The organism is Enterocloster alcoholdehydrogenati, from assembly GCF_013282095.1.
Lineage (GTDB): Bacteria > Bacillota > Clostridia > Lachnospirales > Lachnospiraceae > Enterocloster > Enterocloster alcoholdehydrogenati.
Genome location: NZ_BLTJ01000010.1, coordinates 115,344 through 157,416, shown reverse-complemented (window position 1 = coordinate 157,416; position 42,073 = coordinate 115,344). Strand labels below are relative to the sequence as shown.

General features: G+C 50.3%; 38 protein-coding genes (1 of these 38 running past the window's edge). 33 read left to right on the top strand and 5 right to left on the bottom strand.

The features are described 5' to 3' along the window. Positions 1-372: 372 nt before the first annotated feature. From yfcC to HW447_RS12645, 12 genes are all read left to right on the top strand, one after another. Entirely contained in the window at positions 373-1,890 is a 1,518-nt protein-coding gene (gene yfcC / locus HW447_RS12700; RefSeq protein WP_176255635.1) for a putative basic amino acid antiporter YfcC, read from the top strand. Positions 1,891-1,915: 25 nt separating this feature from the next. Beyond that, complete coding sequence (locus HW447_RS12695) at positions 1,916-2,239, top strand: cyclic-di-AMP receptor (RefSeq protein ID WP_176255634.1); 324 nt, start codon at positions 1,916-1,918, stop codon at positions 2,237-2,239. A 121-nt stretch (positions 2,240-2,360) separates the two neighbouring features. Then, positions 2,361-3,035 (top strand): Crp/Fnr family transcriptional regulator, encoded by a 675-nt coding sequence (locus HW447_RS12690; protein WP_176255633.1) that lies wholly within the window; start codon positions 2,361-2,363, stop codon positions 3,033-3,035. Positions 3,036-3,124: 89 nt separating this feature from the next. Then, on the top strand, positions 3,125-4,180 hold the full coding sequence (locus tag HW447_RS12685; protein ID WP_176255632.1) for an inorganic phosphate transporter: 1,056 nt from the start codon (positions 3,125-3,127) through the stop codon (positions 4,178-4,180). A gap of 38 nt (positions 4,181-4,218) precedes the next feature. Beyond that, the gene (locus HW447_RS12680) at positions 4,219-4,842 is read left to right on the top strand and encodes a DUF47 domain-containing protein (RefSeq protein WP_176255631.1); all 624 of its coding nucleotides are present in this window, start codon (positions 4,219-4,221) and stop codon (positions 4,840-4,842) included. 406 nt (positions 4,843-5,248) lie between these two features. Further along, a complete protein-coding gene (locus tag HW447_RS12675) occupies positions 5,249-5,692 on the top strand; it encodes a PTS sugar transporter subunit IIA (protein WP_176255630.1) in 444 nt (147 codons plus the stop codon). Positions 5,693-5,768: 76 nt separating this feature from the next. Next, positions 5,769-6,905: a glycoside hydrolase family 88 protein gene (locus HW447_RS12670; RefSeq protein ID WP_334296807.1), complete on the top strand. Its 1,137-nt coding sequence runs from the start codon at positions 5,769-5,771 to the stop codon at positions 6,903-6,905. 26 nt (positions 6,906-6,931) lie between these two features. Continuing rightward, on the top strand, positions 6,932-7,423 hold the full coding sequence (locus HW447_RS12665) for a PTS sugar transporter subunit IIB (RefSeq protein ID WP_176255628.1): 492 nt from the start codon (positions 6,932-6,934) through the stop codon (positions 7,421-7,423). Positions 7,424-7,447: 24 nt separating this feature from the next. After that, a complete protein-coding gene (locus HW447_RS12660) occupies positions 7,448-8,236 on the top strand; it encodes a PTS mannose/fructose/sorbose/N-acetylgalactosamine transporter subunit IIC (RefSeq protein ID WP_176255627.1) in 789 nt (262 codons plus the stop codon). Further along, on the top strand, positions 8,226-9,035 hold the full coding sequence (locus tag HW447_RS12655; RefSeq protein WP_176255626.1) for a PTS system mannose/fructose/sorbose family transporter subunit IID: 810 nt from the start codon (positions 8,226-8,228) through the stop codon (positions 9,033-9,035). Before HW447_RS12660 ends, HW447_RS12655 begins: the two co-directional genes overlap by 11 nt. 83 nt (positions 9,036-9,118) lie before the next feature. After that, positions 9,119-11,194, top strand: coding sequence for a heparinase II/III family protein (locus HW447_RS12650; RefSeq protein WP_176255625.1), 2,076 nt, complete (start codon positions 9,119-9,121; stop codon positions 11,192-11,194). Positions 11,195-11,297: 103 nt separating this feature from the next. After that, entirely contained in the window at positions 11,298-12,302 is a 1,005-nt protein-coding gene (locus tag HW447_RS12645) for a LacI family DNA-binding transcriptional regulator (RefSeq protein WP_176255624.1), read from the top strand. A gap of 165 nt (positions 12,303-12,467) precedes the next feature. Here HW447_RS12645 and HW447_RS12640 read toward each other — a convergent pair whose 3' ends face one another. After that, positions 12,468-13,703 (bottom strand): argininosuccinate synthase, encoded by a 1,236-nt coding sequence (locus tag HW447_RS12640; protein ID WP_176255623.1) that lies wholly within the window; start codon positions 13,701-13,703, stop codon positions 12,468-12,470. A gap of 360 nt (positions 13,704-14,063) precedes the next feature. On the opposite strand from HW447_RS12640, the gene argC reads away from it, so the two are divergent. From argC to HW447_RS12605, 7 genes are all read left to right on the top strand, one after another. Next, a complete protein-coding gene (gene argC / locus HW447_RS12635; RefSeq protein ID WP_176255622.1) occupies positions 14,064-15,104 on the top strand; it encodes an N-acetyl-gamma-glutamyl-phosphate reductase in 1,041 nt (346 codons plus the stop codon). 31 nt (positions 15,105-15,135) lie between these two features. After that, the gene (locus tag HW447_RS12630) at positions 15,136-15,600 is read left to right on the top strand and encodes a GNAT family N-acetyltransferase (protein ID WP_176255621.1); all 465 of its coding nucleotides are present in this window, start codon (positions 15,136-15,138) and stop codon (positions 15,598-15,600) included. A gap of 16 nt (positions 15,601-15,616) precedes the next feature. After that, the gene (gene argJ, locus HW447_RS12625; RefSeq protein ID WP_176255620.1) at positions 15,617-16,843 is read left to right on the top strand and encodes a bifunctional glutamate N-acetyltransferase/amino-acid acetyltransferase ArgJ; all 1,227 of its coding nucleotides are present in this window, start codon (positions 15,617-15,619) and stop codon (positions 16,841-16,843) included. 55 nt (positions 16,844-16,898) lie between these two features. After that, positions 16,899-17,789, top strand: coding sequence for an acetylglutamate kinase (gene argB, locus HW447_RS12620; RefSeq protein ID WP_176255619.1), 891 nt, complete (start codon positions 16,899-16,901; stop codon positions 17,787-17,789). Beyond that, positions 17,782-19,020 (top strand): aspartate aminotransferase family protein, encoded by a 1,239-nt coding sequence (locus HW447_RS12615; RefSeq protein WP_176255618.1) that lies wholly within the window; start codon positions 17,782-17,784, stop codon positions 19,018-19,020. Before argB ends, HW447_RS12615 begins: the two co-directional genes overlap by 8 nt. Before the next feature lie 430 nt (positions 19,021-19,450). Next, a complete protein-coding gene (locus HW447_RS12610; RefSeq protein WP_176255617.1) occupies positions 19,451-20,038 on the top strand; it encodes a DUF1266 domain-containing protein in 588 nt (195 codons plus the stop codon). Between the two features lie 330 nt (positions 20,039-20,368). Then, a complete protein-coding gene (locus HW447_RS12605) occupies positions 20,369-20,572 on the top strand; it encodes a hypothetical protein (protein WP_176255616.1) in 204 nt (67 codons plus the stop codon). Between the two features lie 148 nt (positions 20,573-20,720). Here the strand turns inward: HW447_RS12605 and HW447_RS12600 are convergent, their stop codons facing one another. After that, entirely contained in the window at positions 20,721-21,173 is a 453-nt protein-coding gene (locus HW447_RS12600; RefSeq protein ID WP_176255615.1) for a helix-turn-helix domain-containing protein, read from the bottom strand. Between the two features lie 268 nt (positions 21,174-21,441). On the opposite strand from HW447_RS12600, the gene HW447_RS12595 reads away from it, so the two are divergent. The 6 genes from HW447_RS12595 to nrdD all read left to right on the top strand — a co-directional run bounded on the left by HW447_RS12595 (position 21,442) and on the right by nrdD (position 28,449). Continuing rightward, positions 21,442-22,320 (top strand): metallophosphoesterase, encoded by an 879-nt coding sequence (locus HW447_RS12595; RefSeq protein WP_176255614.1) that lies wholly within the window; start codon positions 21,442-21,444, stop codon positions 22,318-22,320. 2 nt (positions 22,321-22,322) lie between these two features. Continuing rightward, a complete protein-coding gene (locus HW447_RS12590; protein WP_176255613.1) occupies positions 22,323-23,123 on the top strand; it encodes a segregation and condensation protein A in 801 nt (266 codons plus the stop codon). A gap of 3 nt (positions 23,124-23,126) precedes the next feature. Next, complete coding sequence (gene scpB, locus HW447_RS12585) at positions 23,127-23,753, top strand: SMC-Scp complex subunit ScpB (protein ID WP_176255612.1); 627 nt, start codon at positions 23,127-23,129, stop codon at positions 23,751-23,753. Between the two features lie 149 nt (positions 23,754-23,902). Further along, the gene (locus HW447_RS12580) at positions 23,903-25,318 is read left to right on the top strand and encodes an alanine/glycine:cation symporter family protein (RefSeq protein ID WP_176255611.1); all 1,416 of its coding nucleotides are present in this window, start codon (positions 23,903-23,905) and stop codon (positions 25,316-25,318) included. A 102-nt stretch (positions 25,319-25,420) separates the two neighbouring features. Next, a complete protein-coding gene (locus HW447_RS12575) occupies positions 25,421-26,041 on the top strand; it encodes a manganese efflux pump (RefSeq protein ID WP_176255610.1) in 621 nt (206 codons plus the stop codon). Positions 26,042-26,316: 275 nt separating this feature from the next. Next, positions 26,317-28,449: an anaerobic ribonucleoside-triphosphate reductase gene (gene nrdD / locus HW447_RS12570; protein WP_176255609.1), complete on the top strand. Its 2,133-nt coding sequence runs from the start codon at positions 26,317-26,319 to the stop codon at positions 28,447-28,449. Positions 28,450-28,674: 225 nt separating this feature from the next. Here nrdD and HW447_RS12565 read toward each other — a convergent pair whose 3' ends face one another. Together HW447_RS12565 and HW447_RS12560 are read right to left on the bottom strand one after the other, a co-directional pair. Then, complete coding sequence (locus HW447_RS12565) at positions 28,675-29,007, bottom strand: helix-turn-helix domain-containing protein (RefSeq protein WP_176255608.1); 333 nt, start codon at positions 29,005-29,007, stop codon at positions 28,675-28,677. A gap of 204 nt (positions 29,008-29,211) precedes the next feature. Next, on the bottom strand, positions 29,212-29,511 hold the full coding sequence (locus HW447_RS12560) for a helix-turn-helix transcriptional regulator (protein WP_176255607.1): 300 nt from the start codon (positions 29,509-29,511) through the stop codon (positions 29,212-29,214). A gap of 311 nt (positions 29,512-29,822) precedes the next feature. Between HW447_RS12560 and mscL the strand changes: the two genes are divergently transcribed. The 6 genes from mscL to HW447_RS12530 all read left to right on the top strand — a co-directional run bounded on the left by mscL (position 29,823) and on the right by HW447_RS12530 (position 36,096). Beyond that, on the top strand, positions 29,823-30,320 hold the full coding sequence (gene mscL, locus HW447_RS12555; protein WP_176255606.1) for a large conductance mechanosensitive channel protein MscL: 498 nt from the start codon (positions 29,823-29,825) through the stop codon (positions 30,318-30,320). After that, positions 30,307-30,795 carry an anaerobic ribonucleoside-triphosphate reductase activating protein gene (gene nrdG / locus HW447_RS12550; protein ID WP_176255605.1) on the top strand — a complete coding sequence of 163 codons (489 nt, stop codon included), beginning with the start codon at positions 30,307-30,309 and terminating at the stop codon, positions 30,793-30,795. The genes mscL and nrdG overlap by 14 nt, the downstream gene beginning before the upstream one ends. 58 nt (positions 30,796-30,853) lie before the next feature. Next, on the top strand, positions 30,854-31,372 hold the full coding sequence (locus HW447_RS12545; RefSeq protein ID WP_176255641.1) for a dCTP deaminase/dUTPase family protein: 519 nt from the start codon (positions 30,854-30,856) through the stop codon (positions 31,370-31,372). Positions 31,373-31,491: 119 nt separating this feature from the next. Further along, the gene (locus HW447_RS12540) at positions 31,492-32,373 is read left to right on the top strand and encodes a tetratricopeptide repeat protein (RefSeq protein ID WP_176255604.1); all 882 of its coding nucleotides are present in this window, start codon (positions 31,492-31,494) and stop codon (positions 32,371-32,373) included. 8 nt (positions 32,374-32,381) lie between these two features. Next, a complete protein-coding gene (gene hflX / locus HW447_RS12535; protein ID WP_176255603.1) occupies positions 32,382-33,647 on the top strand; it encodes a GTPase HflX in 1,266 nt (421 codons plus the stop codon). 58 nt (positions 33,648-33,705) lie between these two features. Further along, entirely contained in the window at positions 33,706-36,096 is a 2,391-nt protein-coding gene (locus HW447_RS12530; RefSeq protein ID WP_176255602.1) for a ribonucleoside triphosphate reductase, read from the top strand. 68 nt (positions 36,097-36,164) lie between these two features. On the opposite strand, the gene HW447_RS12525 is transcribed toward HW447_RS12530, so the two are convergent. Beyond that, positions 36,165-36,605: an FMN-binding protein gene (locus HW447_RS12525; RefSeq protein ID WP_176255601.1), complete on the bottom strand. Its 441-nt coding sequence runs from the start codon at positions 36,603-36,605 to the stop codon at positions 36,165-36,167. A 55-nt stretch (positions 36,606-36,660) separates the two neighbouring features. Between HW447_RS12525 and addB the strand changes: the two genes are divergently transcribed. Both addB and addA read left to right on the top strand, forming a co-directional pair. Beyond that, on the top strand, positions 36,661-40,179 hold the full coding sequence (gene addB, locus HW447_RS12520) for a helicase-exonuclease AddAB subunit AddB (protein WP_176255600.1): 3,519 nt from the start codon (positions 36,661-36,663) through the stop codon (positions 40,177-40,179). Continuing rightward, positions 40,139-42,073 carry the 5' portion of a helicase-exonuclease AddAB subunit AddA gene (addA, locus tag HW447_RS12515; RefSeq protein WP_176255599.1) on the top strand. The gene runs 1,908 nt beyond the window's last position, so 1,935 of the gene's 3,843 nt are visible here — the first part of the coding sequence; the start codon lies at positions 40,139-40,141; the stop codon falls past the right edge of the window. Before addB ends, addA begins: the two co-directional genes overlap by 41 nt.

Sequence of the window (42,073 nt, the reverse complement as noted above, 5' to 3'; positions counted from 1 at the left end):
GGAAGTGCAGCAATGTACGGAGCTGACTGATACTAATCGGTCGAGGGCTTAACCAGACGGTATAGGAGCAGGAGAGAGTTGTTGTGGCTTGGCAGTTCAATATGTGGTTTTGAAGGTATGTGTGAAACAAGGATCACCTGGAAAGGTGGTCTTTTTTTATTCCGCCGCTTCAGAGAAAAAACGGCTGACTTTATATGGTGGGATCCAAACTTTCTTCTTGAAGAAACAGCTGTACTCATGTATAATTGATACGTTGCCCGAAACTGTCTGCCTGTGAAAAATACAGGAGAAATGCGGGCAAAATACGAATAGAAATCTGAGTACAGGCGAGAGCGTGTCAGAATGTACCCAGAGCGCACATGGAGGAAATGCATGGAGAAAAAGAAACGATCTTTTCAAATGCCCCATACCTATATCATTATTTTTGGGGTGATCCTGGTGGCTGCGATTTTAACGCTGTTTATTCCGCTGGGACAGTATGACACAAAGGAGATCACTTATACAGTCAATGGCGAGGAAAAAACCCGTACCGTGGTAGATCCCGACAGTTTCCGGTATGTACTGGATGAAAATGGAAATAAAGTGACACAGGCAGCCCCTATCTTCGGAACCGAGAGTGTAGGCGGTCGGGGAGGTATCTTAAATTATGTATTTGAGGGCCTTACCGTAGGAGATCAGACCTCTGGAGCAGTAGGAATCATTGCCTTTATCCTCGTAGTAGGCGGCGCGTTCGGTATTGTTCTGCGGACGGGAGCCATTGAAAGTGGAATTATGAGGGTTATTGATCTGACCAATGGTAAGGAAATACTGCTTATTCCTATTCTGATTACACTGTTTTCTCTTGGTGGCGCTGTGTTTGGAATGGGGGAAGAGGCGATTCCGTTTGTTATGATCCTTGTTCCCATGTTTATTGCCATGGGATACGACGCAGTAGTCGGCATTATGTGCAGCTATGTGGCAACCCAGATTGGTTTTGGAAGTTCCTGGCAGAATCCCTTTGGCCTGGCAGTTGCTCAGGGAATCGCAGGCGTTCCCGTAATGTCCGGCGCCTGGTTCCGAATCCCTCTGTGGATCTTTTTTACAGGTCTTACGATTGCATTTACCATGCGTTATGCTGCAAAAGTAAAGAAGAATCCGAAATCGTCGGTTGCCTATGATTCAGACCAGGAGTATCGGGATGAATTTGCCAAACGGGGCAGAGAAGAGCTTCCGTTTACCCTGGGGCATAAGCTGGTTATCCTGGATGTATTTTTGTGTATTGTCTGGACTATTTGGGGCGTGGTGGAAAAGGGTTACTACATTCCGGAAATTGCCTCCCAGTTCTTTGTAATGGGTCTGGCAGCCGGTATTATCGGTGTACTGTTCCAGTTAAATGATATGAAATTAAACGATATCCCACGCTCCTTTGACCGAGGAGCAGCCGATCTTTTAGGGGCGGCTCTCTGTGTGGGGATGGCTCAGGGGATTATCATTATACTGGGAGGTACTGATCCTGCAAGCGGGACGGTGCTAAATACCATTCTTCACACCATCAGCGACGGTATGAAGAACTTCCCGCCGATGCTGTCTGCATGGTTTATGTATCTGTTCCAGTCAGTATTTAATTTCTTTGTGGTTTCTGGCTCCGGCCAGGCGGCTCTTACAATGCCTATCATGGCGCCGTTGGCTGATCTGGTAGGGGTGGAGCGCCAGGTAGCCGTCCTTGCGTTCCAGCTGGGAGACGCCTTTACCAACTTTATTGTACCTACCTCAGGATGCCTTTTAGGTGCTTTGGCAGCTGCCAAGTTAGAATGGGGGCAGTGGGCTAAGTTCCAGATCCGTTTTCAGGCGCTGCTCATTGTCTGCGGCTCTGCGGCTGTGATCCTGGGCGTGCTGGTAGGACTGTCATAAATGTTAAAAGGGGAAGGGAGAGGTTATGGTGGAACTGCTGATTATCGTTGTTCAGGAACAGGATTTTCCAAGGCTGTCCAGCGCATTCACTCACAACCATGTGCTGGCTACCAAATTTTGCACAGAAGGCTTGTATCTGAATAAGAAGAATATTACCCTGATGGTGTGTATTCCAAAGGAACGGGAGGAAGAGATCCTGAATTATATTCGCTCCAGCTGCACGGAACGGGAGGAAGAACGCCAGGTCAGTGAGTTCAATGGCATGACTATGGTGGATGTGACAAAGAGCGTTAAGGTTGGGGGCGCAACGGTCTTTTTCATGGACGTAGACCGGATGAATAAGTATTAAATAAGGATAAAAGATGCTCTCTTTCGGGGCCATGGCAGTTGAATCAAAGAAAGGTCATGGATGGGAAGAGAGCATTTTTACAATATATAAGTTGTAAAAACAACATAAAGAGGATAAGATCATGGATGATGAGCTTTGCTATGTGAAAAAATCTCCGCTGTTTTATGGGATTGGACAGGAGGAGCTGTATACGCTTTTAAAATGCTGCGGAGAAGAACGGGAGACGTTTGAGACTGGGGAGAGGATCTTTCGGATGGGAGAAGCGGTGGATCGTGTGATGATTCTGTTAAAGGGAGGTGCCGTGGTAGAAAAAGAAGATTTCTGGGGAAGGGGAGAGATGCTGTATGAACTGGAAGAGGGGGATATATTTGGTGAGGTCTACGCCTGTGCCCGGACTCCGGTGCTCCCGGTCAGCGTGACGGCTTCCGGGGCGTGTGAGGCAATGTTTTTAGACTATCAGCGAATTCTGACCTTTTGCTCGATGGCCTGCGCCTTCCATACCCGGCTGCTCCACAATCTGCTCCGCCTGGTGTCGGATCAGAATATAAGGCTGACAGAACAGATCGAGCATATTTCCAGAAGGAATACCAGACAAAAGCTATTGTCCTTTTTGTCGTCTGAGGCCATCCGCCGCGGACGGGCAAGCTTTGACATTTCACTGAGCCGGCAGGAACTGGCAGATTATCTGAGCGTGGATCGCAGCGCCATGTCCAGTGAACTGGGGAAGCTCAAGAAAGAGGGAATCCTGGATTTTCAGAAAAATCATTTTACATTGATACAGGATTTTAACAGATAAAAACTTTACAGAGTCCATAGGCCGTGATAAGATGGAGTTGGATTTTGTCAAATAATAGAATAATTTGTGTAAAGGATGGGAAAATTCGTATGGATCTGTCATTTTCGTTTTTCTGGCACCAGGTCCTTGCCAGTCCGGCTCTTCTGATCACGGTCATACTGACACTGTGCGTGATCTTCGTAAATGGATGGACGGATGCGCCAAACGCCATTGCTACCTGTGTTTCTACCCGGTCAATGGATGTAGACCTGGCCATTATCATGGCGGCGGTGTGTAATTTTGCCGGCGTTCTGGTGATGACGCTGATTAACTCCACAGTAGCTATGACCATTACCAATATGGTAAATTTCGGGGGAGATAATTCCCTGGCGTTGATCGCTCTCTGTGCAGCTCTTTTTGCTATTGTAGTGTGGGCGGTGCTGGCCTGGTACTTCGGTATCCCCACAAGTGAGAGCCATGCCCTGATCGCAGGACTTTCCGGCGCAGCGATCGCCATGCAGGGCGGTATCCAGGGAATCAACGGCGACGAATGGATCAAGGTAATTTATGGCCTGGGACTGTCCACGGTTCTGGGTTTTGTAATGGGTTTTGCTACCTGTAAGCTGGTATCGATCCTCTGCAGGGGGATGGACCGGCGCAGGACGGACGGGTTCTTCCGCATAGCCCAGATCGGAGGAGCGGCAGCGATGGCTTTTATGCACGGAGCGCAGGACGGTCAGAAATTCCTGGGGGTACTGCTTCTTGGGATTTGTCTGGCAGGAGGAAGCGACAGTGCGGCAGGAGTGGATCTGCCTATATGGATGATGCTCCTGTGTTCGGTGGTTATGGGCGTAGGAACCTCGGTAGGAGGCAAAAAGATTATCAAATCCGTAGGAATGGATATGGTAAAGCTGGAGAAGTATCAGGGCTTTTCCGCTGACCTGGCAGGAGCATTTTGCCTGCTGCTTTCTTCCGTATTCGGCATTCCGGTGAGCACGACCCATACAAAGACCACAGCGATCATGGGTGTGGGAGCAGTAAAGCGGCTGTCTGCCATTAACTTTCAGGTGGTGAAGGAAATGCTGCTTACCTGGGTACTTACATTTCCGGGCTGCGGTGCCATTGGGTTTTTAATGGCAAAGCTGTTTATGGTGGTATTTCAGTAGATAAGGGCCGAAATGGCCGGTAAAAAAAGGAGAAAGCCATGTCGAAGAAGAGCGATAACTTTTATTTTAAAAACTTTGTTGCCTGTGCGGAGTATGGGGAGGAGGCTTCCCAGATGCTCCACAAGAACTTAAGCGAGTTTGATGTAACCAGCCTGTCAGAACGCCTGGATCAGATCCATGGCATTGAACACGCTGCAGATCAGAAGAAGCATGAGATGCTGGCAGCGCTGGTAAAGGAGTTTATTACGCCCATTGAACGGGAGGATATTATTCTGATCAGCGAGGCGATTGATGATGTGACGGACAAGATCGAGGATGTTATGATCCGGCTTTATATCAATAACATCAAGTCTATCCGTCCGGACGCTCTGGAGTTTACCAAGCTGATCACCCGCTGCTGCAAGACGTTAAATAAGCTGGTGGACGAGTTTAAGAATTTCAAAAAATCAAAGAAGCTTTATGGCCTTATGGTGGAGATTCACACATTGGAAGGTGAAGGCGACCGTCTGTTCATCGAAGCAATGCGTCGGCTTCACACGGAGGTTTCTGATCCTCTTGAGGTTATTGCATGGAGAGAAATCTACATTTATCTGGAACAATGCTGTGATGCCTGTGAACGTACTGCGAATGCGGTAGAACAGGTAATGATGAAGAATACCTGATATATTAAAAATGGTTTGAATCCGGAAACAGGAGAATACCCCGGCAGCTGCTGCAGGATGCAGTGCTGCCGGGGTATTTTTATGCAGTGATTTTACAGGTAAACTAAAAAATATAGTAAACCGACAAAAAGAAAATGGTGGAAAACAAGAAGTATAAAAAGGTGATTGTAAATATCATACAAAAATCAATGGTTATTATTGTATAAAATATAAGAAAAAATGGTTAAAAAGAAAAAAGTGTTGACATATAACATCAAAAATACTATACTCAAGCCATAGGTAAACCAATTTACTAAAGGCAACAAATACAGATATATTGTATAGTATGTGGTAAACAGGGAAAATTTGAGGTAAACAAATGTGGATTGATTCCGGGAGAATGGATCGGGAAAGGATGAGAAAGAGGATGACAGGGATTATTGTGACGGGCCATGGACATTTTCCCACAGGGCTTTTAAGCGCCGTAAGTCTGGTGGCAGGAAAACCAGAGAAGGTGGAGGCGGTTGATTTCACCGAAGGTATGAGTTCCGATGAACTGAAAGGGAAACTTAAGGAGGCGGCAGCACGTCTGGGTGAGAAGGAGATCCTGATTCTGGCAGACCTGATGGGGGGAACGCCGTTTAATATGGCGGCGGCCCTTAAGCTGGAAGAGACAGAGCAGACTTTTGCAGTGGCATCCGGTGTGAATATGCCTGCTTTGGTGGAAGGTGTATTTTCAAGAGCTATGTATGGCTCTTTGGACGGGCTGGCGGCAGCTGTAATAAAGGCGGGACATGATGGCCTTTTAAGCCTGAAAGAGCTGAAAACGGAAGCAGATGAGGAAGCGCCTTTGTTCGAGGATGGGCTGTAGGCGTCAAAAGAGGAGGATTCAGGTGACAAAGAGGATACAGATCGAACCGGTAAAGAACCGGGAGCATTTTCTTAATATGCCTTTTTTGACAAAGAAGGAGGCGGAGGCGGCTATGGACCGGGTGGTAAGGCAGACGGAGCTGAATATGGACTATTTCGGCACACGTTTTCCCTGGCCTGCAGCCAAGAAAGGTACATACGAGATCATTGATAATATAGAGTGGACCGATGGCTTCTGGACTGGTCTTTTATGGATGTGCTATGAGTACACAAAAGAGGAGAAGTTCAGAGCAAGGGCAGAGGAAAACATGGCTTCTTTTTTAAACCGTGTGGAAAAACGTATTGAACTGGATCACCACGATCTGGGCTTTCTCTATATGCCGTCCTGCGTGGCCGGTTATAAGCTGACCGGTTCTGAGACGGGAAAGCGGGCCGGACTGCTGGCAGCCGACAAGCTGATGGAACGATTTCAGGAAAAGGGCGGATTTATCCAGGCCTGGGGACCGCTGGGAGCAAAGGATAATTATCGGCTGATCATTGACTGCCTGTTAAATATCCCGCTGCTTTACTGGGCTGCCGAGATCACGGGAGATATAAAATACCGGAATGCGGCAAAGCGCCATTATGAGACAGCCTGTTCCTATGTGATCCGGGAGGATGCTTCGGCGTACCATACCTTTTACTTTGACCCGGAGACGGGAGCGCCCTTAAAGGGTGTGACCCGGCAGGGCTACAGCGATGATTCCGCCTGGGCCAGAGGACAGGCCTGGGGTATCAGCGGAATACCATTAAACTACCGCTATACAAAGGACGAAGACGCATTTCATCTCTTTAAGGGCATGACAAATTATTTCTTAAACCGTTTGCCGGAGGACGATATTTGCTACTGGGATTTGATTTTCGGCGACGGATCCGGCCAGTCCAGAGATTCCTCCGCTGCCGCGGTAGCTGTGTGCGGAATCCATGAGATGATGAAGTATCTGCCGGAGACCGATGAGGAAAAGGAAACCTACCGCAGAGCTATGCATGGAATTCTGCGTTCTCTGATCCATGGCTATGTAAATCCGGATCGGCATCCGGGAGCACCCATTCTGCTTCACGGCGTATATTCCTGGCATTCCGGTAAAGGCGTGGATGAGGGAAATATATGGGGCGATTATTTTTATATGGAAGCATTGCTGCGGTTTTATAAGGACTGGCAGTTATATTGGTAATATTTTACATAATGGAGGATAAAACAATGGCAGAACCAAATATCGTAGCTTTTCGCATTGATGAGCGTCTGATCCACGGACAGGGGCAGCTCTGGATTAAGGCTTTGGGAGTAAATACAGTGATCGTGGCAGATGATGGGGCAAGCGAGGATCCCATGCAGCAGATGCTTATGAAGGCCGTAGTGCCAAAGACCATCGCCATGCGCTTCTTCTCTGTTCAGCATACCTGTGACGTGATCATGAAGGCATCTCCCAAACAGACCATTTTTATTGTGTGCAAGACGCCGGAGGATGCGCTGCGCCTGGTAAAGGGCGGCGTTCCTGTAAAGGAGATTAATGTGGGAAATATCCACCATGCTCCGGGAAAAGAGGAAGTGAGCAAATATATTGCTCTGGGCCAGGAGGATAAGGCCGCTTTAAGAGAACTGCGCGACTGTTACGGAATCACATTCAACACAAGAGCGACTGCCTCCGGGGACGACGGCTCCGGGAAGGCAGATCTGAATAAGTATTTATAAAATGAGGTACAGGAGGGTAAAAAGGTGACTATTTCAATTACACAATGTATTCTGATCGGTCTGTGGACCGCATTCTGTCTGACGGGTATGCTGTATGGCATCTATACCAACCGGTGTCTGATCATGTCGGCCGGTGTGGGACTGATTCTGGGGGATCTTCCCACGGGACTGGCCATGGGAGCTGTGGGGGAACTTGCATTTATGGGATTCGGCGTATCTCAGGGAGGATCCGTTCCGCCAAACCCAATGGGCCCAGGCATCGTGGGAACCATCATGGCCATCACAATGAAGGACTCCGGCATTGACACAGGCTCCGCTCTGGCGCTGTCCTTCCCGTTTGCGGTTGCGTTCCAGTTTGTGATCACTGCAACCTATACTTTTGCGACCACACTGACCGGTATGGCTTACAAGGCTCTGGACCGGAAGGATTTCAGAGGATTTCGCCTGGCTGCTAATGCTACGGTTTGCATCTTCGCGCTGGTGGGGTTTGTGATCGGTTTCGGAGGCGCCTTCAGCGCAGAAGGGCTTCAGAAGGTCATCGCCCTGATCCCGGAATGGCTCAGCACCGGTCTGGGAATGGCAGGAAAGATGCTCCCCGCCATCGGCTTTGCCATGATATTAAATGTAATGGCTAAGAAGGAGCTGATTCCCTTTGTGCTCCTGGGTTACATCGCCATTGCTTATATGAAGCTGCCTGTCATGGGCGTAGCGGTGCTGGGAACAGCCATTGCGCTGCTGGTGTTTTTCAACGCAGGCAGGAAGGGTGAAGATTCAGTAGAAGAAGTGGAGGTTGAGTTTGAAGATGGGATCTAATCGTTTGGAAAAGAAAGATTATTTAAAAACGTCTCTGCGTTCCTTTTTCCTGCAGAACGGCTTTAACTATGGGAACTATCAGGGCCTTGGCTACGCAAACGTAATGTATCCGGCTCTGCGCAAGCTGTATAAGGATGATGATGACAAGCTTCAGGAGGCTTTGCGGGAGAACATCGAGTTTTTTAACACTAATATCCATTTTCTCCCATTTATTACAAGCCTTCATCTGGTAATGCTGGAAAACAAGACTCCTTCCAAGGAGATCCGCAATATCAAGATGGCTCTGATGGGGCCTCTGGCCGGTATCGGTGATTCTCTGGCTCAGTTCTGTCTGGCGCCGCTCTTTGCAACCATCGGCGCTTCTCTGGCTCAGGAAGGCCTGATTATGGGCCCCATCCTGTTCTTTCTGGGAATGAACCTGGTGCTTTTGGCGTTAAAGATCGCCAACGGTATGTGGGGATATAAGGTGGGAACCAGTATCATCGCCAGCTTAAGCAGCCGTATGGAACAGATCTCCAGCGTGGCAAGCATGATCGGCGTGACGGTAATTTCCGGCCTGGCTGTCAACTTTGTAAAGATCACCACACCTATCCAATATGTGGCCCAGATGCCGGATAACCAGCAGAAAGTAGTAGCGATTCAGGATATGATCGACGCCATTGCGCCGAATTTACTGCCTGTAATATTTACCGGCCTGATCTTCTACCTGATCAAGGTGAAGAAATGGACGACCTACAGATTAGTAGTTTTAACGATCATCGTGGGAGTTGTATTATCCTGTTTCCATGTGATCGCATAGCATGAAATGAAACAAGGGGAGATTTTATCAGGGGGAGACGCGTCCGGCGGCTCCCCCGTTGGTGCGTAAAAAGGAGGATATAAATGACTGAGGAGAGAAAAAAGCGCCTTTTGGCTGTAATGGAGTGGGCCGGGGATTATGTAAGGGATTTTGACCGGGATTTTGCGGCGCAGTATATGAGAGAGCGGGTTCCGGAGGAAAAGGAGCGTTTGCTGGCACGGGCAGAAGAGCTGATGGAGCAGAGCTTTGTGTTTACGGATCCCTGGGATATGGAGCCGTGCGGGGAGCTCTATCGGCTGGAGACTATGGAGTGGCAGAAAAGCCCCAACGGGGATCCTGAATGGGTGTATATGCTGAACCGTCACGATTACCTGCACAAGCTTATGATGGCATTTTACCTGACTGGAAATACAGATTATACAGACCGGCTGAAATGGTATCTGTTCCACTGGATCGATCATAATCCCATATGGCCGGAGGGATCAGAAAGCACCCGAACCATTGACACGGGGATCCGGTGCATGAACTGGCAGGATCTGATGCTCCATCTGACTGGAAATGGAATGGTAACGGTCGAGGAACTGGATGCCCTGCTTGTCAGCATGAAAGCCCAGTTTGAAAATATGCGGAGCCGTTATATCGGAAAGTATACCTTAAGCAACTGGGGAGTGCTCCAGACTGCGGCGATCTGCCAGGGATATCAGCTGTTTGGGGCGTGCCTGAGAGAGGAAAGCAGAGCCTTAAAGCGCGGGACTGAGGAGCAATGGGCCTGGAAGGAGCTTAAGACACAGCTGGAGCTGCAGGTTCTGGAGGACGGATCTCATTGGGAACAGTCCATCATGTATCATATAGAGGTGCTTCTTGCCTGTATGCGTCTGCTCAGGTGGAAGGAATGGGACATGGGCTGGGGGAATGAGACAGACTGGGCCTGGCTTACGGATACGGTGGAACGGATGAGCCTGTATGTTCTTTACTGCGCAGGACCGGATCATATGCAGCCGGTTCAGTGCGACAGCGACCGGACAGATATCCGGGATATTATGGTAAGGGCAGCAGTGCTTACGGGCAAGGGAGTGTTCCGTTTTGGGGGATATGACAGAGCTGATCTGGAAAGCCTGTGGATATTTGGGAGAAAAGGCGCAGAGCGGTATGAGAAGATAAGGGCTGAGGTTCCGGCTGCTCTGAATTATCATGCTCAGGATACGGGTAATATCTATATTCGGAGCAGCTGGAGAGAGGATGCGGACTACACCTGTCTGGCCTGCGGACCGCAGGGAAGCGGGCATGGTCATGGGGATCTGACCCATATTTCCCTATACTACCGGGGAAAACCTTTCCTGGTGGACAGCGGTCGGTATTCCTACCGGGAGGATGAGCCTCTTCGGATGGCTCTTAAAGCGCCCCAGGCGCATAATGTCTGCGTGATTGATGATGGTTCTGTGATCTGTCCGGACGGATCATGGAGCTATCATTCCTATGGGGATTGCTTTAAGACGTATTTCAGGGAGCGGGAGGGGATTTCTTACAGTGAGATGGCTTACCGGGGAAGGCTAAAGAGCGGAGAAGGTTGTCTGGCGGTACGAAAGGTGATGACAGCCGGATCCGGGATCTGGCTGGTAGTCAATGATATCTGGTGTGACGGGGCACATTGGGTAAAGGAATATTATCACCTGGATCCGCAGATAACTGTAAGGCAGCAGGGGGATGAGACTATCCTTTTCAGGGACGGGCTGTGTCTGAAGGCCGCCGGATCACAGCAGGAGACGGGGGCAGAGGGAGAAGAAAAGCCGGCCATGTTTTCCCTCCGCTCCCACATGATCTCGGATACGTATAACTGTCTGTCGGACAGCCTGTGCATGGTAAAAGAGGGGAAGTTTACAGACCGGTTTGTAAGCAGCACGGCTTTTTATGGAGAAACAGTGCGGATATGGGAACCGCCGGTTTACCAGTTTGGAAGGAGAGAACCTGTATCCGACGGACGTGTGACGGCAAGAACCTTCCGGCTGTCAGAGGATGAGACCTGGACCTTCCTGGTGTGGAACCGTGAGACGTACCGCGGGGGGAAAATGTATGAATGCGAAGGGATTCCGGTGTATGGGAAAGCGGGGGCGATTCACAGCCTGGGAGAAGAAAAGACCTGGATACGGCTGAGAAACTAAGGGGGAAAGATACAGAAAAATTAAGGGGTAAAACATTTCACAACCAGTTTTTTTATGGTATAGTAGAGTATGAGTTTGGAATAGAGATTGGAATGGATATAAAATGAAAAAACTGACTATAAATGAAATTGCAGAGAAGGCAGGCGTTTCCAAGACAACCGTGTCTTTCTACTTAAACGGAAAGGCCAACAAGATGTCCGGGGAAACCCAGCAGAGGATCCAGCAGATCATTGATGAAACTGGATATGAACCCAGTGCGGCAGCCAGAGCCATGAAGGCAAAAAGCAGCGGCCTGATCGGCGTGATTCTGCGGGATACGGCGGACGCTTACTGTGCCAGAGCGTTAAAGGGGATGGAGGAAGCGGCATCTGCAGCGGGCTGTCAGGTGTTGGTGGGAAACAGCGGCTATACCTTTAAAAATGAGAAAGAGTATGTGGAGCGGATGTTAAAGGCCGGGGCAGAGGGATTTATCATTCAGGGAACCTACCGTTTCGGGATGCTGGCCGGAGAACTTGAAAAAAAACACAAGCCTATTATCTATCTGGAAGCAAAGCCCTACGATTTTAAGGGGCGGTATGTAAAAGGGAATAATTATGACTGTGTCTATCAGGTAATCACAGACTGCATCAAAAAGGGGTATGAGGACTTTCTTATGATATCGGACGGCGAAGGCAGTATGGGAACGGCTTTTGAAAATACGGCAGGATACCGGGATGCCTTGCAGGATGCGGGAATAGACGGCCGGACGCTCTATTTCCAGCCAGGAGTGCGCTCTGCTCAGATCTTTGAAGCTTTAAAGGAGGAACTGGACCTAAGCCGCAGAACCTTTGTGTATGTGGCTGCCGCAGAACTTTTAAAGGCCGTGTTTCAGGCTCTGCGCTCTCTGCCGGACTATGAAACCCTGTTTTTGCAGCAGATAGGCCTTATGGGCTTTGACCCGGAAGGCTGGACCCGCATGACAACTCCTCCGGTTTCTGCCATTATCCCGCCGGCTTTCGAGGAAGGAAAACGGGCAATGGAAGAGCTTTTGGAGGTGCTCAACGGCAGAAAAAGGGAGACGGAAGTAGTATTTAGAAATATAGTAAAATGGAGGGGGACGACGGTCTGAGGACGTAAATGCCCCATATATACCCTCATCCAGTGCACATCTATTCACTGTCTGACGGCAGAAAAACATGAAAAACGCTTTCCATACGCTGTGTCATATACATACAGCCTGGAAAGCGTTTTTTATGCAAAACAGGAATTGTCGATGCGTCCTGTTTGCCTGTTATCAGTTATTCATGTTCTTCTCTGTCTTAAGTTCAGCCATCTTCATGGCACGAACCTTTAAGGGCAGGCCAAACAGCGTGATAAATCCGTCGGCATCATGGTGGTCATAAAGATCGCCGGTGGTGAAGGAAGCCAGGGATTCGCTGTATAAGGAATAAGGAGAGGTGGTTCCGGCCTTGATGATGTTGCCCTTATAGAGCTTGAACTTTACTTCGCCGGTAACATACTCCTGAGTGGACTCTACAAAAGCCTGAACTGCCTCGCGCAGAGGGGTGAACCATTTTCCTTCGTATACGATCTGAGCCATGCGGTTGCCCATATCTTTCTTTACATCCATGGTAGCGCGGTCGAGAACCAGTTCCTCTAACTGCCTGTGAGCCTCCATCAGGATGGTTCCGCCGGGAGTCTCATAAACACCGCGGGACTTCATGCCTACTACACGGTTTTCTACGATATCTACAATACCGATGCCGTGCTTTCCTCCCAGTTCGTTTAACTTGCGGATGATGTCAGAAACCTTCATCTGTGTGCCGTTGATGCTGGTGGGAACACCTTTTTCAAAGGTCATGGTCACATATTCGCCCTGATCCGGAGCCTCCTCAGGAGTAACGCCTAAAACCAGCATATTTGCAAAGTTAGGCTCTAAGGAAGGATCCTCTAACTCCAGTCCTTCATGGCTGATATGCCAGATATTGCAGTCGCGGCTGTAGCTGTGGCTGTGGTCAAAGGGAAGATCAATGCCGTGCTGCTTGCAGTATTCGATCTCATCCTCACGGGACTGCATTTTCCATACATCGGTCATACGCCAGGGAGCAATGATCTTGATATCAGGAGCCAGAGCCTTGATGGATAACTCGAAACGGATCTGGTCATTTCCCTTGCCGGTAGCGCCGTGGCAGATGGCAACTGCGCCTTCCTTGCGGGCGATGTCCACCAGACGTTTTGCGATGGCGGGCCGTGCTATAGAGGTTCCTAAGAGGTACTTGTTCTCGTAGACCGCGTCTGCCTTTACGCAGGGCATAATGTAATTGTCACAGAAATCATCTACCAGATCTTCAATATATAACTTGGAAGCGCCGGAAAGCTTTGCTCTCTCCTCCAGGCCGTCTAACTCCTTGCCTTGTCCGCAGTCGATACAGCAGCAGATTACATCGTATCCAAAATTTTCCTTTAACCAGGGAATGATAGCGGTGGTGTCCAGACCGCCGGAATAAGCTAAAACTACTTTCTCTTTCATGGTCATTTCCTCCAAAAAACTGTATTCAATAAGCTTTCATAAATATACAACACAATCCGGGAAAAAGCAAGTATAAAAATAAAAATTTTAAAAAATGTTGCATATTATGCACTATAGTTGTATAATTATGAAATCAAATCCCCAAGGGGAAATAAAAAAAAGAGGGGAATCCTCTTTTCTTTTGAGAAAAACCTCACTATAATGAGGGCATACAGGCACTTTCTTGTGATAAAGCGGTAAAACAAAGGGAAAAGCAAGAGACGCCGGGATGTTTAAATATGAATGGCTTTCACAGGGCAGGCCCATTGGAGGCAGCAAAAGCCCAGAGCGCTGCAGTATGAGGAAAAGGAGAGTATGAATATGATCAGGGCAGGAATCATCGGATCTACAGGATATGCGGGAGGGGAGCTTGCAAGGCTGCTGCTCCAGAGAGAGGATGTGGAGGTAAAGTGGTACGGATCAAGAAGCTATATTGATAAGAAGTATGCCTCCATCTATCAGAATATGTTCAAGCTGACAGATGCGGATTGTATGGATGACAATATGAAGGAACTGGCAGAGCAGGTGGATGTGGTATTTACCGCTACTCCTCAGGGCCTTTGCTCTGCCCTCGTAAATGAAGAGATTCTTTCCAAGGTAAAGATCATCGACCTAAGCGCAGATTTCCGCATCAAGGATGTGGAGGTTTATAAGCAGTGGTATAAGTTAGAACACGGCTCGCCGGAATATATTAAGGAAGCAGTCTACGGACTGCCGGAGATCAACCGGGCGAAGCTTCAGAGGGCAAGGCTGATCGCCAATCCGGGCTGTTTTCCAACCTGTTCCTTTTTGTCTGTCTATCCTCTGGTAAAAGAGGGCATCATTGATCCCAATACGCTGATCATTGACGCCAAGTCAGGTACCTCAGGCGCAGGCAGAGGAGCAAAGACAGACAGTCTGTTCTGCGAGGTCAATGAAAATATCAAGGCCTATGGCGTAGGTGTTCACCGCCATACCCCGGAGATTGAGGAGCAGTTATCCAGGGCGGCAGGTAGGCCGGTAACGATCAGCTTTACCCCTCATCTGATTCCCATGAACCGTGGGATTCTGGTGACAGCTTACGCTTCTCTTGCAAAGGATGTGACGGAGGAGGAAGTAAGGGCCGCTTATGAGAAATATTATAAGGATGAATATTTCGTGCGCCTTTTGGATAACGGCGTATTTCCACAGACCCGATGGGTGGAGGGAAGCAACTTTGCAGATGTGAATTTTAAAATTGATCTGAGAACAAAACGGGTGGTGATGATGGGAGCCATCGACAATATGGTAAAGGGGGCGGCAGGTCAGGCCATTCAGAATATGAACCTGATGTTCGGGCTGCCGGAAAACACAGGCTTAAAGCAGGTACCGTTATTCCCATAGGGGAAGAAAGAGACAGGAGGGAGCAGCGTCAATGGCAGGAACAATGGATATCCTTATCCGTGAGATGATCATAGAGGATTATGATCAGGTGTACCATCTGTGGACTGAGATCCGGGGTTTCGGCATCCGAAGCATAGATGATTCAAAAGAGGGGGTAAAACGTTTTCTTAAGCGCAATCCCACCACCAGCGTGGTAGCGGTACAGAACGGGCGTATCATTGGAAATATTCTCTGCGGCCATGACGGGAGAACAGGCTGTTTCTATCATGTCTGTGTGGATCCTGACTATCGCAAGCATGGGATTGGCTATAGGATGGTACGGGCGGCCATACACGCTCTTCAGAGAGAAGGCGTCAGCAAGATCAGCCTCATCGCATTTAAGAGCAATGAGCTTGGAAATGCCTTCTGGCAGGGTATCGGCTGGACGGAGCGGGAAGACATTAACATCTATGAATTTATACTAAATGAGGAAAATATCACACGATTTGTCAAATAGAGGAGGAAAAAGCATTATGTATGAAGTGATCCAGGGCGGAGTTACCGCCGCAAAAGGCTTTATGGCAGCATCCACAGCAGCAGGGATCAAGTATAAGAACCGTCCCGATATGGCCATGATTTACAGCACGGTTCCCTGCAGGGCAGCAGGAACCTTTACCACCAACCTTGTAAAAGCGGCTCCTGTAAAATGGGATAAAAACCAGGTGACAGGCGGGGCCGATGCTCAGGCTGTGATCGTAAACGCAGGCATCGCAAACGCCTGTACAGGAAAAGAGGGAATGGACTACTGCGCCCGGACGGCAGCAGCAGCGGCAGAATCCCTGGATATTAAGGCAGACAGCGTTTTGGTTGCTTCCACCGGCGTGATCGGGATGCAGCTTCCCATGGATCGCATTGAGGCCGGCATCCGCGCCATGGCCCCGGAGCTTAAAGGAAGCCTGGAGAGCGGCACAAAGGCATCAAAGGCCATTATGACAACAGATACGAAGCATAAAGAGGCGGCGGTTCAGGTGGTTCTTGGCGGTATGCCTGTTACCATCGGAGGTATGTGCAAGGGCTCCGGAATGATCCACCCAAATATGTGCACTATGTTAAGCTTTATCACAACGGATGCGGCCATTTCCAAGGAACTTCTTCAGGAGGCTTTAAGCGAGGATATCAAGGATACCTATAATATGATTTCTGTAGACGGGGACACCTCTACCAACGATACGGTTCTTCTGCTGGCTAACGGTCTCGCAGGAAATCCTGAAATCACGGAGAAAAATGAGGATTACAAAGCTTTCTGCGAGGCTCTTAATTATATCAACGAAACCCTGGCAAAAAAGATGGCTGGGGATGGAGAGGGATGTACGGCTCTTTTTGAGGTAAAGATTAAGGGGGCCCAGACAAAGGAGCAGGCAAAGATTCTGGCAAAATCCGTGATTACCTCCAGTCTGACCAAGGCGGCTGTTTTCGGCCATGATGCCAACTGGGGCCGTATTCTCTGCGCCATGGGCTATTCCGGCGCGGACTTTGATCCGGAACAGGTAGATCTGTATTTTGAAAGCGCTGCAGGAAAGCTGCAGATCATAAAAGACGGAGTGGCTGTGGAGTACAGTGAGGAGCAGGCGACAAAGATCCTCTCTCAGCAGGAAGTCACCGCCATTGCTGATATCAAGATGGGAACGGCAGAGGCTGTAGCCTGGGGCTGTGATTTGACCTTTGACTATGTAAAGATCAACGCCGACTACCGGTCATAGGACAGCAGCAGGGAGACAGCCTGTATATAAAACCGATTCAGGGAGGAAATGAAAAATGAATCTTGAACCCATGCAAAAGGCGGCCGTTTTAATCGAGGCCCTTCCATATATCCAGCGTTTCAACCGCAAGATCGTGGTGATTAAATACGGCGGAAGCGCCATGATAGACGAGGAATTAAAGAAAAAAGTGATCCAGGACGTAGCGCTTTTAAAGCTGGTAGGCTTTAAGCCCATTATCGTCCACGGCGGCGGAAAGGAGATCAGCCGCTGGGTGGGGAAGGTGGGAATGGAACCCCATTTCATCAACGGCCTGCGGGTTACGGATGAGCCTACCATGGAGATTGCGGAAATGGTATTAAATAAAGTGAACAAGAGCCTGGTGCAGCTGGTCAATGAGCTTGGCATCAAGGCTGTGGGAATCAGCGGCAAGGACGGCATGATGCTAAAATGCCATAAAAAATACTCCGGCGGTCAGGATATCGGCTATGTAGGCGAGATCGATCAGGTAGACCCGGAACTGATTCATGAACTTCTGGAAAAGGATTTCCTGCCCATTATCTGCCCCATTGCCTATGACGATCATTTCCAGAGCTACAATATCAATGCCGATGACGCGGCCTGCGCCATTGCAAGGGCGGTAAAGGCGGAAAAGCTGGCATTTCTGACGGATGTGGAAGGCGTTTACAGGGATTTTGAGGACAAGGATTCCCTGATCTCTGAAATGGAGGTAGAGGAGGCTCAGGAGTTCGTGGACAGCGGAAGTCTGGGAGGAGGTATGCTTCCGAAGCTTCAAAACTGCATTGATGCCATCAAAAACGGCGTTTCCAGAGTTCATATCCTGGACGGCCGGATCCCGCACTGCCTGCTGCTGGAGATCTTTACCGACAAGGGAATCGGAACTGCCATCTATAATTCAAAGGAAGATGAGAGGTATTATCATGGCTGATGAAACAAGGATTTGCAGGGCGGAACAGGTTCTGTATAAAACATATAACAGGTTTCCTGTGGTATTTGACCATGGAAAGGGAGTAAAGCTTTGGGACAGCGAAGGAAAGGAGTATCTGGATTTCGGCGCCGGGATCGCGGTGATGGGCTTAGGATACGGAGATGAGGAATATACACAGGCTGTAAAGGCCCAGCTTGATAAGCTGACTCATATTTCTAATTTATTTTACAATGAGCCTTCCATTGAGGCAGGGGAGAAGCTGCTGAAGGTATCGGGGATGGACAGGGTGTTCTTTACAAACAGCGGAACAGAGGCCGTTGAAGGAGCGTTAAAGATTGCCAGACGGTATCATTATAACAAGCTTCATGAGACAATGGGCGACGGCTGTGACGGCTGCGAGGAGCTGCAGATCGATACCACCGGTGAGATTATTGCCATGAATCACGCCTTCCATGGCCGCAGTTTGGGAGCCTTATCTGTAACTGGCAATGCCCATTATCGGCTGCCGTTTGCACCTTTGATTCCGGGAATCCGTTTTGCGGATTTCAATGACCTGGAAAGCGTAAAGGCCCAGATCACAGACAAAACCTGCGCTGTCATCATGGAGACGATTCAGGGAGAGGGAGGAATTTATCCGGCAGAGGAAGCGTTTTTAAAGGGAGTGCGCGCCCTCTGTGACGAATATGATCTGCTGCTGATTCTGGATGAGATTCAGTGCGGGATGGGGCGCACCGGGGAAATGTTTGCATGGCAGCATTACGGTGTAAAGCCCGATGTGATGACGGTGGCAAAGGCGCTTGGAAACGGCGTTCCCATCGGGGCTTTCTTAGCCTGCGGCAAGGCGGCCACGGCTATGGTTCCGGGAGACCACGGCACCACCTATGGCGGAAATCCTCTGGTAACTGCGGCAGCAGGGGCGGTGCTTGATATCTTTGAAAAGAGGCACATTACGGATCATGTAAGAGAGGTGGGAGCGTATCTCTATGAAAAGTTAGAGGGGCTGTCTGCAAAGTATAAGGTGATCTGTGGCCACAGAGGGCGGGGACTGATCCAGGGGCTGGAACTTACCGTGCCGGCCGGCTCTGTTGTTTCAAAGGCTTTGTTAGAAGAAAAGCTGGTGCTTATCAGCGCGGGCAGCCATATCATCCGGTTCGTTCCGCCGCTCATCATCCAGCCGTCGGATGTGGATGAAATGGCCGAACGGCTGGAGCGGGTGCTGGCAAATATATAAATAAAATTATGGTAACTGTTCAAGGCAGCGGGAAAACAGGTACAAAGACAGGCATATAAGCGGGCTTAACGCCTGTTTTTGTACCTGTTTTCCCATCGGAGGAACCTTCTGAGGTGTTGCGTTCCAGTTTGAAATGTGCATAAAAATGTTGATCGGAAATAGATTTTTTGCTATAATATTTATAAATGTAACTGCATAAAGGGGGGACAAAACATTATGACTTCTTCCATCTGCAGGCAGGCGGTGCGATACTATGATGGTTTAGCGCTGCAGTTTTGCCGGACTCAAATATATAAAATAATTCAGGCGTTCCCGTGTTCGCAGCAGACTGCAAAGATGGGAGCGCCTGTTTGTCTAAAAAAGACAAAAAACAGGCTGTACGTTGGAACGCCGAGATAAAAAGTAAAATAAAAATAAGGGAGTGTTTATTATGGGATTTCTAGGATTTTTTCAAAAGAAGGACAAAGAAAATACCGCGCTGCCAAAAACAGATACAGAGCGGTGGATTACAGGCACTTACGCCATGTGGTCTGAATATGCTGATGGAGACTGGCATTATTTTGCGGGTTCTAAAGAAAAAAATAAGAAAGAAGGAGCCTCCATGCGTGTTATGCTCCGCCGGGATTGGGAGGTGACAGATAAAAACTCTCTTTTGGATATGGTACTCTGGCTTACCTCATCTTATAAAGAAAAAGACTCCTGCACAGATGAAGAGATTGCATGGGGCGCATGGGATTTATGCCGCGCGTGCCAGATCCTTGGGATGGGCTTTATCGGCGGTTATATCGGACGCGAGGAAATGATGGAAAAATCAATGGAAGTCGGACAGCTCATGCAAGCTCTCTATCATTCGTGGACAGAACTGTATGACAGCTATTTAAAAGGCTATAGGGAATGGAGAAGGAAACAGGGAGACGGATGGCAGAAGGATATTGCCGAGCGAGAGGCGCTGTGCTTTAGGCTGAGAAATGATCTGAACGGCCCCTGCTCTTTGCCATGGGAACTGGATCTTAAGTAAAAAGTAGAAAATTATGATTTACAGGCATATCTGGAACATATGGGGATTTTTCAGTCTCTACAGGCTCCCTGGCCTGCTGTAAACGATATTACTAAAGACTTAAATATTGAAAAGCGTAAAACGAATGTGGTAAATTCAATCCGGTATCAATACTCAGCGCTTTGTGATGCAGCTTCGACATTAAGCTCAAGTGAGCCCCAGGTGCTGCGGTCAGAAGCAGAAAAAAGGAATTTTTAGAACAATTAACGAAACAATTATCTTCAGTCGATTTTAGTACAGTTGAATTAAAGGGCTTTGGAAATTTACGGAGCAGATTAAATTACAGGCCGAGTGGCTGTTGTAAACTTTAACGGAAAGTATTATGCGCTCTGTTTTGATACGATTGAGTATGATGGTAAATGGTATAGTCTCGAATTAGCCGGAAATCTTTCAGCGGTACTGGGAATTGAAACGGCAGCAGCCGGCACACTCTTTCTTAACGTGGATGATATGAAACTGGAAGAATTAAAGAAGATGATTGTTCCGCTGGAATAGCAGAATGTTTGATTAGTGCTCTGTATAGTCTCATTAACTGGCGGCGGCTTTGGGATCGTTTTTTCAATGCCGCCGCTTTTTTTGTTCTGCTTATGGCGGCTGTCCTGATTCCAGTTTATTTGTTTTATGAGCAGCAGCCATTTGATTCCTATTTTTTCTTGGACTTTTTAGAGCCCTTTTCTCCTTTTTTAGATGACTTTTTAGTCTTAGAGCCTTTTTTGGCTTTAGAGGCTTTGGGCGGGGCTGCAGTTTCTTTGTTTTCAGAGCTGGAGGCCTGGGGGGTCTGGGGGACAGAAACGGCGGTCGGATCGGGCGCCGGGATGTTCACGTTGGGCCTGTGTGCCGCTGCATCTGCTGTGAGCAAAGCGGTGTTGGCTGTGAGTGCGTCTGCTGGCGCGGCCTCTTCTGGCGTATATTCTACAATGTCCTCGATCCGGCAGTTTAAGATCCGGCAGAGTGTCTCCAGGGTATGAGTGGAAACGTGCATATTTTTCTTCATCCGGCCGATCTGTCCGGCACTGAAACCGTGCAGCTTGATCAGCTTATACTGGGTCATACCCCGATCTGTCATGGTAGCCCATAAACGGTCATATTGAATCATTGACCAATTCCTCCTTAAACAGTATGTTATCAATAAACGGATTATATCATAATATGGATATCAGTACAAGTGGATACAGATGAAACGACAGAATGGGGAATTAAAAATAGTCCATGACAAACCCAGGGCACAATGTTATAATTTACGCAGATACCGTCCTCGGACGAAGGAACACACGGCCTGGAGCCGCAGAAGCTGCAGCCTGCTGCGCTGAGGCTGCCCGGCGTGAATGTTTTATTCGCTGAAGGTTTGTTAAAGGAGAGATTGTATGCTGGATTACAGGTTGATAGCGGGCTGCGGGCTGGCGGCAGCAGCAGCTTTCCTGGCCCGGTCAGAGTATGAAAGAAAGGCCTTGTCGTTGGAAGAAGTTTCTGTGGAAACGGACAAGATCACCAGGGACTGGACTTTTGTATTCCTGTCGGATCTTCATGAGAATACATTTGGAAGGGACAATGAAAGGCTGCTGGCAGCCATTGATGCGGTGAAACCCGACGCCGTCTTAAGCGGGGGCGATCTGATCGTCACAAAGAAGGGAAGAGCAAAGACGGCGGTATCTGAGGCTCTTCTTGCCAGACTGGCAGCCAGGTATCCGGTATACTGCGGAAACGGCAACCATGAAAACCGTATGGTCTGGAACCGGAAGGAATATGGGGGGAATTATGAGCGGTATATAGGCCGGCTGAAGGAGATGGGTATCATCTGTCTGTCCGATCAGTCGGCAGTGTTAAAAAAAGAAGTGCGCATTTCAGCGGTGAATCTCGATCCCTGCTTTTATAAAAAGGCCAATTCGGGAAAACTTGCATCCATGGAGCCTGAGTATGTGGAAAAGAAGCTGGGGCCTGCGGCGGGAAAGGACTGCTTTCAGATCCTTCTGGCCCACTCCCCTTTATTTTTTGATGCATACAGAAAATGGGGAGCGGATCTGACATTGTCGGGCCATTTTCACGGGGGAACCATACGGATTCCAGGGCTGGGAGGCGTGATGACGCCCCAGTACCAGTTTTTCCTGCCGGTGTGTGCGGGAACCCATGAACGGGAGGGACGGTATATGGCAGTGAGCCGGGGCCTTGGGACTCATTCTATCAATATCCGGCTTAATAACAGGCCGCAGCTGCTGGCCATCCGGTTAAAGAGGAAGATAATGTAAATATGGAGACGATTACCTATAAACTGGAGCATTTTGAGGGGCCTTTAGACCTTCTGCTCCATCTGATTGAGAAAAATAAGATTGATATATACGACATTCCCATTGTGGAGATCACGGCTCAGTATCTGGAATATGTGAGGCAGATGGAGCGGGAGGATCTCAACGTGGTCAGTGACTTTCTGGTGATGGCTGCTACCCTTTTAGATATCAAGGCAAGAATGCTCCTTCCAAAGGAAGTGGACGAGGAAGGGGAGGAGATCGATCCCAGGGCAGAACTGGTACAGCGGCTTTTGGAATATAAGCGGTATAAGCTGCTGGCAGAGGAGCTGGCGGACCGGGAAGAGGGGGCGCTGACTCATTTTTACAAAGCATCCACCCTTCCGCCGGAGGTGGCAAGGTACCAGCCTCCGGTGGATCTGGATGAACTTCTGGACGGGCTTACTCTGGCAAAGCTGAAACGGATTTTTGAGCAGGTGATGAAGCGGCAGGAAAATAAGATGGACCCCATCCGAAGTAAGTTCGGCACCATCCGCAGGGAGCCGGTGAGCCTGGAGGAGAAGATCGGTTCGGTGTTAGCCTATGCAAGGCGGGCCAGACGTTTCAGTTTTCGCCAGCTGTTGGAGCGGCAGGCAGATAAGCTGGAACTGGTAGTAACTTTTCTGGCAGTTCTGGAGCTGATGAAGATTGGAAAACTCCATCTGACGCAGGAAGAAACCTTCGGCGACATGGATATCGAGGCGCTGGAGCCGGAAGGAATGGAAGAGGAACCGGACCTGGGAGGTCTGGATGGGTTTGAGGAATAAGATATGGAAAATAACGGAATATACGGAGAATGTAAGCCCGTAGAAAATGAAAAGGATCAGGAGGCAGTCATCGAAGCGGTGCTGTTTACCATGGGCGGTGCAGTGGAGCTGCGTCAGCTGGCAGCGGCTATCGGTCAGGACAGGGAAACGGCCCGCGGTGCGGCGGAACGGCTGATGAAACGGTATCAGACGGGAAAGAAGGGGATGGAGATCCTTAAACTGGAGGACAGCTACCAGATGTGTACCCGGTCTAAGTATTATGAAAATCTGATCCGCGTAGCGGCTGCGCCCAAAAAACAGGTGCTGTCAGACGTGGTTTTGGAGACGCTGTCCATTATTGCCTACCGTCAGCCGGTGACGAAGATGGAGATTGAGAAGATTCGAGGGGTGAAGTCTGACCATGCGGTGAACCGTCTGGTAGAGTACGATCTGGTCTACGAGGCCGGCCGTCTGGACGCACCGGGCCGTCCGTCCCTGTTTGCTACTACGGAGGAATTTCTGCGCCGGTTCGGCGTCGGCTCTCTGGGAGACCTGCCGGATGTGAACCCGGAGCAGGAGGCAGTGATCCGGGCCGAGGTGGAAGAGGAGCTGCAGCTTACCGTAGATGAAATACCGAAGGAAAATGAGTGAGCTTGTATAAAGAAAAAAACTTGTAAATCCTCTGCCTGTGTGATACATTACTGTGGTAAAGTAAAAGAGCGTATTTGCGGAAGTCCCAGGATCGTCCATAGGGAGGTTTCGGAAGTACATGATGCAGAGACGGAATGGAGGACAAGAAAATGCTTCAGTTTGTGAACACGGCTTTGAACACCTTTGACGATCTTGTATGGGGCGTCCCGCTGATCGTGCTGATCCTTGCGACAGGAATCTACCTGACGATCCGCCTGAAGGGGATGCAGATTTTAAGGCTTCCCGCCGCCCTGCGCTACATGGTGCAGAATGAGGAGGAGGGACACGGAGAGGTTACCAGCTTCGGGGCGCTGTGCACCGCCATGTCGGCAACCATCGGCACGGGCAATATCGTAGGTGTGGCTACTGCCATTGTGGCTGGAGGCCCTGGAGCGCTGTTCTGGATGTGGGTCGCGGCGTTTTTCGGAATGGCCACCAAATATGCGGAGGGAGTGCTTGCGATCTGCTATCGGACGGTAGATAAAGAGACCGGTCATGTGCTGGGAGGGCCGTTTTACTATATTGAAAACGGAATGGGGAAGAACTGGAGATGGATGGGAAAAATCTTCGCCTTCTTCGGCGCAGGCGTTGGCCTTCTGGGAATCGGTACATTTACCCAGGTAAATGGGATCACGTCAGCGGTAGGCGACTTTTTTGACAGTCAAAAAAGCTGGACTGTGGGGGTGTTTGGAAGAGAATATTCGGCGGCTGTACTGATCGCGGGACTGGTTCTGACAGTGTGTGTAGCGCTGGTGGTTCTTGGAGGGCTGGAGCGGATCGCTACGGTTTCACAAATCATTGTCCCCTTTATGGCAATTTTTTATGTAGCTGCCTGTGTTTTGATTTTGATTGTAAATGCACAAAAGGTACCGGGGGCCTTTAGACTGATCGTAGAAAGCGCGTTTGGGCTTCGGGCTGCAGCGGGGGGAACCCTGGGTGCGGTGCTGCTTGCCATGCAGAAGGGGATTGCCAGAGGTATTTTTTCAAATGAGGCTGGTCTGGGAAGCGCTCCTATCGCAGCGGCGGCGGCCCGTACCAAAGAGCCGGTGCGTCAGGGTCTGGTGTCCATGACAGGAACCTTTATTGATACCATTGTAATCTGTACTATGACCGGGCTTTCTATTGTGCTTACAGGGGCTTATGAAACGGGGCTGGAGGGGGTGGCAGTGACGACCTACGCCTTTAATCAGGGCCTTCCGATTCCTGCCTGGGCCAGTTCATTCCTGCTGATGGTATGTCTGATCTTTTTTGCGTTTACGACGATCATCGGCTGGAATTATTACGGTGAGCGGTGTCTGGAATATCTGTCAAACGGAAGCAAACGGGCGGTTGCAGCGTATCGGTTTTTATATATCCTGGCTATCTTTATCGGGCCGTTTATGACTGTGGAGGCGGTGTGGACGATTGCCGATATCTTTAATGCGCTGATGGCTATTCCTAATCTGATAGCGGTGCTGGCTTTAAGCGGCGTCATAGCGGCGCAGACAAAGGATTATTGGAAACGGATGGGCAAACAGGCCAAGTAAGCTCCGGTCAAGAAAGGACAGGTTAAGGCGCTGGCACCTTTCAGGACAAATTGGAATATAGTATCGTAACCTTTTTAAAACAGTATGGAAAAGGAGCGGTCTATGATTCAGAGTCTGATACTGGTGCTGGCCCTGTGCGCTGACACCTTTGGAGCAAGTCTCGCATACGGAGCAAACAGAATAAAGGTCAGTCCGGGAAAGGTGCTTCTCTTAAATGGGATATGCAGCGCCTGTCTGGGATTGGCTATGGCGGCAGGCTCTCTTGCAGCAGAATGGATTCCAGGCACCACAGCCAGGATCATCTGCGGCGGGAGCCTGTTTTTTCTCGGCCTGATCCGTATGACGGATTATACGGTGCGGAAATGGATCAGAGACCGCTGCCATGGCGGCTGCCGCTTTCATTTTTCGCGTTCAGGTCTTCATGTAATCGTTCAGATCTGGAGCGATCCCATGGCGGCGGATGCAGACGGCTCCCGGAGTCTGGAGTGGAAGGAAATCCTGCTTCTTGGCTTTGCCATGTCCATCGACAGTCTGACAGCAGGAGCTGCCGCCGCTCTGTCAGAGGGCCAAGTATGGATAACGGTATTTCTGGCGTTTGCGGTGGGAACGGTTATGATGGAGGGCGGACTCAGGATCGGAAGAAGCCTTTCCGGAAAGCGGCAGAGAGACCTGGGATGGGTTAGCGGACTGCTGCTTATGGGGGTGGGAGTGAGTAAGCTGTGAGAAGGATCTCCGGCCTGACCGGAAGGATAAGCGGCCTGTTTCGCCGAAGGACAGCCATCACTGTTAACCGCAGCGGCGGCTGTTCTTTCCTCCGTTAAATGTTAAACATAAGCTCTGCATGGGAAATACCGCGGATTTCCATCTGCCGTCTTGACGCCTCCCGTCATTCATGGTAAGATATCACCAGCTGCAAAACACAATACATAGTGTATGCGTTCTGTGAAATAAACACAATATATAGTATAAAAACCAAACATACCACACGAGGTGAAACCATGAATCTGACCAGAATTAAGGTAGTAAAAAAAGACGGGACGAAAGAAGATTTTAACGTTCAGAAGGTGATTTCCGCCATCAGTAAATCCGCGGAGCGTGCCATGATCACATTTTCCAGGGCAGAGCTGAATTTTATCTGTGACTTTGTGGAGGAGAAGGTACAGGAGCTGGACCAGGAGCTGATTCCGATCCCGCAGATGCACAATATTGTAGAGGGGGCTCTGGAGAAGGTAAATCCCCTGGTGGCAAAGAGCTATCGTGATTACCGAAATTACAAGCAGGACTTTGTGCGTATGCTGGACGAGGTGTATAAGAAGAGTCAGTCCATCATGTACATCGGAGACAAGGAGAACAGCAACACGGACAGCGCCCTGGTTTCAACCAAGCGCAGCCTGATCTTTAATGAACTGAACAAGTCCCTGTACCAGAAATTTTTCATGACCGTGGAAGAACTTCAGGCCTGTCGTGAAGGCTATATCTATATCCACGATATGTCTGCCAGACGTGACACCATGAACTGCTGTCTTTTTGACGTAAAGGAGGTGCTGACCGGAGGCTTCGAGATGGGAAATCTCTGGTATAATGAGCCAAAGACCCTGGATGTGGCCTTTGATGTGATCGGAGACATCGTTTTAAGCGCAGCCAGTCAGCAGTACGGCGGATTTACCGTCCCCAGCGTGGAGGAGATTCTGGCTCCGTATGCAGAGAAGTCCTATGAAAAATACATTGACAGATATCTGGATCTGGGGCTGACCAATGACAAGGCCAGGGAGGTTGCCTGGAAGGATGTGGAGCGTGACATGGAGCAGGGGTTCCAGGGCTGGGAGTACAAATTTAATTCTGTTTCCTCCAGCCGCGGAGATTATCCCTTTATCACCATGACTGCCGGCACAGGAACAAGCCGTTTTGCAAAAATGGCTACAATGACCATGCTGAATGTCCGCAAGGGCGGTCAGGGCAGAAAGGATCACAAAAAGCCGGTGCTTTTTCCCAAAATTGTATTTCTTTATGATGAGGCGCTTCACGGGCCGGGAGGCGAGCTGGAGGACGTATTTGAGGCCGGGATCGACTGCTCCAGCAAGACCATGTATCCTGACTGGCTCTCTCTTACGGGAAAAGGCTATATCGCCAGTATGTACAAGCGCTATGGGAAGATCATTTCCCCTATGGGCTGCCGCGCCTTTTTGTCTCCATGGTACGAGAGAGGCGGTATGTATCCGGCGGATGACGCGGATACGCCGGTATTCGTAGGCCGTTTTAATATTGGCGTTGTAAGCCTTCATCTTCCAATGATCCTGGCAAAAGCCAGACAAGAGAGCCGGGATTTTTATGAGGTGCTGGATTATTATCTGGAACTGATCCGCAGGATCCATATCCGCACCTATGCATACCTGGGTGAGCTAAAGGCGTCTACCAATCCGCTGGCTTACTGCGAAGGTGGATTTTACGGCGGTCATCTGGGCCTCCATGACAAGATCAAACCGCTGCTTAAGACGGCCACGGCTTCTTTTGGGATCACAGCGTTTAATGAACTGCAGCAGCTGTACAATAAGAAATCTCTGGTGGAGGACGGACAGTTTGCCCTGGAGGTACTTGAGCATATCAACCGTAAGATAGAGGAATTTAAGGAAGAGGACGGCAATCTCTATGCCATCTATGCCACGCCTGCGGAGAACCTCTGCGGCCTTCAGGTAAAGCAGTTCCGTGAGAAATACGGGATCATTGAAAATGTATCGGACAGGGAGTATGTAAGCAACGGTTTCCACTGTCATGTGACGGAGGACATTACGCCGATTGAGAAGCAGGATCTGGAATACCGTTTCTGGGAACTGAGCAATGGAGGAAAGATACAGTATGTGAAATATCCCATCAGCTACAACAAAGAAGCGATCCGCACTCTTGTGCGCCGCGCCATGAAAATGGGATTTTACGAGGGAGTAAACCTGTCTCTGGCTTACTGTGATGACTGCGGACACGAAGAACTGGAGATGGATGTGTGCCCGGTATGCGGCAGCCGGAACCTGACGAAGATCGATCGGATGAACGGTTATCTGAGCTATTCCAGAGTGAAGGGCGATACGAGGCTGAACGAAGCCAAGATGGCTGAGATCGCAGAACGGAAGAGTATGTAAGCAGCATTGAGTGCAAAAAGAACCTGCGGACGATTTCGATGATTGAAATGGTCCGCAGGTTCTTTTTGGATGATTCTTTTCCCGGAACATACCGGAGAGGTACAATCACACTAGCCGCCTGTATTTTATCAGTCATGGAGCATTGTTTCCTGATTTCTTTCTGTGTCCAGTGTTGGAAAGAATACAAAAAGACTTCCTCCTGCATCTGCTCCGGCCGGGAGGGAATCAGAGCCCGCTTTCCCCATCCTTTGCCAGAAGTCCCTCTATATAACCTTCCACCTTCTGCTTATCTCCGGGACTCAGCCGGTTAAACATCTCTAAAAAGCCCTTCTGCTGTTCGGTCACGGTAACGGTTAGTCCATCGGTACCGTAGAACTGGGAAATGGTGATGCCCAGGGCGCGGCAGATATGCCTTAAGGTAGGCACACTGGGGACTGATGTACGGCGGAAAAGATTTCCTATGCTGTTTGGGGAGACGTTCATTTCCTTTGCAAGGCGGTAGCGGCTCCATCCTCTGTCTCTGCAGAGTTCTTCAATACGGTCCAGCTCAAAACTCATGGTAGTCCATTCTCAGAAGGAATGCAGGCCGGATCGCATCTCCGGCGCAGGCCTCCTTCTTCCTCCTGTGGTTCGGTCATTTTTGTGATGTGTATTATTGTATCCCACTGCCATGAAAAACATCAGGCTGAAAAATAGTAGATATAGTGTGAATGAAATAGTGTACAGATGGGTACAGAACAATAAACCAGTGGAAAAATGATTTTAAAACCGCCGGTTCAGCGATTCTTTGGAGGCGGAGGCCGTCTTTTGTCCGGACTGGAGATCGTAATCAAGGATGCTGTTGGGATCTGTTTCAAAAAATTCACACAAGCCTTTTAACTCAATATCAGTTACCAGGCGTTTGCCAAGTTCGATCCTGAGGATGGTAAGCTTTGAAAAATTGTAGCCGTTGACCTGAAGCTTGGCAGCCAGTTCGTCCTGAGTCAGCTTCCTTGCCATCCGCAGCTGACGTACCCGGCAGCCGATGATATTTTTCTGTTCGCTGGTGGTTATCTTTCGCATAAAAACTCCTGATAGGGCGGCGTGCCCGCAGGCACACCTGTAAATGTGTAACGATTTCGTCATATGTCAAATTATACAGAAATATGTTTATATAAGCTGGTTTACAGCACATATTTCAGCACAAATCACCTCATGGCTGAATCGTTAGGTAAATATTGGTTGCCTTTTATGATTGTAATGAAGAAAATGACAATTTAGGTTCCAATAATGAAATTTAGGAAAATAATGCAGGAAAATAAAGTAGAAAAATACGTCTGTTTATGTTAGACTGATAAATAGCGCAGAAAGGATACAAAAAGAGGTAGAAACAGATGAAGAAGTTTATTGAGGAATTTAAGGCGTTTGCGCTGAAAGGCAATATGATCAACCTGGCAGTGGGCATGATTATCGGAAGCGCATTTACAAGTATTGTCAACTCACTGGTCAATGACATTTTTATGCCGATTCTGAGTATTTTTACGGGAAAGATCGATTTTTCCAACCTGTTTATCGCTCTGGATGGAAATAAATACCCCACTCTGGAAGCGGCAAAGGAAGTGACCTCTACCATTAACTATGGTTCTTTTATCACTCAGACCATCAATTTCCTTTTAATGGCACTGGTGGTATTTCTGGCGGTAAAGGCGATGGGGCGTCTGGAGAGGCTTGGCAGGCGGCCAGAGGAACCTAAAGCGTCTGCACAGAAGGCGTGCCCTTACTGCTGCACGATGATCCCGGCTGAGGCGGTTCGCTGTCCAAACTGTACCTCCCGGCTGGACAAAGAAGTGAACATAGAACAGGAGAGAAAGACAACAGATGCGTTATCATAACATAACAAAGGATGATATGCTCAACGGAGAAGGGCTGCGGACTGTGCTGTGGGTGGCAGGCTGCAGCCATAACTGTCCCGGCTGCCATAATCCCGTAACCTGGGATGTGCGGGGCGGGCTGCCGTTTGACGGGGCTGCGAAGGAGGAATTATTTGCGGAACTTGAGAAGGACTACATTTCAGGCGTAACCTTCAGCGGAGGGGATCCCCTTCATCCTGCAAACAGAGAGGGCATTGCTGCGTTGGCAAGAGAGATCAGAGACAGATATCCGGAAAAAACGATCTGGCTTTACACGGGCTATGACTGGGAACAGATCTGCGGCCTGCCCCTGCTTAAAAATATAGACGTAGTGGTGGATGGAGAGTTCATTCAGGCGCAGAAGGATAACCGCCTCCACTGGAAGGGCAGCGCAAACCAGCGGGTGATTGATGTACAGAGATCCCTTTTGACGGGGCAGGCAGTACTGTACGGATGAGACGCGGGGAACCAGATGCAGGAAAATGAATAAGATACAGGAGAAATGACAAAATATGATCAGTCGAATCGCAAGATTTTATAAAGTAAGCTTTGAACAGTTTAAGGGGGACTGGGTAGATACCTTTGAAGAGGGAGATGAGGATATTCAGGCCATTTATGACAGTATACGCCTTCCGGAGCGGGCTACGGCCGGTTCTGCCGGATATGATTTTTTTGCTCCCAGGGCATTTGTTATTAAGCCTGGTGAGACCATAAAAATTCCTACCGGTATCCGGGCGGAGATCGACGAGGGCTGGGTGCTGACCTTATTTCCAAGGAGCAGCTTGGGTTTTAAGTACCGTCTGCAGTTAAATAATACGGTCGGCATCATCGACAGCGATTATTTCTATTCTGACAATGAAGGGCATATGTTTATAAAGATAACCAATGATTCCAATGAGGACAAGACTCTGGAGCTACCCAGGGGAGCCGGCTTTGTCCAGGGGATTTTCCTGCCGTTTGGGATCACAGTGGATGATGAAACAAAGGGGCTTAGAAACGGCGGTTTCGGAAGCACTGATAAGGGAAGGAACTGACCATGGAAGGCAGCAGGAGAAGAGGCTCCTACAGCGGGAGCAGACGGCATCCGGGCACAGGACGCGGGGGCGGCAGACGGAGCGCTCAGAGCATCCGGCTAAGAAAAAGGCAGCGCCTTATGAGGAAAATTCTCGTATGGATCCTCTGTCTGGCGGTAATGGCCGGAATCGCATTTGGCGTCAGCCGTGTGGCAGGTTCCTTTCATATTTCAAGGAAAAAGCAGCTTCGGGCAGAGGGGATTGAAAAACTTCAGGCAGGAGATCCTTCTGGAGCGCTGACCTCCTTTGAAGAGGCGCTGGCAGCTGCGGGAGCCGATGATAAGAAGTTTAATATAGATGTCCTTTCTTATCGGGCAGAGGCAGAAATGCTCTTAGATGACTTTGAGGCGGCGGATCACAGCTGGGATCTGATCATGGAACAGGGAGGAAACGCCATTTCCGGGCGATATATGAAGAGCTTCTGCCAGAGCAGGCTTGGAAATAAGGATCAGGCGGTGGCTCTGTACCGTGAGGCGCTGGGAATGGAGACAGGAGGAAAGAAGTCCCCAGGTTATGAGGAAGCTCTGATTGAGGCAGGAGCTGCCTGTATGGAGGCAGCCGATTATGATGGGGCAAAGGCCCTGTATGAAGAGGCGTTAAAGGACGGTGGGGATAATAAAAGGTTTGAGAGCAGGGTCTACAGCCAGATGGGTTTATGCCAGATGGCTGAGGAGGACTATGAAGGAGCTGCTGATTCATTTGCTCAGGGATATGACAGACTGATTACCAGCTATAATGCGGGAACCGGAGCCAGCCTGGAGCAGGCGGCACAGGCCATTACCCAGGAAAATGCTGCGGACTGGCAGCTGCTTAAGGAACTGGCATTTCACCAGGCGGCTGTCTGCGAATACGAACAGGACTATGAGGGCGCAAAGAGCCGTTTTGAAACGTATCTTCAGGTCTTTGGAGATGATGAAGCGGTTCAGCACGAGATTGACTTTTTAAAGACCAGGATGCGGTAAGGAGAACTATGGCAGAACTGATTGATTTAAAGGAACTGGAGGAACGGGTGCTTCTGATCGCCGTCAATGCAGGAGAGGAGAAGGAGACGAAGGCATCCCTGGACGAGCTTGAAGAACTGGCGCAGACGGCAGGGGCCGTCCCTGTCGCACGGGTGATCCAGAACCGTGAGGCCGTACATCCGGGCACCTATCTGGGAAAGGGAAAGCTTTTGGAGGTGAGAGAGCTTCTGGCCCGGACGGGTGCTACGGGAGTGATCTGTGATGATGAGCTTTCACCGGCCCAGCTGCGCAATCTGGAAGATGTCCTGGAGACAAAGGTTATGGATCGGACTATGGTGATCCTGGATATCTTTGCCTCAAGAGCCCATACAAGAGAAGGAAAGATCCAGGTGGAACTGGCCCAGCTGCGCTACCGGGCGATTCGGCTGGTGGGAATGAGAAATTCACTTTCCCGACTGGGAGGAGGCATAGGAACCAGAGGGCCGGGAGAGAAAAAGCTGGAAACGGACCGCCGTCTGATCCACCAGAGGATAGGACAGCTGAAGCGGGAATTAGAGGATGTAAAGCGGCACCGGGAAGTCACAAGGCAGCATCGGGAGAAGAATTACGGCCTGACGGCAGCCATTGTGGGCTATACCAATGCAGGCAAGTCCACTCTGCTAAATAAGCTTACAGGGGCGGGAATTCTGGCGGAGAACCGGCTGTTTGCAACGCTGGATCCCACAACAAGGGCGTTTGATCTGGCAGACGGACAGCAGATCCTTATGACGGATACAGTAGGTTTTATCCGAAAGCTTCCTCATCATCTGATTGATGCCTTTAAGAGTACCCTGGAGGAGGCGCGCTACAGCGATGTGATCCTTCATGTGGTGGACTGCTCGAATCCACAGATGGATATGCAGATGTATGTGGTTAAGGAGACATTAAGAGAACTGGGGATTGTGGATAAGACTGTGGTAACAGTATTTAACAAGATTGACCGGCTGGATAAGGAAGAGGGAATGGGGATGCTCCCAAGAGATTTTGCCTCCGACTATCAGGTGCGTATCTCTGCAAAAACCGGGGAAGGCATAGAGGAACTTGAGCAGGTCCTGGGGAGCATTATCCGCAGCAGCCGGATCTATCTGGAAAAGGTATATCCCTACAGCCAGGCTGGCCGGATTCAGACGATACGGACCTATGGCCAGCTCCTTTCGGAGGAATATACCGAGCAGGGGATTGCCGTGACCGCTTATGTGCCGGCGGAGCTTTTTGAGGGGCTGTACCGGGATTAGATCAGGCCCGGAGGGTAAAAGCAGGAAATGTCTGGAAGGTTGAAAGGAGTTTTAAGGTATGATCCAGGTAGTAAAAAGGGATGGGGAGGCCGCGGAATTTTGTTTAAAGAAGATAACAGAGGCCATCAAGAAAGCGTTTAAGGCTACGGGGAAAGAGTACAACGACGAGATACTGGAGCTGCTTTCCCTGCGTGTGACGGCTGATTTCCAGCCTAAGATGCAGGGCGGGAGCATTTCCGTGGAGGAGATACAGGACAGCGTGGAGCACGTGCTGGAGCAGACCGGATATACGGAGGTGGCAAAGGCCTATATCCTTTACCGGAAGCAGCGTGAGAAGATCCGCAACATGAACAGCACCATATTGAACTATAAGGACGTTGTAAACAGCTATGTGAAGGCAGAGGACTGGAGGGTCAGGGAAAATTCTACGGTGACATATTCGGTGGGCGGATTGATTTTAAGCAATTCCGGGGCTGTGACAGCTAATTACTGGCTAAGTGAGATTTACGATCCTGAGACGGCGGCGGCTCACCGGAATGCGGACATCCATATCCATGACCTCTCCATGCTGACAGGCTACTGTGCGGGCTGGTCCTTAAAACAGCTTTTGATGGAGGGGCTGGGCGGGATTACGGGAAAGATCACATCAGGGCCAGCCAGACATTTATCAGTGCTGTGCAGCCAGATGGTGAATTTCCTCGGCATTATGCAGAACGAATGGGCAGGCGCCCAGGCCTTTTCTTCCTTTGATACATATCTTGCGCCCTTTGTAAAGACAGACCGGCTGACCTATCCGGAGGTGAAAAAGTGCATTGAAACCTTTATCTACGGGGTAAATACGCCAAGCCGCTGGGGGACGCAGGCACCATTTTCCAACGTTACCCTTGACTGGACGGTGCCGGACGACATGGCGCAGATGAATGCCATTGTAGGCGGCCGGGAGATGGACTTTAAATATAAGGACTGTAAGGCTGAGATGGATATGATCAACCGGGCCTTTATTGAAACCATGATCGAGGGGGATGCCAACGGTCGGGGATTTCAGTATCCCATTCCCACCTATTCGATTACAAAGGATTTTGACTGGTCCGATACAGAGAATAACCGCCTTTTGTTTGAGATGACTTCCAAGTATGGAACGCCTTATTTTTCTAATTATATCAACAGCGATATGGAACCCGGCGACGTCAGGAGTATGTGCTGCCGGCTGCGGCTGGATCTGCGGGAGCTGCGCCGCAAAACGGGCGGTTTCTTCGGCTCTGGCGAGAGCACCGGTTCTGTGGGCGTAGTCACCGTCAACCTTCCCAGGATCGCTTATCTGGCAAAGGACGAGACGGACTTTTACCGGCGTCTGGACCATATGATGGATATCAGCGCAAGATCCTTAAGGACCAAGAGGGAAGTGATCACAAAGCTTTTGGAGCGGGGGCTTTACCCCTATACAAAGAGGTATCTTGGCACATTTGAAAATCATTTTTCCACCATTGGGCTGATCGGTATGAACGAGGCGGGGCTGAACGCGTCATGGATCGGCAGGGATATGACACAGCCGGAATGTCAGCAGTTTACGAAGGAGGTGCTGGATCATATGAGAGAGCGCCTGTCTGATTATCAGGAGCAGTACGGCGATCTTTATAACCTGGAGGCCACGCCTGCGGAGTCCACAGCCTACCGGCTGGCCAAGCATGATAAGGAGCAGTATCCTGACATTATCACAGCGGGAAAGAAGGGAGAGACCCCTTATTATACCAACAGCTCCCATCTGCCGGTGGGATATACAGAGGACATTTTTGATGCTCTGGATATTCAGGACGAGTTACAGACCCGGTATACCTCGGGAACGGTATTTCACGCATTTTTAGGTGAGAAGCTGCCGGACTGGAAGGCTGCGGCCAGTCTGGTGCGCGCCATTGCTGAGAATTACCGCCTGCCTTATTATACGCTGTCGCCTACCTATTCCATCTGCAAAAGCCACGGGTATCTGGCAGGAGAGCATTTTACCTGCCCCATCTGCCGGGAGAAGGCGGAGGTCTACAGCCGAATCACGGGATATTACAGACCGGTGCAGAACTGGAATGAGGGCAAGCTTCAGGAATACAAAGACCGCGTGACTTATGACACCGGCCGGTTTGATCGCAGCAAAGACAGGGCACGGATCCTGCCTGAGGTGCAGGACATGGAAGGAAAACCGCCGGAAACGGCAGAGGGAGTGAGGAAGAAAACGCAGATGTATCTGTTTACTACCAGAACCTGCCCAAACTGCCGGATCGCCAGAGAATGCCTGAAGGATGTGGACTATCAGATCGTTGATGCGCAGGAGCATCCGGAGCTGGCCAGACAATTCGGGGTCATGCAGGCACCTACTCTGGTGCTGGTGAGGGACAAAGTGGTGCAGAAGTTTGCAAATGCCTCGAATATCCGCAAATTTGTCGAAGGAGTGAAGGCGTAAGTATAAAATGGAAATATCCCCTGCGCAGTCGGTTTAAAGCTTGCGGCGCAGGGGAATTTTTATGCCTGTTATTGCCGGGCTTTTTCCAGGGCGGTATCCACTGCCTTTAAAAGGGCCATGGAGGTATAGCGGGAGGAATCCGGGTATGTAAGATTTTCAGTAGACTGTGTGTTTACGATCTGCTCTGCCAGGCCCTCCATCGTGGGCTGCATCAGGGGATACATGGTAGCTACAGCCTCGCTTAGCGGAACCAGCGCCACGGCCCGGATCTGGTCTGCGTCTACGGTTACTTCCACATTGACCTGTTCGCTGCCCAGGGAAAGGGAGGCGCTGTAGATGCCGGGGACATAGGCGGTCTGCCTGGTTTCTTCTTTTTCAGAGCCATTGTCATTTCCATGGCGGAACATGATGAAGCAGAGGGCAATCAGGAGGATGGCCAGTCCGGCAAAGATCGCTGTGTAGATGATCTCTTTCATCCGCAGCACCACGATTTTGGTTTTGGAACTCATAGTGTCAGGACCTCTGAGGGAATTTGTTACAGCATATGAGACAGGAGGATAAAATATGTCATTGCAGTTTGTTATGGGAGGCGCTGGCTCCGGAAAAACCAGGTATCTTTACGAGACCGCTATCCAGCAGTCCCTAAAGCAGCCGGAACGCTCCTTTTTGTTTATTGTCCCGGAGCAGTATACCATGCAGACCCAGAAGGAGCTGGTGCATCTCCATCCCAGACACGGCCTTATGAACATGGACGTTCTGAGCTTTAAGCGTCTGGCCTACCGTGTTTTTGAGGATCTGGGGGTTCGGGTTCCGGCAGTGCTGGACGATATGGGAAAATCCATGGTGCTGCGCAAGGTGGCCGGGAGGCTTAAGAAGGAGCTGGGCCTGTACGGCGGGCATCTGGAGCAGCCGGGCTTTATCAGCCAGCTGAAATCCCAGATCTCTGAACTTAGCCAGTATGGCGTCGGGCCGGAGGAGCTGAATCGGGTGGAGGAGGAGACGGATCATCCTCTTCTGAAAGAGAAACTTAAGGATCTTCAGGTGATCTACCGGGGGTTTAAGGAGTATATTGAGGATCATTACATTACGTCAGAGGAGATCCTGGATATCCTGTGCAGGGAACTGCCTCGATGGGAAAAACTGGCAGACAGCGTCATCTATCTGGACGGTTATACGGGCTTTACGCCCGTACAGTACCGGCTGGCGGAATTATTTATGCTCCATGCCAGAGATGTGGTGTGCACGGTGACAGTGGATCTGCGGGAGAATCCCTATAAGGAATGCAGCATTCAGCATCTTTTTTATATGGGACGCCATACGGTGTGCCGGTTAAAGGAGCTGGCAGACCGCCGCCATGTGGAGGTGAAAAGGGAGGTGCGCTGTGACCGCCGTCCCGGCTGGCGGTTTAAGGACAGCGAAAGCCTGGACTTTCTGGAACGAAACCTCTACCGGTATACAGGGAAGGTATGGACCAACGAAACGTCGGATATACAAATTTGTCAGGGAAAGACAGCGGCAGAGGAGGCGGCCTATATCTGTACCTGCATAAGCCGCCTGGTACGGGAAAAAGGGTTGCGTTACCGGGATATGGCGGTGATTACCGGGGATCCGGCGTCCTATGGACGGGAACTGTCCCATCCTTTTGACGAGGCGGGAATCCCGTATTTTATGGATCAGAAGAAGAGCATTCTGGAAAATCCTCTGGTGGAGTTAATACGGGCGGCCTTAGAGACTGTGAAGGACTGTTCCTATGAGAGCGTGTTCCGGTATTTGAAAACGGGGCTGGTGTATGACCGGGGGGAAAGGGAGGCCCTTTCAGGGAAGAACGCTGCAGCCGACAAGGAAGAGCAATGGGTACGGGAAAAGATTCCTGTTTTAACGGATCGTCTGGAAAATTATGTAAGAGCTTTGGGCATCCGGGGATGGAAACAGTGGGAGCAGACCTGGGATAAGCCCTATCGGGGTGGAGAACGGATCAATCTGGAGGAATTGAACGCTTACCGTCAGTGGATTTTGGAGCCGCTAAAGGAGCTGCGGGAAGCGTTTCAGAAGGAAGAGGCCACTATTTCTTCTGTGACGGCGGCTCTGCGCCGTTTTCTGGAAAAAATGGAATTAAAGGAAAAGCTGGAGGAATACTCAGACTTTTTTGCCGGACGTCATCGTCCGGGGGATGAGAACCTGGCAAAGGAGTACGGTCAGGTCTATGAGCGGGTGGAGGAACTTTTTTTCCGCCTGGAAGGTCTTTTGGGAGATGAAAAGGCAGACAGGAAGAATTATATTCAGATTCTGGAAGCTGGTTTTGAGGAAATCCGGGTGGGCGTGATTCCGGCTACGGCGGATCAGGTCATCATCGGCGACCTTACGCGAAGCCGTCTGGAATCGGTGAAGGTGCTGTTTTTTGCGGGGCTGAACGAGGGGCTTGTACCCCAGAGAAAATCGGGAGGCAGCCTTTTGACGGACGGTGACCGCGAGGTGTTTCGCACCTTTCACATGGAGTTGGCTCCAACGGCAAGAGAGGATGGCTGTATCCAGAAATTTTACCTTTACCTTATGCTGTCAAAGCCTTCCCGCCAGCTGGTTCTTACCTGGGCCGCTGCTTCAAAAGACGGAAAGAGCGCACGGCCGTCCAGCCTGATCGGCGAGGTGAAAAAGCTGTTTCAGGGGCTTTCGCAAGAAAGCTGCTTTGCAGAGGGGCGTCCCATTCTCACCCCCTGGGACGGAAGGGAAATGCTGATTGGGGGGCTGAGAGAGGCGGCGGCCAGTTCCCACAGGGAACAGGCATTTTTAGAACTGTACCGTCGTTTTTACAGTGAAGAGGCGTACCAGAAACAGGTGAAGCAGCTGGTAGACGCAGCGTTTTTTACCTATGAGGACAGAGGCATCGGGAGGGCTGCGGCCAGGGCGCTCTACGGCCAGACCCTGCAGGGCAGCGTAACACGTCTGGAGCAGTTTGCCTCCTGCGCATACGCCCATTTCCTTAAATATGGCCTGGAACTGATGGAGCGACAGGAATATCGGCTGGAGGCAGTGGATATGGGAAATCTGTTCCATCAGTCCATCGATTTGTGTTTCCGGTTCATCCGGGATCAGAAACTGGACTGGAGCCGGATCACTGAGGCCCAGAGAAAAGCCCTGGTAAAGGAATGTGTGGCGCAGGTGACGGAGCAGTACGGCAACACAATCATGGCCAGCTCAGCCCGCAATGCCTATCTGGCTCAGAGGGTGGAGCGGATCACGGACCGGACGATCTGGGCGCTGGCAGAGCAGGTGAAAAAAGGCGATTTTGTACCTGCTGGTTTTGAAGTGTCATTTTCAGCTATCGATGATCTGCGGGCCATGCGGATCCGCCTGTCGGAGGATGAGGAGCTGCAGCTAAAGGGGCGGATCGACCGTCTGGATCTGTGCGAGGACGAGGAGCATATTTTTGTAAAGATCATTGATTATAAATCAGGAAATACCTCCTTTGATCTGGCGGCCCTTTACTACGGTCTGCAGCTTCAGCTGGTGGTCTATATGGATGCGGCCCTGGAGATGGAGGAGCGGAAAAATCCCGGAAAGCAGGCGGTGCCTGCGGGAATATTCTACTATAATATCAAGGATCCGGTGGCAGAAAAAGACGGTGAAATGACAAAAGAGGACATCGAGCATCAGATTCTGCGCCAGCTTCGCATGAACGGCCTGGTAAACAGTGAACTTGACGTTATCCGCCATCTGGACCGGGAGATCGAGAAGGAATCGGATGTGATCCCGGTGGCTATGAAGGACGGCTATGTTCAGGAAACCCGCTCCAGCGTAGCGGGAGCCAGACAGTTTGAGGAGCTTCGCGCCTTTGTGGGAAGGAAACTTAAAACCTCAGGACGGCAGATCCTGGAGGGAGAGACGGGGCTGCGGCCTTATAAGCAGGGGAACCGGACAGCCTGTGATTACTGTCCTTATCATGCAGTCTGCGGCTTTGATACCAAGACGGCAGGATACGGCTTCAGACGGCTGAAGTCCATGAAGGCAGAGGAAATCTGGCAGGAGATTGAGAAGGAGGGAGAAAATGGCAGTAAAATGGACCCAGAAACAGAAGCAGGTCATTGACAGCAGAAACCGCAGTCTCCTGGTTTCTGCGGCTGCTGGCAGCGGAAAGACGGCGGTGCTTGTAGAAAGGATCATCTGCATGATCAGCGAAGGGGAGCATCCCTTAAATATTGACCAGCTTCTGGTGATGACCTTTACCAGTGCAGCCGCCGCTGAGATGCGGGAGCGTATCGGTGCGGCGGTGGAGAAAAGGCTGCGGGAGGATCCCATGAATGAACATCTGTGGCTTCAGGCGGCCCTGATCCCTCAGGCCCAGATCATGACTATTGACAGCTTCTGCCTGAATCTGATCCGAAACCATTATAACAGGCTGGATATTGATCCGGCGTTTCGGATCGGTGACGAGGGGGAGCTGACCCTGCTTAAGGGCGATGTGATGGAGGAACTGCTGGAGGAATGCTACCAGGAGGGGAAGGAGGAGTTTCTTCAGTTTGCAGAGCAGTTCGGGGCGGGAAAATCAGACAGGGCCATGGAGGACGTGATTCTGCAGGCCTGGCAGTTTTCCCAGAGTCATCCCTGGCCCGGAGAGTGGATAGACGGATGCCGGCGGCAGTTAGAACGGGAGGCAGAGGGAAATCTGGATGAAAGCCCCTGGATGGAGTTTCTGTTAAGGGATGCGGCTCTTCAGATGGGAGAACTGGCAGAGCAGATCCGGGACGCCCTTGAGGTGTGTCGGGAGGAGAACGGCCCCAGGGTCTACGAGCCTATGCTGGAACAGGATATTGTGCGCCTTGAGGCGGTAAAAAAGGCGGCAGAGAGCGGCCGCTTTCAGGAAATGCATAAGGCGCTGGGCAAGCTTTCCTTTGACCGTCTGGCAGCGGCCAGAAGCAAGGAGATTGACCCGGAAAAAAAGGAGTATGTAAGCGGCTGCCGCACCCGTGTAAAGAAGGCTGCGGAGAAATGCAGGGACAGCTATGGGTTTCAGAACCCTGAGGAGGCCGTCCAGGCTATCGCAGGAACACAGACCGTGATCCGGGTGCTTCTGGATATGGCTGAACGCTTTGATCAGGCGTACCGGGAGGCAAAGCGGGAGAGAAATGTGCTGGATTTTAATGATCTGGAGCATCTGGCGCTGGAGGTATTGCTGGAAGAGGTTCATCAGGAGCACGGGGACATGGATGGGCAGCAGAAAAAGGGAGCATGGGAGATATCCAGACAGCCTTCTGCGGCAGCAGAGGAACTGCGCAGCCAGTACGAGGAGATTCTGGTGGATGAGTACCAGGACAGCAATCTGGTGCAGGAAACGCTGATCGGCAGCATTTCCAGAGAGCGGATCGGCCATCCAAACGTGTTTATGGTAGGAGACGTGAAGCAGAGCATCTACCGGTTCCGTCTGGCAAGACCGGAGCTTTTTATGGAAAAATATGCCTCCTATACAAGGGAGGAAAGTCCACGTCAGATGATCGAGCTTCAGCAGAACTTCCGCAGCAGGGATACGGTTCTTCACTTTATCAATGACATTTTCTATCAGATCATGACAGAGAATCTGGGCGGGATCCGATACACGGAGGAAACAGCTCTTTATCCGGGAGCCTCCTTTGCGCCGGCAGAGGGAATGGCAGGGATCCCGTCGCGTCTGTTGTTTGCCGATACGGGGGCTGCGGCCCTGAAACAGCTGGATGAGGACGCCATGGACTATACGGCCAGAGAACTTGAGGCCAAGATGATCGCAGGGGAGATCCGGCGTCTGACGGATGAGAAAGGGGGACTTCTTGTATGGGATAAGGAGATGGAAAGCTACCGCCGGGCCAGGCTGGGGGATATGGTGATCCTTCTGCGGAGCATGACCGGCTGGTCTGAGGTAATGGTCAGCGTGCTGATGAACGAGGGAATCCCGGCCAGAGCACAGACCCGGACGGGATATTTTTCCACCACGGAGGTAGAGACGGTGTTA

Bases quoted from the DNA above. Each gene is read 5' to 3' on its own strand.
- yfcC (WP_176255635.1), top strand. From the start codon at position 373: ATGGAGAAAAAGAAACGATCTTTTCAAATGCCCCATACCTATATCATT.
- HW447_RS12695 (WP_176255634.1), top strand. From the start codon at position 1,916: ATGGTGGAACTGCTGATTATCGTTGTTCAGGAACAGGATTTTCCAAGG.
- HW447_RS12690 (WP_176255633.1), top strand. From the start codon at position 2,361: ATGGATGATGAGCTTTGCTATGTGAAAAAATCTCCGCTGTTTTATGGG.
- HW447_RS12685 (WP_176255632.1), top strand. From the start codon at position 3,125: ATGGATCTGTCATTTTCGTTTTTCTGGCACCAGGTCCTTGCCAGTCCG.
- HW447_RS12680 (WP_176255631.1), top strand. From the start codon at position 4,219: ATGTCGAAGAAGAGCGATAACTTTTATTTTAAAAACTTTGTTGCCTGT.
- HW447_RS12675 (WP_176255630.1), top strand. From the start codon at position 5,249: ATGACAGGGATTATTGTGACGGGCCATGGACATTTTCCCACAGGGCTT.
- HW447_RS12670 (WP_334296807.1), top strand. From the start codon at position 5,769: ATGCCTTTTTTGACAAAGAAGGAGGCGGAGGCGGCTATGGACCGGGTG.
- HW447_RS12665 (WP_176255628.1), top strand. From the start codon at position 6,932: ATGGCAGAACCAAATATCGTAGCTTTTCGCATTGATGAGCGTCTGATC.
- HW447_RS12655 (WP_176255626.1), top strand. From the start codon at position 8,226: ATGGGATCTAATCGTTTGGAAAAGAAAGATTATTTAAAAACGTCTCTG.
- HW447_RS12650 (WP_176255625.1), top strand. From the start codon at position 9,119: ATGACTGAGGAGAGAAAAAAGCGCCTTTTGGCTGTAATGGAGTGGGCC.
- HW447_RS12645 (WP_176255624.1), top strand. From the start codon at position 11,298: ATGAAAAAACTGACTATAAATGAAATTGCAGAGAAGGCAGGCGTTTCC.
- HW447_RS12640 (WP_176255623.1), bottom strand. From the start codon at position 13,703: ATGAAAGAGAAAGTAGTTTTAGCTTATTCCGGCGGTCTGGACACCACC.
- argC (WP_176255622.1), top strand. From the start codon at position 14,064: ATGATCAGGGCAGGAATCATCGGATCTACAGGATATGCGGGAGGGGAG.
- HW447_RS12630 (WP_176255621.1), top strand. From the start codon at position 15,136: ATGGCAGGAACAATGGATATCCTTATCCGTGAGATGATCATAGAGGAT.
- argJ (WP_176255620.1), top strand. From the start codon at position 15,617: ATGTATGAAGTGATCCAGGGCGGAGTTACCGCCGCAAAAGGCTTTATG.
- argB (WP_176255619.1), top strand. From the start codon at position 16,899: ATGAATCTTGAACCCATGCAAAAGGCGGCCGTTTTAATCGAGGCCCTT.
- HW447_RS12615 (WP_176255618.1), top strand. From the start codon at position 17,782: ATGGCTGATGAAACAAGGATTTGCAGGGCGGAACAGGTTCTGTATAAA.
- HW447_RS12610 (WP_176255617.1), top strand. From the start codon at position 19,451: ATGGGATTTCTAGGATTTTTTCAAAAGAAGGACAAAGAAAATACCGCG.
- HW447_RS12600 (WP_176255615.1), bottom strand. From the start codon at position 21,173: ATGATTCAATATGACCGTTTATGGGCTACCATGACAGATCGGGGTATG.
- HW447_RS12595 (WP_176255614.1), top strand. From the start codon at position 21,442: ATGCTGGATTACAGGTTGATAGCGGGCTGCGGGCTGGCGGCAGCAGCA.
- HW447_RS12590 (WP_176255613.1), top strand. From the start codon at position 22,323: ATGGAGACGATTACCTATAAACTGGAGCATTTTGAGGGGCCTTTAGAC.
- scpB (WP_176255612.1), top strand. From the start codon at position 23,127: ATGGAAAATAACGGAATATACGGAGAATGTAAGCCCGTAGAAAATGAA.
- HW447_RS12580 (WP_176255611.1), top strand. From the start codon at position 23,903: ATGCTTCAGTTTGTGAACACGGCTTTGAACACCTTTGACGATCTTGTA.
- HW447_RS12575 (WP_176255610.1), top strand. From the start codon at position 25,421: ATGATTCAGAGTCTGATACTGGTGCTGGCCCTGTGCGCTGACACCTTT.
- nrdD (WP_176255609.1), top strand. From the start codon at position 26,317: ATGAATCTGACCAGAATTAAGGTAGTAAAAAAAGACGGGACGAAAGAA.
- HW447_RS12565 (WP_176255608.1), bottom strand. From the start codon at position 29,007: ATGAGTTTTGAGCTGGACCGTATTGAAGAACTCTGCAGAGACAGAGGA.
- HW447_RS12560 (WP_176255607.1), bottom strand. From the start codon at position 29,511: ATGCGAAAGATAACCACCAGCGAACAGAAAAATATCATCGGCTGCCGG.
- mscL (WP_176255606.1), top strand. From the start codon at position 29,823: ATGAAGAAGTTTATTGAGGAATTTAAGGCGTTTGCGCTGAAAGGCAAT.
- nrdG (WP_176255605.1), top strand. From the start codon at position 30,307: ATGCGTTATCATAACATAACAAAGGATGATATGCTCAACGGAGAAGGG.
- HW447_RS12540 (WP_176255604.1), top strand. From the start codon at position 31,492: ATGAGGAAAATTCTCGTATGGATCCTCTGTCTGGCGGTAATGGCCGGA.
- hflX (WP_176255603.1), top strand. From the start codon at position 32,382: ATGGCAGAACTGATTGATTTAAAGGAACTGGAGGAACGGGTGCTTCTG.
- HW447_RS12530 (WP_176255602.1), top strand. From the start codon at position 33,706: ATGATCCAGGTAGTAAAAAGGGATGGGGAGGCCGCGGAATTTTGTTTA.
- HW447_RS12525 (WP_176255601.1), bottom strand. From the start codon at position 36,605: ATGAGTTCCAAAACCAAAATCGTGGTGCTGCGGATGAAAGAGATCATC.
- addB (WP_176255600.1), top strand. From the start codon at position 36,661: ATGTCATTGCAGTTTGTTATGGGAGGCGCTGGCTCCGGAAAAACCAGG.